At 40.3% G+C, this 56212-nt stretch carries 60 protein-coding genes and 5 pseudogenes (2 of these 65 only partly in view); 27 read left to right on the top strand and 38 right to left on the bottom strand.

The genetic code is table 11. The features are described from left to right. Positions 1 to 621 carry the 3' portion of a ferredoxin--NADP(+) reductase gene (gene fpr, locus AC5JQI_RS18545; RefSeq protein WP_275384470.1) on the top strand. It extends 126 nt beyond the left edge of the window, so the window shows 621 of its 747 coding nt (coding positions 127–747); the start codon falls outside the window, past its left edge; the stop codon is at positions 619 to 621. A gap of 38 nt (positions 622 to 659) precedes the next feature. On the opposite strand, the gene AC5JQI_RS18550 is transcribed toward fpr, so the two are convergent. Beyond that, entirely contained in the window at positions 660 to 1106 is a 447-nt protein-coding gene (locus AC5JQI_RS18550; protein WP_237386921.1) for a DUF805 domain-containing protein, read from the bottom strand. 70 nt (positions 1107 to 1176) lie between these two features. On the opposite strand from AC5JQI_RS18550, the gene AC5JQI_RS18555 reads away from it, so the two are divergent. Next, entirely contained in the window at positions 1177 to 1785 is a 609-nt protein-coding gene (locus tag AC5JQI_RS18555) for a DUF1454 family protein (protein ID WP_493913209.1), read from the top strand. Between the two features lie 88 nt (positions 1786 to 1873). After that, positions 1874 to 2641, top strand: a complete 768-nt coding sequence (gene tpiA / locus AC5JQI_RS18560; protein ID WP_493913210.1) for a triose-phosphate isomerase — start codon at positions 1874 to 1876, stop codon at positions 2639 to 2641. 289 nt (positions 2642 to 2930) lie between these two features. Here the strand turns inward: tpiA and AC5JQI_RS18565 are convergent, their stop codons facing one another. From AC5JQI_RS18565 to AC5JQI_RS18605, 9 genes and pseudogenes are all read right to left on the bottom strand, one after another. Next, positions 2931 to 3329: a type II toxin-antitoxin system death-on-curing family toxin gene (locus AC5JQI_RS18565; protein WP_010847655.1), complete on the bottom strand. Its 399-nt coding sequence runs from the start codon at positions 3327 to 3329 to the stop codon at positions 2931 to 2933. Then, entirely contained in the window at positions 3326 to 3547 is a 222-nt protein-coding gene (locus AC5JQI_RS18570; protein WP_010847654.1) for a type II toxin-antitoxin system Phd/YefM family antitoxin, read from the bottom strand. Before AC5JQI_RS18570 ends, AC5JQI_RS18565 begins: the two co-directional genes overlap by 4 nt. Before the next feature lie 457 nt (positions 3548 to 4004). Beyond that, entirely contained in the window at positions 4005 to 4607 is a 603-nt protein-coding gene (locus tag AC5JQI_RS18575; RefSeq protein ID WP_493913211.1) for a primase-helicase zinc-binding domain-containing protein, read from the bottom strand. Continuing rightward, on the bottom strand, positions 4579 to 4764 hold the full coding sequence (locus tag AC5JQI_RS18580; RefSeq protein WP_493913212.1) for a hypothetical protein: 186 nt from the start codon (positions 4762 to 4764) through the stop codon (positions 4579 to 4581). The genes AC5JQI_RS18575 and AC5JQI_RS18580 overlap by 29 nt, the downstream gene beginning before the upstream one ends. Further along, complete coding sequence (locus AC5JQI_RS18585) at positions 4764 to 4982, bottom strand: hypothetical protein (RefSeq protein WP_493913213.1); 219 nt, start codon at positions 4980 to 4982, stop codon at positions 4764 to 4766. The genes AC5JQI_RS18580 and AC5JQI_RS18585 overlap by 1 nt, the downstream gene beginning before the upstream one ends. 2 nt (positions 4983 to 4984) lie before the next feature. After that, entirely contained in the window at positions 4985 to 5176 is a 192-nt protein-coding gene (locus AC5JQI_RS18590) for a host cell division inhibitor Icd-like protein (RefSeq protein ID WP_493914730.1), read from the bottom strand. Positions 5177 to 5200: 24 nt separating this feature from the next. Further along, positions 5201 to 5496, bottom strand: a pseudogene (locus AC5JQI_RS18595) (ash family protein); the annotation flags it as partial. A 90-nt stretch (positions 5497 to 5586) separates the two neighbouring features. Next, positions 5587 to 6206: pseudogene (locus AC5JQI_RS18600) on the bottom strand (Arm DNA-binding domain-containing protein); the annotation flags it as partial. Positions 6207 to 6396: 190 nt separating this feature from the next. Then, complete coding sequence (locus AC5JQI_RS18605) at positions 6397 to 7260, bottom strand: YicC/YloC family endoribonuclease (protein ID WP_493913214.1); 864 nt, start codon at positions 7258 to 7260, stop codon at positions 6397 to 6399. A 125-nt stretch (positions 7261 to 7385) separates the two neighbouring features. Between AC5JQI_RS18605 and rph the strand changes: the two genes are divergently transcribed. Together rph and pyrE are read left to right on the top strand one after the other, a co-directional pair. Further along, complete coding sequence (rph, locus tag AC5JQI_RS18610) at positions 7386 to 8129, top strand: ribonuclease PH (RefSeq protein WP_493913215.1); 744 nt, start codon at positions 7386 to 7388, stop codon at positions 8127 to 8129. Positions 8130 to 8205: 76 nt separating this feature from the next. Further along, the gene (gene pyrE / locus AC5JQI_RS18615; RefSeq protein WP_237387078.1) at positions 8206 to 8847 is read left to right on the top strand and encodes an orotate phosphoribosyltransferase; all 642 of its coding nucleotides are present in this window, start codon (positions 8206 to 8208) and stop codon (positions 8845 to 8847) included. 254 nt (positions 8848 to 9101) lie between these two features. On the opposite strand, the gene slmA is transcribed toward pyrE, so the two are convergent. From slmA to coaBC, 3 genes are all read right to left on the bottom strand, one after another. After that, positions 9102 to 9701, bottom strand: coding sequence for a nucleoid occlusion factor SlmA (gene slmA, locus AC5JQI_RS18620; RefSeq protein WP_323853710.1), 600 nt, complete (start codon positions 9699 to 9701; stop codon positions 9102 to 9104). 145 nt (positions 9702 to 9846) lie between these two features. Continuing rightward, the gene (gene dut / locus AC5JQI_RS18625) at positions 9847 to 10305 is read right to left on the bottom strand and encodes a dUTP diphosphatase (RefSeq protein ID WP_493913216.1); all 459 of its coding nucleotides are present in this window, start codon (positions 10303 to 10305) and stop codon (positions 9847 to 9849) included. Then, positions 10283 to 11527: a bifunctional phosphopantothenoylcysteine decarboxylase/phosphopantothenate--cysteine ligase CoaBC gene (gene coaBC / locus AC5JQI_RS18630; RefSeq protein WP_493913217.1), complete on the bottom strand. Its 1245-nt coding sequence runs from the start codon at positions 11525 to 11527 to the stop codon at positions 10283 to 10285. Before coaBC ends, dut begins: the two co-directional genes overlap by 23 nt. 342 nt (positions 11528 to 11869) lie before the next feature. Between coaBC and radC the strand changes: the two genes are divergently transcribed. From radC to mutM, 8 genes are all read left to right on the top strand, one after another. Then, positions 11870 to 12562 (top strand): RadC family protein, encoded by a 693-nt coding sequence (radC, locus tag AC5JQI_RS18635; protein ID WP_237387074.1) that lies wholly within the window; start codon positions 11870 to 11872, stop codon positions 12560 to 12562. A 246-nt stretch (positions 12563 to 12808) separates the two neighbouring features. Beyond that, a complete protein-coding gene (gene rpmB, locus AC5JQI_RS18640; RefSeq protein ID WP_092512040.1) occupies positions 12809 to 13045 on the top strand; it encodes a 50S ribosomal protein L28 in 237 nt (78 codons plus the stop codon). An 11-nt stretch (positions 13046 to 13056) separates the two neighbouring features. Further along, a complete protein-coding gene (gene rpmG, locus AC5JQI_RS18645; RefSeq protein ID WP_010847629.1) occupies positions 13057 to 13224 on the top strand; it encodes a 50S ribosomal protein L33 in 168 nt (55 codons plus the stop codon). A 146-nt stretch (positions 13225 to 13370) separates the two neighbouring features. Beyond that, positions 13371 to 14489 carry a glycosyltransferase family 4 protein gene (locus tag AC5JQI_RS18650; RefSeq protein ID WP_493913218.1) on the top strand — a complete coding sequence of 373 codons (1119 nt, stop codon included), beginning with the start codon at positions 13371 to 13373 and terminating at the stop codon, positions 14487 to 14489. 197 nt (positions 14490 to 14686) lie between these two features. Then, a complete protein-coding gene (locus tag AC5JQI_RS18655; RefSeq protein WP_493914731.1) occupies positions 14687 to 15691 on the top strand; it encodes a glycosyltransferase family 9 protein in 1005 nt (334 codons plus the stop codon). Position 15692: 1 nt separating this feature from the next. Beyond that, complete coding sequence (locus AC5JQI_RS18660) at positions 15693 to 16796, top strand: glycosyltransferase family 4 protein (protein WP_493913219.1); 1104 nt, start codon at positions 15693 to 15695, stop codon at positions 16794 to 16796. After that, entirely contained in the window at positions 16796 to 17974 is a 1179-nt protein-coding gene (locus AC5JQI_RS18665; RefSeq protein ID WP_493913220.1) for a glycosyltransferase, read from the top strand. Before AC5JQI_RS18660 ends, AC5JQI_RS18665 begins: the two co-directional genes overlap by 1 nt. 107 nt (positions 17975 to 18081) lie before the next feature. Then, positions 18082 to 18891 (top strand): bifunctional DNA-formamidopyrimidine glycosylase/DNA-(apurinic or apyrimidinic site) lyase, encoded by an 810-nt coding sequence (gene mutM, locus AC5JQI_RS18670; protein WP_237387070.1) that lies wholly within the window; start codon positions 18082 to 18084, stop codon positions 18889 to 18891. Between the two features lie 43 nt (positions 18892 to 18934). On the opposite strand, the gene coaD is transcribed toward mutM, so the two are convergent. The 3 genes from coaD to waaA are packed head-to-tail and all read right to left on the bottom strand — an operon-like array spanning position 18935 to position 21466. Next, on the bottom strand, positions 18935 to 19417 hold the full coding sequence (gene coaD / locus AC5JQI_RS18675) for a pantetheine-phosphate adenylyltransferase (protein ID WP_493913221.1): 483 nt from the start codon (positions 19415 to 19417) through the stop codon (positions 18935 to 18937). Beyond that, complete coding sequence (locus AC5JQI_RS18680; protein ID WP_493913222.1) at positions 19383 to 20189, bottom strand: glycosyltransferase family 2 protein; 807 nt, start codon at positions 20187 to 20189, stop codon at positions 19383 to 19385. Before AC5JQI_RS18680 ends, coaD begins: the two co-directional genes overlap by 35 nt. After that, complete coding sequence (gene waaA, locus AC5JQI_RS18685; RefSeq protein ID WP_493913223.1) at positions 20189 to 21466, bottom strand: lipid IV(A) 3-deoxy-D-manno-octulosonic acid transferase; 1278 nt, start codon at positions 21464 to 21466, stop codon at positions 20189 to 20191. The genes AC5JQI_RS18680 and waaA overlap by 1 nt, the downstream gene beginning before the upstream one ends. Before the next feature lie 222 nt (positions 21467 to 21688). Between waaA and rfaQ the strand changes: the two genes are divergently transcribed. The 7 genes from rfaQ to AC5JQI_RS18720 all read left to right on the top strand — a co-directional run bounded on the left by rfaQ (position 21689) and on the right by AC5JQI_RS18720 (position 29404). Continuing rightward, the gene (gene rfaQ / locus AC5JQI_RS18690) at positions 21689 to 22753 is read left to right on the top strand and encodes a putative lipopolysaccharide heptosyltransferase III (RefSeq protein WP_493913224.1); all 1065 of its coding nucleotides are present in this window, start codon (positions 21689 to 21691) and stop codon (positions 22751 to 22753) included. After that, on the top strand, positions 22750 to 23880 hold the full coding sequence (locus AC5JQI_RS18695) for a glycosyltransferase family 4 protein (RefSeq protein ID WP_493913225.1): 1131 nt from the start codon (positions 22750 to 22752) through the stop codon (positions 23878 to 23880). Before rfaQ ends, AC5JQI_RS18695 begins: the two co-directional genes overlap by 4 nt. Beyond that, positions 23877 to 24980: a glycosyltransferase gene (locus tag AC5JQI_RS18700; protein ID WP_493913226.1), complete on the top strand. Its 1104-nt coding sequence runs from the start codon at positions 23877 to 23879 to the stop codon at positions 24978 to 24980. The genes AC5JQI_RS18695 and AC5JQI_RS18700 overlap by 4 nt, the downstream gene beginning before the upstream one ends. Before the next feature lie 32 nt (positions 24981 to 25012). Beyond that, a complete protein-coding gene (locus AC5JQI_RS18705; RefSeq protein ID WP_493913227.1) occupies positions 25013 to 26107 on the top strand; it encodes a glycosyltransferase family 9 protein in 1095 nt (364 codons plus the stop codon). Positions 26108 to 26256: 149 nt separating this feature from the next. After that, entirely contained in the window at positions 26257 to 27216 is a 960-nt protein-coding gene (locus AC5JQI_RS18710; RefSeq protein ID WP_493913228.1) for a polysaccharide deacetylase family protein, read from the top strand. A gap of 150 nt (positions 27217 to 27366) precedes the next feature. Beyond that, positions 27367 to 28443 (top strand): glycosyltransferase, encoded by a 1077-nt coding sequence (locus tag AC5JQI_RS18715; RefSeq protein ID WP_493913229.1) that lies wholly within the window; start codon positions 27367 to 27369, stop codon positions 28441 to 28443. A gap of 73 nt (positions 28444 to 28516) precedes the next feature. Further along, entirely contained in the window at positions 28517 to 29404 is an 888-nt protein-coding gene (locus AC5JQI_RS18720; RefSeq protein ID WP_493913230.1) for a GNAT family N-acetyltransferase, read from the top strand. Here AC5JQI_RS18720 and rfaC read toward each other — a convergent pair. Genes rfaC through rfaD form a run of 3 tightly spaced genes read right to left on the bottom strand, consistent with a single transcriptional unit; the run spans position 29384 to position 32361 of the window. Further along, complete coding sequence (gene rfaC / locus AC5JQI_RS18725; RefSeq protein ID WP_493913231.1) at positions 29384 to 30361, bottom strand: lipopolysaccharide heptosyltransferase RfaC; 978 nt, start codon at positions 30359 to 30361, stop codon at positions 29384 to 29386. The genes AC5JQI_RS18720 and rfaC overlap by 21 nt on opposite strands. A gap of 5 nt (positions 30362 to 30366) precedes the next feature. After that, on the bottom strand, positions 30367 to 31413 hold the full coding sequence (rfaF, locus tag AC5JQI_RS18730) for an ADP-heptose--LPS heptosyltransferase RfaF (protein ID WP_493913232.1): 1047 nt from the start codon (positions 31411 to 31413) through the stop codon (positions 30367 to 30369). A 9-nt stretch (positions 31414 to 31422) separates the two neighbouring features. Beyond that, complete coding sequence (gene rfaD, locus AC5JQI_RS18735) at positions 31423 to 32361, bottom strand: ADP-glyceromanno-heptose 6-epimerase (RefSeq protein WP_323853692.1); 939 nt, start codon at positions 32359 to 32361, stop codon at positions 31423 to 31425. A 229-nt stretch (positions 32362 to 32590) separates the two neighbouring features. Between rfaD and kbl the strand changes: the two genes are divergently transcribed. Then, positions 32591 to 33787 carry a glycine C-acetyltransferase gene (gene kbl / locus AC5JQI_RS18740; RefSeq protein ID WP_493913233.1) on the top strand — a complete coding sequence of 399 codons (1197 nt, stop codon included), beginning with the start codon at positions 32591 to 32593 and terminating at the stop codon, positions 33785 to 33787. A 9-nt stretch (positions 33788 to 33796) separates the two neighbouring features. Continuing rightward, positions 33797 to 34822: an L-threonine 3-dehydrogenase gene (gene tdh, locus AC5JQI_RS18745; RefSeq protein ID WP_493913234.1), complete on the top strand. Its 1026-nt coding sequence runs from the start codon at positions 33797 to 33799 to the stop codon at positions 34820 to 34822. Between the two features lie 8 nt (positions 34823 to 34830). Here tdh and AC5JQI_RS18750 read toward each other — a convergent pair whose 3' ends face one another. From AC5JQI_RS18750 to AC5JQI_RS18770, 5 genes and pseudogenes are all read right to left on the bottom strand, one after another. Then, a complete protein-coding gene (locus tag AC5JQI_RS18750; RefSeq protein WP_493914732.1) occupies positions 34831 to 35883 on the bottom strand; it encodes a divergent polysaccharide deacetylase family protein in 1053 nt (350 codons plus the stop codon). 54 nt (positions 35884 to 35937) lie between these two features. Beyond that, entirely contained in the window at positions 35938 to 37251 is a 1314-nt protein-coding gene (gene envC / locus AC5JQI_RS18755; protein WP_493913235.1) for a murein hydrolase activator EnvC, read from the bottom strand. A 123-nt stretch (positions 37252 to 37374) separates the two neighbouring features. Further along, positions 37375 to 37536 (bottom strand): annotated as a pseudogene (locus AC5JQI_RS18760) (helix-turn-helix domain-containing transcriptional regulator); the annotation flags it as partial. A 9-nt stretch (positions 37537 to 37545) separates the two neighbouring features. Continuing rightward, complete coding sequence (locus AC5JQI_RS18765) at positions 37546 to 38805, bottom strand: type II toxin-antitoxin system HipA family toxin (protein ID WP_493913236.1); 1260 nt, start codon at positions 38803 to 38805, stop codon at positions 37546 to 37548. Then, entirely contained in the window at positions 38802 to 39098 is a 297-nt protein-coding gene (locus tag AC5JQI_RS18770) for a helix-turn-helix domain-containing protein (protein WP_092552358.1), read from the bottom strand. Before AC5JQI_RS18770 ends, AC5JQI_RS18765 begins: the two co-directional genes overlap by 4 nt. Before the next feature lie 410 nt (positions 39099 to 39508). Here AC5JQI_RS18770 and AC5JQI_RS18775 point away from each other — a divergent pair, with 410 nt between their 5' ends. The 4 genes from AC5JQI_RS18775 to cysE all read left to right on the top strand — a co-directional run bounded on the left by AC5JQI_RS18775 (position 39509) and on the right by cysE (position 42353). Continuing rightward, the gene (locus AC5JQI_RS18775; protein WP_493913237.1) at positions 39509 to 39946 is read left to right on the top strand and encodes a rhodanese-like domain-containing protein; all 438 of its coding nucleotides are present in this window, start codon (positions 39509 to 39511) and stop codon (positions 39944 to 39946) included. 76 nt (positions 39947 to 40022) lie between these two features. Further along, a complete protein-coding gene (secB, locus tag AC5JQI_RS18780) occupies positions 40023 to 40493 on the top strand; it encodes a protein-export chaperone SecB (protein WP_323853686.1) in 471 nt (156 codons plus the stop codon). Then, complete coding sequence (gpsA, locus tag AC5JQI_RS18785; protein ID WP_493913238.1) at positions 40493 to 41512, top strand: NAD(P)H-dependent glycerol-3-phosphate dehydrogenase; 1020 nt, start codon at positions 40493 to 40495, stop codon at positions 41510 to 41512. Before secB ends, gpsA begins: the two co-directional genes overlap by 1 nt. 19 nt (positions 41513 to 41531) lie before the next feature. Further along, complete coding sequence (gene cysE, locus AC5JQI_RS18790; protein WP_092552346.1) at positions 41532 to 42353, top strand: serine O-acetyltransferase; 822 nt, start codon at positions 41532 to 41534, stop codon at positions 42351 to 42353. A 62-nt stretch (positions 42354 to 42415) separates the two neighbouring features. Here the strand turns inward: cysE and trmL are convergent, their stop codons facing one another. The 5 genes and pseudogenes from trmL to AC5JQI_RS18815 form a co-directional block, all read right to left on the bottom strand. Beyond that, positions 42416 to 42919, bottom strand: a complete 504-nt coding sequence (gene trmL / locus AC5JQI_RS18795) for a tRNA (uridine(34)/cytosine(34)/5-carboxymethylaminomethyluridine(34)-2'-O)-methyltransferase TrmL (protein WP_493913239.1) — start codon at positions 42917 to 42919, stop codon at positions 42416 to 42418. 117 nt (positions 42920 to 43036) lie between these two features. Beyond that, complete coding sequence (locus tag AC5JQI_RS18800) at positions 43037 to 44866, bottom strand: acyltransferase family protein (protein ID WP_493913240.1); 1830 nt, start codon at positions 44864 to 44866, stop codon at positions 43037 to 43039. Between the two features lie 146 nt (positions 44867 to 45012). Further along, positions 45013 to 45750, bottom strand: a complete 738-nt coding sequence (locus AC5JQI_RS18805) for a transposase (protein ID WP_493913241.1) — start codon at positions 45748 to 45750, stop codon at positions 45013 to 45015. Continuing rightward, entirely contained in the window at positions 45737 to 46246 is a 510-nt protein-coding gene (locus AC5JQI_RS18810; protein ID WP_493913242.1) for a helix-turn-helix domain-containing protein, read from the bottom strand. The genes AC5JQI_RS18805 and AC5JQI_RS18810 overlap by 14 nt, the downstream gene beginning before the upstream one ends. Before the next feature lie 417 nt (positions 46247 to 46663). After that, positions 46664 to 46820: pseudogene (locus AC5JQI_RS18815) on the bottom strand (tRNA (uridine(34)/cytosine(34)/5-carboxymethylaminomethyluridine(34)-2'-O)-methyltransferase TrmL); the annotation flags it as partial. A gap of 58 nt (positions 46821 to 46878) precedes the next feature. Between AC5JQI_RS18815 and AC5JQI_RS18820 the strand changes: the two are divergent. After that, a pseudogene (locus tag AC5JQI_RS18820) lies at positions 46879 to 47527 on the top strand (IS1 family transposase). A 176-nt stretch (positions 47528 to 47703) separates the two neighbouring features. Here AC5JQI_RS18820 and AC5JQI_RS18825 read toward each other — a convergent pair. From AC5JQI_RS18825 to AC5JQI_RS18865, 9 genes are all read right to left on the bottom strand, one after another. Then, a complete protein-coding gene (locus AC5JQI_RS18825; RefSeq protein WP_493913243.1) occupies positions 47704 to 48210 on the bottom strand; it encodes a WbuC family cupin fold metalloprotein in 507 nt (168 codons plus the stop codon). Positions 48211 to 48220: 10 nt separating this feature from the next. Continuing rightward, positions 48221 to 49423, bottom strand: a complete 1203-nt coding sequence (locus AC5JQI_RS18830; RefSeq protein WP_493913244.1) for a glycosyltransferase family 4 protein — start codon at positions 49421 to 49423, stop codon at positions 48221 to 48223. Continuing rightward, a complete protein-coding gene (gene wecB, locus AC5JQI_RS18835; RefSeq protein WP_493913245.1) occupies positions 49423 to 50553 on the bottom strand; it encodes a non-hydrolyzing UDP-N-acetylglucosamine 2-epimerase in 1131 nt (376 codons plus the stop codon). The genes AC5JQI_RS18830 and wecB overlap by 1 nt, the downstream gene beginning before the upstream one ends. A gap of 4 nt (positions 50554 to 50557) precedes the next feature. Then, positions 50558 to 51664, bottom strand: a complete 1107-nt coding sequence (gene wbjC, locus AC5JQI_RS18840; protein WP_493913246.1) for a UDP-2-acetamido-2,6-beta-L-arabino-hexul-4-ose reductase — start codon at positions 51662 to 51664, stop codon at positions 50558 to 50560. A gap of 4 nt (positions 51665 to 51668) precedes the next feature. Continuing rightward, positions 51669 to 52703 (bottom strand): polysaccharide biosynthesis protein, encoded by a 1035-nt coding sequence (locus AC5JQI_RS18845; RefSeq protein ID WP_493914733.1) that lies wholly within the window; start codon positions 52701 to 52703, stop codon positions 51669 to 51671. 26 nt (positions 52704 to 52729) lie between these two features. Next, complete coding sequence (locus AC5JQI_RS18850; RefSeq protein ID WP_493913247.1) at positions 52730 to 53590, bottom strand: AglZ/HisF2 family acetamidino modification protein; 861 nt, start codon at positions 53588 to 53590, stop codon at positions 52730 to 52732. After that, entirely contained in the window at positions 53517 to 54134 is a 618-nt protein-coding gene (hisH, locus tag AC5JQI_RS18855; protein WP_493913248.1) for an imidazole glycerol phosphate synthase subunit HisH, read from the bottom strand. The genes AC5JQI_RS18850 and hisH overlap by 74 nt, the downstream gene beginning before the upstream one ends. Further along, positions 54131 to 55264, bottom strand: a complete 1134-nt coding sequence (locus tag AC5JQI_RS18860; protein ID WP_493913249.1) for an N-acetyl sugar amidotransferase — start codon at positions 55262 to 55264, stop codon at positions 54131 to 54133. The genes hisH and AC5JQI_RS18860 overlap by 4 nt, the downstream gene beginning before the upstream one ends. A gap of 66 nt (positions 55265 to 55330) precedes the next feature. Next, on the bottom strand, positions 55331 to 56212 hold the 3' portion of the coding sequence (locus AC5JQI_RS18865) for a glycosyltransferase family 4 protein (protein WP_493913250.1). It continues 261 nt past the right edge of the window; 882 of the gene's 1143 nt are visible here — the last part of the coding sequence; its start codon lies beyond the right edge, outside the window; its stop codon occupies positions 55331 to 55333.

Genomic DNA, 56212 nt, shown 5'->3' on the forward strand with positions numbered 1-56212 from the left:
ATTGAAGGAGAGCGGATTCAGCGTGCATACTCTTACGTCAATTCGCCCAATGATAACAATTTGGAATTTTATTTAGTTACTGTTCCCGAAGGAAAACTCAGCCCCCGATTGGCGACATTAAAAACCGGTGATGAACTGCTGGTCACGGAACAAGCCGCTGGCTTTTTCGTTCTTGATGAAATTCCTGATTGCCAGACACTTTGGATGCTTTCAACCGGCACTGCCATTGGGCCTTATCTTTCCATCCTCCAACAAGAAAATGGTCTGGAGCGATTTGAAAATATCGTATTGGTTCATGCTGCCAGATGGGGAAAAGATCTGAGTTATTTACCGATGATGCAAGAATTAGAAGCAGCATTTCAGGGCAAATTAAGAATACAGACCATCGTCAGTCGAGAAAACCGACCGGATTCACTGATGGGCAGAATTCCAGCATTAATTGAGAATAACGAACTAGAAACGGCAGTTGGATTGCCAATGCAAGCAGAAAACAGCCATGTCATGCTGTGCGGGAATCCCCAAATGGTCAGGGATACCCAACAATTATTGAAGGAACAGCGTAATATGACAAAACATTTGCGCCGTAGACCCGGGCATATCACTAGCGAGCAATACTGGTAATCACCATATTGATAACTAAAGCACCCGAAATTAACTGATCAGTTTTTTTGAGTCGGCTCATTGGCAGAAATATGATCAACTGTTTCTGCCATCTCACCGAAACGATTAGCGCCCTCAGTTCCGCGGAAGACACCACAATCAAGCATTATCATAACGAAAATCAGCGTTGGAACAAAACGACCAATTCCCCATTGCCATATCGGTGCCATTGCGCTCCAATCAAGAGACAACAATATCCAAGCCAGTGCGAACAACAATATCCAGCCGCCGTGTTTATCCCTGTCATGCAAGCGCTTCGAGAAAATCGCCGCAGTCGGATACAACAGCAAGACAACACTAATCGTCGCATAATTCATGGAGAGCACATGCATTCCATGCAGTGTCAGAAGTATAAAAATCAAAGCGAAACAGATACCGATACCAATCCAAAACTCCCGTCGCCCAATTCGACCTTTGAATGAGAATCCCCATTGTTGTAATGTCATGTATTCTTTTCCAATTGTGGATGCTGTTTTTCCAGTATTTAACTCAGTGAGTAGCAAAATGAAAACAGGCATGAATAAACTTCTGGTGGCAATATTAATCGCTTTTGGTATCGGTTTACCATTATCAGCCGTGGCGGGTGAGCTTTCTATCACACCAGAAACAAACTCATCGTTGATGTATCTACTACCCGGCTCTCCGACTTTCGAAGATACCATCCCTGTTTTCCGCGAAAAATATAACAAGAAAAACCCTAAAATCCACCTGTACGAATATAAAGTCGTTGCAAGCAAGGATATTTCCCAGCCTTTTATCCGTGCCGCCAGCAGAATCAATGACAAAATATATTCTTCGGCAATACTGGAACGAGGTAGCGAAAAGATCAAAAGCCTGCAAATTACGCTACTATCATCACCAAATGAACCCAAAAATGAGCAAAACTTTATACTGGCAAAACAGTATATGACCGCTCTTATCAACGAGTTTGAACCGACATTCTCCCCTGACCAGGCTAAAGGCCAATTGGAAAAACTTTTGCAGGCTGCGGAGAAACATCCAGCCTTCAGTCAGAAAATGGGAGCTATACGCTATGTCATCGTAAACAGCAGCGAAAATATAATGACCTTCGCAATTGAACCGATTAAGCTATCGCTATCTGACACTTCTACAAATGAAAATTAGTGACACAGCGCAGAGCTATTCGCGTTGATGATCTTTATACTGTTCATCCATTTCGCAATTTGATTATTTTCTGGTTGGAGGGAAAAATATGCGACATCCATTAGTTATGGGTAACTGGAAATTAAATGGCAGTACCCACATGGTTAACGACCTGATTGCAGGTCTGCGTAAAGAACTGAGCAACGTTGACGGCTGTGGCGTCGCTATTGCACCACCAACAGTTTATGTTTCCCTGGCAAAGAATGCGCTGGCAGGCAGCCGCATCGTCCTCGGTGCACAAGATGTTGACGTTAACCTTTCTGGCGCATTCACTGGCGAAACTTCCGCAGAAATGCTGAAAGACGTTGGCGCGCAATATATCATTATCGGTCACTCTGAGCGCCGTACTTATCACAAAGAAAGTGATGAGTTCATTGCAAAAAAATTCGCGATCCTTAAAGAACAAGGCCTGATCCCAGTTCTGTGCATAGGCGAAACCGAACAGGAAAATGAAGACGGTCTGACCGAAGCCGTTTGTGCGCGTCAAATTGATGCTGTCCTGAATACTCTGGGCGCAGAAGCATTCAAAGATACCGTTATTGCCTACGAACCGGTCTGGGCAATCGGCACTGGCAAATCTGCGACTCCTGCTCAGGCACAGACTGTTCATAAATTCATTCGTGACCACATTGCGAAGCAAGATACAGCTATCGCTGAACAAGTCATCATTCAATACGGTGGCTCTGTCAACGCCAGCAATGCCGCAGAATTGTTCTCTCAGCCGGATATCGACGGCGCGCTGGTCGGTGGCGCATCATTGAAAACGGATGCTTTCGCCGTAATCGTGAAAGCCGCAGCAGAAGCGAAAAAAGCCTAATTGTTTCTCGCCAATACGAGACCTTTGTAAGTACAAAGGCGTTGAAATAATCGAAGGGCATCTACACGCTAATCATGCGCTACTGTGATTCGCTCTGCAATGCTCTGATAGTAAAAAAGCCAGCTATAACAAGTATATACTGGCTTTGTGATTGAATCTGTTCATTGAGTAGATGGCATGAAGACTTGTCATTACTGGGTTCGTGCTATTCACTATTTTCTAGGGGTACAGCCTTGGGTACACGCTAAATCGAGGTGTTCCTTAACATCCTCAAAAAAGCGTGCTGTTATCATGGATTACAGCTCGGGTTAGTATAGTCCACCAATTCGCGCAGGTGCTGCGCCAACTGGTCAACGGTTTTCTCGCCCGTAGCGGCATCTACTGTTAAGTTTTCCAATGTATTGTCGTTATCACGGATCTTGATACCGTTACGATAGAGAAAAGTCATGGTAACGAAAAACGCTGTGCGCTTATTACCATCATTGAAAATATGACCACGAGCGATAGCAGCCCAATAGGTAGCAGCAAGTTCAAAAATATCTGTTATGCCTTCATAGTGTGTACGGTTTTGTACCCGATAGATGAGCGCTTCAGCTCTACCAGAATCGGGCATTCCGGCAACGCCGGGAAGCCGTTGTAATATTCGGTCATGAAAAGCGATAACTTCCTGTGCGCTGACCCATATCATCGATTTGTCAGCGCCTCTATCGTATGCCCATGACGTTGCATAATCGAATCGAACTCTGCATCCAGCTTAGCGTTTTGCCAATTATCGAATTCAGCTCTACTGATAACGACCGCTGAACTACCGTCTCGACGAGTGATTTCAACAGGTTCACCGTGAGCCGCTGTGTCCAACACTTCCGCGATGTTGGCACGGGCTTGAGTTGAGGTGTATGTACGCATAATATTCCTCCAAATCTGTACATATTAATTGTACATTTCTTGGGTGATTATTCAACAACGCAGATCTCGGCACGGCTCACCTTTAACGGTGATTTTTTTACATCTTCATATAACGCAACCAATCGCACGCTAAGCTACGCAGATAAAATTTGGCGGTCTAGATGGATTCATTTGGTTCACGTCACCACATCACGCCTACGCCACGGAATCCCCACGAAATAAACGTAAACCCGACGTAAAATGCACTACACCGCACCCGCCTGCACGTTTTGGATCAAAAAGTTTTTTCAGTTTTAAAATTCTACAAACCAAATCGCCAGACCGTGCCAATACTGGCTGTGTGAGAAAAATCTCAAACTGAAATGAGTGAAAAGAATTTCAGTAAATTTCAGTTTCCTATTCCGTCGCATTCTGGTGATTTGATTTTATGGCATTGAAATAAAATGATTTTCCTATTTTACGTGAGATTTTTACTTGGGAGGAAACCCAACATAAAAACTAGAAAGCCAGTCTTTATACGGGGTAACCCTGTGGCAAAACCTTCTGTAATCACCACCTGTTCAATGTTTTTATCCGTCTTATCAGCGACGACAATAAACGAACCTGAAAGCGCAGAACCGGATAGCAGGCTCTTTTCCCCTTTCGGGCTGATTAATTGCCCGCCTTTAATTGAAATTTGGTTATCAACTAACGGTAATAAAAGTGAGCCAATTGGAAAAATAATCTCACTTTGCGTATATTGTTGCTGTGTAATTAAATATTGATGATTGGTTAAGCCTTTATTTGAGAGATATTGGCTTTCCCCTGAAAAACATAAGGCTTTTAGTTTTTCAAATAACTCGATACCTTTTTGTGCGCTAGCCTTTTTTATTCTGGTTGGCGTTATTTTTTTGAATTCAGGCAAAAGTAATATTTTGTTGATTTCAGAACAGGCCGTTTTTATGTCTTGGCCTGTCACTAGTTTAATTAAATCGAGTCCGTCACCGCTGCCACAGTGATTACAAAACCACGTTCCTTTACCGTTTTTATCATCAAATCGAAAGCGATCTTTGCCCGCCACATTTAGGGCAAGCACCATGCTTGTGATTTTCGGGTACAGATACCCCTAAATTGTTTAAAATATAAAACCAACGCCCGTTAGCAGCCTTAACGATATCCGTCACGGAAGGTATGCTTGTCGGTATCGTTGAAGCATCTGGATAGTTTTGATTATTCATTATTTAATATCCTTATTCATTAAGCTGCTTTCATCAATAATGAGTTCAACTTGTTCCGATAAACATTCCATGACGACTGCCATACCTTCGCTTGAAATATGACGTCCTGCGCTGTTATTTAATAATTCGGCGAGGAATGCAGTCATCTGCGCCACTCTTAATAGATGCTTTTCGGCTGTAGCAGAAATGACGGCATTTTTATGGGTTGTATTTTTCATGATCAACCCTCTCTCTTTGGTTGCACAGGTAAGCGACCTGCAAACAAGAGAACAAAATCATGAATGAGCAGCATTTTTGCGTTGTGTTCATCTGGTGCGGTAGCCTCAATACGGCATGGTGTAGCGGTAATATCAGAACGTTTTACGCACAGGAATATAAATTTAAATTGAGTTTTGGTAGGGATAGCCATCATAAAGATGATCTCCTTTACTTTATCAAAGGGATCACCGCCAGAGTTTCCACGCTCAATAGGGGCGGTGACGTTATCAGAGGTGGAAATACTGGTAGTAAAGGGAACCAGCCACCCTTTCGGGTGCTCCGACAACGCCACCATTGAATTCAGATAGGCGTAAGCCGCCATTAGATAGGCATTATTTACGACACAAAAAAGACGCATGTGGCGTCTACTGTCGCCTTTACTATTCTCAGGTTTCCACGCCTGACGTTAGATTTTGCTAACGTCTTTCCAAGATAGCCCAACCGTTTAGACGGATGCAACCTTTTTATTTTCATGATTAAAATCGGCTTAAACTGCGAAGTTGATAGGAATAGGGAAAATAGCCCAGCCTAAACTGGGCAAAAGCGTTAACCTGCGGAGATTGCTGTAAACCAACGATTTTTCGTATTTTTAAGTCCATCCGAAAAATTAAATACTACTGGTGAACTAATCGAAAACTTACTTTTCTTTCGGGAAAAGTGAGAACGGTTAATACTGAATTTTAATCTATCTGTTCCAACACTAGCAGGGCTATCCGTAACAGCAAGACCACCTAAATAAAAGATAGCTTCATATGACCAATGCGAGGGTTAATATCTTTGTCTATTCGTCTGCGGAGTATATCGGGGTGTTTCCAGCGAGGGAGTATCTGACGCTCAAAGTATTCAGCCGCCAGATCTGAGACTTTTACTGCGTTCTTGTCGGCTTCAATTTTTGCCAGTGCTTCGGCTTTGCGTTCCTGTTTTTCTCCAGCAACGTCATAACCTAAAGCAACACGGGCTGATAGCTCTCTGGTGAGTTCTCTTGCTTTTGATAGTGATAAATCAATGTATGAGCCTAAAGTTATCACTCTGGGAGTACCTACGAACTTATACCTAAAGCGCCATATAGGGTGTTTAAAGGTTTTTCGATAGCATAGATATAGTCCGTTGCCGTCCGCTTTCCCTTCGAACCTTTCGCCTGACTTTATCCACGCTCTGATCTCTTTATCAGTGAGTTTAGGCATTGTGCAATCTCCAGTGTAAAAAATAGCTGTGTACCACTAAATGTGTTTTGTTATCGCAGGTGGTACACCCTAGTGGTACACAATAATCATGCGCTACTGTGATTCGTTCTGCAATGCTCTGATAGTAAAAAAGCCAGATACAACAAGGTGTATACTGGCTTTGTGATATGTTCTGCTATGTTATGAAATTTTATTCAATATTTTGAATCTGCTCACGCATCTGTTCAATAAGCACCTTCAATTCAATTGCAGAATTCGTTACATCGGAATTAATTGATTTTGACGCCAAAGTATTCGATTCACGATTAAATTCCTGCATCATAAAATCCAGTCGGCGGCCAACGGCTTCTTTTTTCTTCAGGATATTACGTGTTTCTTTGACGTGTGCGTCCAGACGATCCAGTTCTTCAGCCACATCAATGCGTTGAGCCATTAAGAGCAGCTCTTGTTCAAGACGGTTATTTTCCAACTGAATTTGTGCTTCTTCCAGTTTGGTCTGCAAACGTTCACGCTGCCATTGCAGGATTGCCGGCATTTGCTCACGGACTTTAGTCGCTTCAATTGTTACCGCATCCAAACGCTGTTCGATAAGTGATTTCAACGCTTGCCCTTCGGTTTCACGGCTTTGGATAAAGGCATCCAATGCCAAATCCAATTCAACCAGCAGTTGTGTACTGATAGCATCTAAATCTTGCTCTTCGGCAGACATCACACCCGGCCAACGCAGGATATCTAACGGATTAATCTCACCTTCACCACTTTGCTGTTTCACCCAGCTTGCTGCTTCAACCAGTTGTTTTGCCAACTTTTCATTCAGCATCAAGGAACCTTGAGCGCGGATATCCAGCTCAAAACGCAGGTTACACTCCACTTTTCCGCGAGTCAGGCGGGAACGAATGCGCTCACGGATCACAGGCTCAAGACTTCTGAATTGCTCTGGCAGGCGAATATAGGTTTCCAAGTAACGCTGATTGACAGAACGCAGTTCCCACGCTGCATTTCCCCAATCTCCCTTGATATCTCGCCGTGCAAAAGCAGTCATACTACGGATCATAATTCGTTCCCAATTTATAAAATGATGGATGGATTATAACGCCCCATGTAGATGCAGGATAGGCATTCACCGCTTTAGGCCGTATAATGCGCCCCCAATAATGTTTTAACAGCGGAGATCACACGATGAGCTTAGTAGGGAATCGTCCAGCGGGAAGAACAGCAGGACAGGTGCGTCCTATTAAAATGACCCGTCATTACACCAAACATGCAGAAGGTTCGGTTTTGGTGGAATTTGGGGATACTAAAGTGTTATGTAATGCCTCCGTTGAAGAAGGAGTTCCACGTTTCCTGAAAGGTCAGGGACAGGGCTGGATCACTGCTGAATATGGCATGTTGCCACGGGCAACTAATAGTCGTAATGCGCGCGAAGCGGCCAGAGGCAAGCAAACTGGGCGCACAATGGAAATTCAGCGCCTGATTGCACGTTCACTGCGTGCTGCCGTGGATTTGAAAAAACTGGGGGAATTTACCATTACTCTGGATTGTGATGTGATTCAGGCTGATGGTGGTACCCGTACCGCTGCTATTTCTGGTGCTTGCGTCGCACTGGTTGATGCTCTAAATAAACTGGTTTCTGATGGTAAACTGAAAGCTAGCCCACTGAAATCAATGGTCGCGGCAGTATCTGTTGGTATCGTTGAGGGAGAAGGCCTCTGCGATCTGGAGTATGTCGAAGACTCTGCGGCTGAAACTGACATGAATATCGTTATGATGGATGATGGAAGGATGATTGAAGTGCAAGGCACAGCAGAAGGCGAGCCATTCAGTCATGACGAATTACTTTCCCTGCTCTCTCTGGCAAAAGAGGGGCTGGAAACTATTTTCGAAGCGCAGCGAGATGCGTTAAAACAAGATCCATCAAAATAATGAATTATGAGGCGGCTGAAGAGTCGCCTTTTTTATGCCTGCAATATAGTAAAAAGATTGAAAAGGAGAAACTCCAATGAAAGCCTATCAGCGCGAATTTATTGATCTGGCACTGAAAAAACAGGTGCTGAAATTTGGCGAATTTACGCTGAAATCTGGTCGCAAAAGCCCCTATTTTTTCAATGCGGGTCTGTTTAATACCGGACGTGACTTGGCATTGATTGGGCGTTTCTACGCGGCTGCGCTGCTGGACAGCAAAATTAAGTGTGATTTGTTGTTTGGGCCAGCTTATAAAGGTATCCCGATTGCAACGACCACCGCAGTGGCGATGGCAGAACATTATGATATCGATATGCCTTATTGTTTTAACCGTAAGGAAGCCAAAGATCACGGCGAAGGCGGATCACTGGTTGGTAGCCCACTGCAAGGTAATGTTGTGGTTGTGGATGATGTCATTACGGCAGGTACAGCGATTCGTGAGTCAATGGAAATTATTAAGCAGCACGGTGCAACCCTGTCTGGTGTCATTTTGTGTCTGGATCGTCAGGAGCGCGGACGGGAGACACTTTCAGCCATTCAGGAAGTTGAACGTGACTACCAGTGCCAAGTCTACTCCATCATTACACTGAACGATTTAGTGATTTATTTACGCGAAAATCCAGAGATGCAATCCTATCTGGAAGCGGTGGAAGCCTATCGTAAAGAATACGGCATCTGATAACCATCAAAAGCTGAACGCTAAGGCTGAATGAAAAAAATCCCTCGCCCAAGGAGTGGGCGGGGTGAGTAGTAGAAATGGCAACCAGCAACAACATCCAACATATTAATATGGTAAGGATTGCAATAATGATGCCATTATTGAGCTACTTTGTAGTGAACTCAACGAGTCGGTATATGTTAACACAGCTTAATAAAAAAACGTACGTTATCATTCACCACATGAGTGACAATGAATTACAGTTCCGTAATAAATTATTGTAGTTGGGTCAAAATCAATGGCCAACGTACTTCAAACTCTTTTGTTGGGCGATAGCGAAACTCTGAGCGAACAAAGCGGGAAAGCATCCCTTCACAAAATGCCAGTAACTGTGATGCAAGCACGGTTTCGTCATAATTGAATCCCTGCCCATCACGTATTTTTTTCTCTTTCAAAATTTGGCGAAGTTGTACTTCAATCCGCTCAAATAACTGGTTGATACGATTTTGTAATCTGTCTTGTTCAAACATCAGGGCATGACCGGTCATGATGCGGGTTAATCCAGGGTTTTTCTCCGCAAACCCCAAAATCAGGACAAATATTAACCTAATGCGAACAATGGTATCTTTTTCATCTTGCAGGATCAGGTTGATACGTGAAATTAAGGAGTCTTCAATAAACTCGATCAGGCTATCAAACATCCGGGTTTTGCTTGGAAAATGACGGTAAAGTGCTGCCTCAGAAACGCCAACGTTTGCAGCGAGTTTTGCAGTGGTAATGCGCTGGCTTCCATCACTGGATTCAAGCATATGTGCCAGTACCTGCAAGATTTCCTCACGTCTATTTTTCTTTTTTATACGTTCTTTTTCTGCCATGTCTGATAAGACCCCTGCTAAAACAGCAAAACAAATCCTGCTATTTTTGCCTACAATAGTTTTTGCCGAAAATAGTTTTTCTCAGCAATAACATTGTAGGCAAAAGATATAAAAATCGGTTGACGGTATCAGGCTTTATGGAAAGTTATTGACGACCGGAGTGACCAAAACCACCACTACCACGTTTGCTGGTTTCGAAGTCTTCAACCAAATTAAATTCAGCCTGTACAACGGGCACAAAAACCATTTGGGCAATACGCTCACCTGGCTCGATGGTGAATGTTTTATTACCACGGTTCCAGACTGAAACCATCAATTGCCCCTGATAATCAGAATCAATAAGCCCCACCAGATTTCCCAAAACTATACCATGTTTGTGACCCAAACCAGAGCGGGGAAGAATAACGGCTGCCAGTTGTTCATCTGCGATATGGATAGCAATTCCGATCGGCAGAAGTTCAGTCTGGCCGGGAGCCAGTTCCACAGTATTATCCAGACAAGCACGTAAATCTAAACCCGCAGAACCAGGTGTAGCATAAGTCGGTAAAGGAAATTCTTGCCCAATGCGGGGATCAAGGATTTTAACGTCGATTTTTTTCATCATAGAGTTTGAGTATCTCGTCTAATAAGCGGTGGCTGAGTTGTAATTTACCACTGTGAGGTAAATTAACACTTCCATCATGCCAGAATAGATGTAATGCGTTGGTATCACTGTTAAAACCGTGTCCGGACAGGGATACATCGTTCGCGCAAATCAAGTCTAAATGCTTCTGCTTGAGTTTTCCGCGGGCGTATTCTTCCACATTCTGGGTTTCGGCTGCAAATCCAACGACAAATGGCCGATTTTCTTCCAGTGCTGCAACGCTCGCTACAATGTCAGGATTTTTTATCAGGGTAAAGGTGATTTCATCACCCTGCTTTTTAATTTTTTCAGCCGCAATTTGTTTAGAACGATAATCTGATACAGCTGCACAGCCGATAAAAATATTCTGTGAGTCTGCTATTGCCTGAACCTGTTCATGCATCTCCAACGCACTCGTTACGTCAATACGCTTAACGCCTTGTGGTGTCGATAAATTAACGGAACCTGTAATCAATGTTACTTCAGCCCCACGCTCTGCGGCTGCTCGTGCGATAGAGAAGCCCATTTTACCGGAGCTATGGTTGCTGATGAAACGGACAGGGTCTAAGGCTTCACGGGTTGGGCCTGCGGTAATTGTCATACTCAGACCAACAAAATCTTGCTTAGTGTTTAAATGTTGCGTTACCAATTCGACAATCGCCATAGGCTCCAACATTCTGCCTGGCCCGACATCACCACATGCCTGACTCCCTTCATCCGGTCCCCAAATCAGCACGTTGCGCTCTTCAAGAACTTTCAGGTTATGCTGGGTCGCCTGAGCACGATACATCTGTTGATTCATTGCGGGAGCAACAGCAATAGGGGCTGCGGAAGCCAAGCAAATCGTAGTCACTAAATCATTCGCCATACCCGTCGCTAAACGTGCCAGCAGGTCTGCTGTAGCCGGGGCGAGAATAATTAAATCTGCCCACTTTGCCAATTCAATGTGCCCCATAGCTGCTTCGGCAGCGGGATCCAGAAGATCATCGGAAATAGGGTAGCCCGATACAGCCTGTAAGGTAAGTGGGGTAATAAAAGCTTTTGCTGCGGGAGTCATAACGACGCGAACCTGAGCACCGCGATCACGTAAACGACGTACCAGCTCGGCTGTTTTGTAAGCCGCAATCCCTCCGCTGATTCCGAGTACGATTTTTTTACCAGAAAGCTGATTACTAGAAAGTTGTTGGCCGGAAAATCCTGTCATTTTGATTGTCCAGATGTAAGTTACAATTCTCTAAGATTCTACCATAAGAAAATATTGAGTTCAGAACCCTCTCTTCTTCCCGGCTCCTCAGCTATCCATATAGTGGGAATTCTGTTATCACCTGCCGTAACTTGAAATTCAGTGAATATCGTTACTCCAAAATGGCAAATTTGCGAAGCGTTGCGCAGACTATGCAAATGAAGCTGGCGATGTTTTTTTCATCATGGAATATTGGGTAAGCGAATATCAGGGTGATGGATTCTATCGTTATGGATGGAGAGTCAGGAATGATTCCCCATAGATGATAGTTAAAGGGCGAAGGATATTGAGGGGAGAAGTGTTATGGATATCACGGTAATGGAAAAAAACGATGAATTGCATTCAAACCTTGCTCCCCGGGAAAAATTGCTGGCTTATGGCGCAGTTTCTCTAACGGATGCCGAACTGTTGGCAATATTTTTGCGTACAGGTACCAGAGGTGTTCCTGTAGTACAAATGGCGGAATATCTGCTGAAATCATTTGGCTCACTTTATCATCTGTTGTCTGCTGATTATGCCGATTTTTGTTCACATAAGGGAATGGGGCTGTGTAAATATGTCCAATTACAGGCAGTATCCGAACTGGCAAAACGTTTTTTCTCCAGTCAGTTTATCCATGAAGATATTATGAGCAGCCCTACAATGACTCAGAGTTATTTGCAGGATCTGTTATCTTGGCAGGATAGGGAAGTCTTTGTGGTACTATTTTTGACTAACCAAAATAAAGTCATCTGCCATGATGAAATGTTTAAAGGAACAATAAACAAAGTTGAAGTGCACCCACGTGAAATTGTGAAACAAGCGGTTAAAGTCAATGCAGCATCAATTATTCTTGCCCACAATCACCCTTCCGGTAATCCAGAACCCAGTCTGGCAGACAAATTGGTAACAGAAAAAATTATTGAAGCCTGTGACTTGATTGGCGTTAAAGTTTTGGATCATATCGTTATTGGCAAGCAATATTGTGTTTCATTTATGGAAAGAGGCTGGATTTAATACGGTTTTTTCACGATCCGGTCATATCTTAGCTGTTCGGGACTTGAGCATCAGCGAATGAGGGCGTATACTACGCCACCTTTGAGGATCTTGGGCTTGGCGAGAAGAGCCTATCTCAGTAAGTTTTTTACTGGGAATATGTGATTCTTTTCAGTAAAGAAAATTTGCTGAGATGGGCTCCTAAGCCTGACGAGGCGGCCACACCCAATACAAAGCTCGAGCTGATTTGATTTTTGGAGAATAGACATGTCCCGAGTCTGCCAAGTTACTGGCAAGCGCCCGGTGAGTGGTAACAACCGCTCCCACGCATTAAATGCGACTAAGCGTCGTTTTCTGCCTAACCTGCACTCTCATCGTTTCTGGGTTGAGTCTGAGAAACGTTTTGTAACTCTGCGTGTATCTGCTAAAGGTATGCGTGTGATTGACAAAAAGGGTATCGATACAGTTCTTTCTGAACTGCGTGCCCGTGGTGAGAAGTACTAAGGAGCTGAAAAATGGCTAAAGGTATTCGCGATAAAATCAAGCTAGTTTCTTCTGCTGGTACAGGTCACTTCTATACCACTACGAAGAACAAGCGCACCATGCCTGAAAAACTGGAAATGAAAAAATTTGATCCAGTTGTTCGCCAGCATGTAATGTACAAAGAAGCTAAAATTAAATAATTTTAGTGGATTAGAAAAAACCCAGCTTTATGCTGGGTTTTTTTATGCCTGTTGCTTTGCCTGATTTACATTAGGTTATGCATGAACGTCATACTCTGTTCAGTTATACTAACGCGTTTTTATTGACCGTCAGGCGTGACTCTAAAATGGCTAAAAAGACTTTGAATATCTTACACACAGAATCATCGTGTGGCTGGGGCGGACAGGAGATCCGTATCCTGACTGAATCTCAGGGCATGATGCAACGTGGCCACAATGTGGTTATCGTTTGCTGCCCAACCTCAACACTTTACCGCGAAGCCCACCATTATGGCGTGCCTGTCGTTGCACTCCCGATTGAAAAAAAACGGCTTTCTTGCCTGCGGGCAATTCGCCGTTGGCTAAAAGCCGAAGGCCGTCAATTTGATGTCATCAATACTCATAGTTCCACGGATTCTTGGTTGGTAGCTGCGGCATGTGCAACACTAAAAGGTATGCTACCGATAGTCCGTACCCGTCATGTCTCTACTCACGTTTCAAAATCCATTGCAACCCGTTGGCTGTATCTAAACGCCTGCCAGCATATAGTGACAACCGGGGAAAAACTGCGCCAATATCTGCATATACATAATACATATCCACTTTCCCATATGACCTCTGTGCCAACAGGGATCGATTTGACACGCTTTCATCCAGAAAACAAGCAACAGAGCCGTCAACGCATTGGTATTCCAAACAAGCCAACACTTGGTATTGTTGCCACAATGAGGACCTGGAAAGGACATCGTTACTTGCTTGATAGCTGGAAAATTCTTCACCAACGCTATCCCGAGTGGCAATTATTATTTGTGGGAGATGGTCCCCAGAGAAAGAATCTAGAACCACATGTTCAGCAGGAAGGATTAACAGAAAGCGTAACTTTTCTTGGTAACCGTCAGGATGTTCCTGATTGCTTAAATGCGATGGATATCTTTGCTCTCCCTTCGTTTGGCAATGAAGGTGTGCCTCAAGGTATCATGCAGGCGATGGCATGTGGATTACCTGTAGTATCCACATCAGTGGGCGCGATTACCGAAGCTGTTATTGATGGGGATACTGGGTATATTATTGAACCCAGAAACGTAGAACAGCTAATAGAAAAATTAGATTTTCTGATGAACGATGCTGAGTTACGTTTACGGATGGGAAACGCTTCATTGCAGCGGGCTACCCACTTATTTGGGATGGATAATATGCTAGAAAAGATGGAGTCTATTTTTTATCGCAGTATAAACAACAAGCGATAATACTTTTCCTATATGGTATAAATCATTACTGAAGTGAATGGCATCAATCACTAACCATTCAATTGAAATATAATCATATTATTTATATTAGGTATAAGAACTATCTATCGGCTAATAGAACATTTAATAGCTTTACTATATAGTGATCGTGCTTCAAGGCCTGTTATAGAATTGATGATTCAACATTCATTATTATGATGCAACCTAAAAATATTTTAATCATAAATATAGCCCGTTTTGGCGATACTTTGCTGGTTACGCCAGTCATTCGTGCATTGAAAACAAAATGGCCAGAAGCAAACATTGATGTCTTTGCACATAAAAAAACAAGAGAAATCCTTGATTGCATTGATTTAATTAATAATTTATCGACTTTCTCAAAAGGAAGAGCCAAATGGTATGGGTGGTTTTCCCGTCGATATTATGACTTAGCATTAGTATATGGACACGATAAATCCCTGTTACGATATGCTAAACGTAAATCAAATTTAACCGTTTATTTCTCGGATATTTCTGAGAAAAAATTAAACGAATATACTGTAGAAAAGCCACGGGAACTCATGCCTGCCCAGCAGGAAAGGGCCATGTTGATTAATGCTCTTGGTCTTGAAGTGAATGATTGGCGGTTACAATATTGCGTAAGCCAATGTGAAGAAGAATATGCCAGAAATTTTCTGCGGCAGCAGGAATTAGAGCAACAATTAAAAATTGGTTTTCAGTTACAGAGTTTTCCCGCCAAAGCTTACCGTGACTGGCCTGTAGAACATTTTCACGAATTAGCCCAACGGATTTATCGTGATTATCCGCATGCACATATTTTTTTATTGGGCAGTAAAGATGGTGAAGCAAGCGCACAAATGCTGGCTGAAAAACTGGGGGCAAACAGGTGTACATCACTGGCGGGTAAAACAACAATGCGACAAAACGCAGCAATCATGAGCCAGCTTAATTTATACGTTGGTGTGGATACGGGAACAACCCATCTAGCAGGTGCTCTGGGGATTCCTATGGTTGCACTATATCACAGTTTTCATCCAGGCCGTTTTCTCGCTCCTCAGCAACACCCAAAACTGGCGGTAATTGAACATCCGGTAGACTATAGGCAAGCCACTCGCCAAGATACGATGTCAGTAATATCGGTGGATAAAGTCTGGCATTCTGTACAGAACTTACTGGAAAATGAACGCAAGGATAATGAATAAAATGAAAATAGGATTTATCGATGTTACCGTTACCGTGTCTTATGGCGGCATTCAAACCGCAGTTTGGGAGTTGGCCAAGGCATTAACCGATGCGGGGCATGAAATCCATATTTTCGGTGGAACAGGTAATATTCGGCCCGCATCAGATGGGCGAAATATCTACATTCATACTTTTCCGTTTATTCCTAGAGAGCGAGTTCCCAATATTGGGCGTCGTTTTCAACGCATTGTTGAACGCTACTCTTTTGCCCGTCATGCTCGTGAGGCGGTTATTGCCGAAAATTTTGACTGGGTGATCTTAACAAAACCCTTTGATTTCTTCTGGCCCAGGATGATACCTGAAACGTCCCATACCAAGTTTTGCTATATGAGTGGTGGAACCAGCTTTTTTAAAGGTGACCGTATATTAGGTAGAAAAATATCCACTTGGGTTGCATGCAGTCATTTCAATGCTTGGCAGATCCAGCATCACTTTAAGCAATTTCCGAACGTTATCTATAATGGCGTGGATACCGATAAATTCAAGCCTACTGATTCTGGTATCCGAACTCAATTAGGCATCAATGAAGACACCTTTTTGTTAACGTTTGCCGGCAGATTGGTGGGCTGGAAAGGCATGAAAGTAGCCATTGATGCGATGGTGTTATTGAAGGATAAGGATGTAAAGTTACTGATTATTGGAGCAGGTGAAGAGCTAAAACAGCTGGAAAAGCGGGTTTCAGCATTACAATTGGAAAAATCAGTTATTTTTCATTCTCCTGTCAGTCATGATCAATTACCTGAATTTTACTCTGCGGGTGATGCCGGTATTTTCCCTAGCATTGGTGATGAAGCATTTGGTATTACTATTGCTGAAGCGATGGCGTGTGGACGCCCCGTGATTGCCAGTTATATAGGCGGTATACCAGAGGTAGTTGGAAACGAGAACCAAGCAGGTATTTTGGTAACTCCCGGTGATGCTAAAGCGATTGCTGATGCGGTCAATCATCTTTTATCTTTAGAAGATAGAGGGAAAAGTATGGGTAGATACGCCCGTCAGAGGATTGAGGCTATGTATACTTGGGAACACTCTGCGAATCGCTTATTGAATGCCATAAAAAAATAATGAAAATCGCCTATATTGACCCTTACCCTGTGCCTGATTATCGAGTTGCTTCATTGCAGATTCTGCAAAATGTTGATGCTTTTGCTCGTCAAGGACATCACGTTTGTCTGATTACCCCAAAAGGCCAAAGCCAAGTTCAAGAAATTATTGGCAGAGCACTTCCGCCTTCTGTAGAGTTAATTGCTTTACACAATATCCGCAGAAAATGGTATTTTCCACTCAATACTCAAAAATTGTTTTATTTTCAGGTCTCTCGTTGGCTTAAAGAACATCAGGTTGATGCTATTTTTACTCGCAATATAAAAATGGCGAACTATCTATTGTGTAAGCACCCTGAAATTCCTCATTTCTTTGAAAGCCATGAAGTATTTTCTCAGTCATTTAAAGAATCCCATAATTTGGTCAGGCGAAAAAATCAACGTAAATATCAGAAACTGAGGGAAACTGAAAAACAAGTTTATGATGGCTCTCAGGTTGTCTTCGCTCTGACCTCGCTGTTACGTGAAGATATTTATAAAGAATATGGTGTTAAAACACCAATTGTAGTCGCTCCTGATGGCGTTGATATGTTCGCAGCAGAATCTACAAGATTGACGCTTTCTGGCAGAGAATACCAAAACATTTCCCCAACCCAAGTGCTTTATTTAGGGAGCTTGCATCGTTGGAAAGGCGTGCCGACTGTTATGAAGGCCATGTCTTTCCTTGATAACGCAGTGTTGAATATTGCTGGCGGTACGCCTGAACAAATTACACGATTGAGGCAGACAGCTGAGCAGATTGGCGTAGATGATAAAGTCAATTTTCTGGGTTTTGTTCAACCTAAAAATCGCTTTCAGGTTATTGCTGATAACGATATTTGTGTTCTGCCGCTGACAAAAACCAGTATCGGCAGTCGTTATACCTCTCCCCTAAAACTTTTTGAATATATGGCTATGGGTAAACCTGTGGTTATTTCTGATTTCCCTTCCATCCGTGATGCTGTTGATGAAAATGCAGTAAATTTTGCCGATAGTGAAAATGCAGAAAGTTTTGCCGAACAGATCCAATGGCTGATAAACCATCCAGATGAAACGATGGCAAAAGTAAATTATTCACAGAGATTGGTTGCGGAACGTTTTAACTGGGATCAGCGTGCAAAATTGATTACGAACGTGATAGCAGAAAAATTATCTCAATGAATATTAAGCCAGTCATTCCAACCAAATTTAGCTGCAAATGATACATGAAAACGGTATCTTTATCTGCTTAGACATCATGTTGCAGATAACTTATTCAAGGAGTCAGTATGCCGGAGTTACCAGAAGTGGAAACCAGCCGCAGGGGAATTGAGCCTCACTTAGTTGGTAATATAATCCAATATGCTAAGGTCAGAAATTCGCGTTTACGCTGGCCTGTTTCCGAACAAATCATGAAACTTTCAGATAGACCGATCCTTAGTGTCCAGCGCCGGGCAAAATATTTGCTGATTGAACTGCCTGAAGGCTGGATTATTGTTCATCTGGGCATGTCTGGTAGTTTACGTATTCTATTGGATGAACTCCCTCCGGAAAAACATGACCATGTTGATTTGATTATGGCCGATGGGAAAATTCTAAGGTATACCGATCCCCGGCGTTTTGGCGCATGGTTGTGGAGCAATAATCTTGATGAATGTAGCGTATTGTCTCATTTAGGCCCAGAACCTCTTTCTGACCTGTTTAATGGTGAGTATCTTTATTCCCTTTCCCGCAACAAGAAGACCGCGATTAAACCTTGGTTAATGGATAATAAAGTCGTTGTTGGTGTTGGAAATATCTATGCCAACGAAGCCTTATTTGTTGCACATATCTTGCCGGAACGCCCCGTGAATTCACTGACACAGCAAGAAGCTTATTCATTGGTCGATATCATCAAACAGATTTTGCATCGATCAATTCAACAAGGCGGGACAACGCTGAAAGATTTTCTGCAATCTGATGGTAAACCGGGGTATTTTGCCCAAGAGTTGTTTGTCTACGGCAAGAAAGGTGAACTTTGCCCACGATGTGGAGGAAAAATAGAATGTATCAAATTAGGGCAACGCAGTACGTTTTTTTGCCGTGTGTGTCAGCATTAAACACATTGGGGGCGAAGTTCATTGCCCCCCTCTGAGTGATAATTTACTTATCTAATTTCTGTAGCATTGCCCGTGCAACTGACTCAGGCAGAAAAGATGAAATATCCCCATCATGCCGCGCAACATCTTTGATTAAAGATGATGAAACAAAGGACATATTTTGCGAAGGCAACAAAAAAACACTTTCCAGTTCCGGCATAAAATGTCGGTTCATATTGGCAAGCTGATATTCATATTCAAAATCAGCAACAGAACGCACACCGCGAATTAAGATGGTAGCTTGCTGTTTTTTCGCAAAATTAACCATCAATTCACTAAACCCGACCACCTCAACATTTTCCAAATGGGCTGTCACCTCTTTCGCCAACGTGACACGTTCTTCCAAACTGAACATGGGATTTTTTCTGTCACTGTTGGCGATAGCCAGCAGAACATGGTCAAACATATTTGCGGCACGAGTAACGATATCAAGATGACCGTTAGTAACAGGGTCAAAGGTGCCGGGGTAAATCGCTTTTCTTTTCATCGTAATTACTCTTTTTTTGAGACAGTTCCCAAAGTGCAGCATATTTATTAAATGTGTACTGAGCATTTACAACAGCCAACACCAATCCTTGCTTACCATCAAGAAAACCCGCCCTCAATAGCCAAGTTTTGAAAAATGCACCTAGCGTATGCGTTAAAACAGAGGAGTAAGACACTTTTTTACCTTGCTCGTGCCGATGCTTTGCCCAATCTCTTGCATAATTCAATTGCTTTTGCTGAAACTCCATCAGATTGCGGCAGGTCAAATGGCGTAAATCGCCCTTGAGTGCCACGATAGAAGCACCTTGAGTGTCAAGGGATTCATGAACCTGATTATCGTTGTATTGGTAAAGGTCGCGGCAATAGAGGCGAATGACTTTATCAGGATACCAGCCACTGTGTTGCATGAACCGTCCCATAAACAGATTGAGACGTGAGCAGCTATAGACTTTACTGTCATCAGGGTTGATTATAACTTGTTCAATAGATGCTTTTAGTTCTGGAGTCACTCGTTCGTCAGCATCGATCATGAAAATATAATCACCGCTGGCATAGGATTGCGCGAGCTGCCGCTGGCGGCCAAAGCCGGGCCACTGAGTATTTGTGTAGACCTTTGCACCCATCTCGTTGGCTATTTGGCAAGTTGCATCCGTACTTCCGGAATCCAAAACGATGATCTCATCTGCCCAACTTACAGAAAGTAAGCAATCAGTAATCACATCAGCAGCATTTTTGGCAATCATGACAACAGACAGACGTTTTTTGTCACTCATTAATGGCTCCTTGGGGGAAGATAAGGCTCCAATAATTTTAGCAAGCGCTGAAGCGCACCTTGATTTTCGTGCAGAACTTCTGCGGCATGGTGACCGTAATAACGGCGATAGTCTTCGTCTGTCAACAGGCTACTGATGGCTAAGCTTAATGATTGGCTATCCGTGACAGTAATCAGCCCATCCGCTTTCTCTAACTTGGCACAGATATCTTTAAAATTAAATGTATGCGGACCCATAATAACCGGAATAGCATGCGCCGCCGCTTCCAATGGATTATGTCCACCGCGCTCTATCAGGCTACCTCCGACAAAAGCCAAATCAGCAATACCGTAGAGGAGCATCAATTCACCCATGGTATCCCCAATAACAACCTGTACATCAGCCTCAGGGATCGTACCTGCACTGCGTAATATCGCACTCAGCCCCGCTTTTTGGGTTAATTCTGCTGCCTTGTTAAAACGCTCTGGATGACGGGGAACCAGAATTAATAAGAGATTAGGAAATTGTTTCAACAGCTTGCAATGTGCTTCCAGAAGAATACTTTCTTCACCATCATGCGTACTGGTTGCAATCCACACAGGACGATGGGGAGCCCATTGGCGACGTAAAGTAATCGCTTTTGCCGCTAACTCTGGTGTAACAGAAATATCGAATTTAAGGCTACCCGTGACAGAGAGCTGAGAACGTCTTAACCCCAGTTCGATAAAACGTTCACCATCTTCCTGATTTTGTGCAGCAATCAATGTGATCTTATTTAAAATGGTTTTAATAAAGTTACTAATTTTCTGATATCCCACCGCAGAACGGGCTGATAACCTTGCGTTGGCGATGACCAGAGGGATTCCACGTTGGTGTAGCTGGGTTATCAGATTTGGCCACAACTCGGTTTCCATAATGATCACCAATTTTGGATTAACGTGATCAATAAAGCGGTTCATTGAACCCGGTAGATCATAGGGAAGATATACGTGGTTAACATCCGTCCCCAGAGCAGACAAAACTCTTTCGGAGCCAGTCGGTGTCATGGTAGTTATGGTAATGGGCAAAAAAGGATAATGATGCCGCAAGATCCGTACTAATGGGATGGCAGCCAATGTCTCACCAACAGAAACGGAATGAAGTAAAATTCCACCAGGGGTAACTTTTTTGGCGCAGAAGCCATAACGTTCCCCCCAGCGTTTGCGGTACGCGGGTGATTTACGACTGCGCAGCAGCAGACGTAACCAGATAATTGGTTGGATAAGGTAGAGAAGTACCTGATATAAGCGAAGCAACATTCTATCAAATTCACTGACATAGACTGTGGCTATAATATCACATTGGCTTGAGGAAAGTGTGTAAAATGCGGATATGTTGCGCGGTTTTCCCTAAAAGGATAAGGAGATTATCTTATTTATCAGTTAAATATACCTGATATCTAAAGATAGAAGGAGAAAGCGACTACTTTTAGAATATAATGAAACAAGATTTCTGCCTCAATCGCGAATATTGGAAATACAATGGGCAAAATACCCCCTCGATTTGAAAAGATTCTGATCATAAAATTAAGGCATCATGGTGATACACTGCTTGTTACCCCAGTTGTAAATACATTGAAAGAAAATTTTCCTGACGCCGAGGTCGATATCTTACTGTACAAAGAAACAGAGCCGATGTTGATGAATTTCGCCTCAATATCCCATATTTTTTCTGTAGACAGGCAGTGGAAAAAAGAAGATACAAAAGCTTATATCGTCCATCACTGGTGTTTACTGAGTCAATTGAAAAAGCGGAAGTATGATCTCATCATTAACCTCGCTGACCAGTGGTACAGCGCCTTAGTGTCAAAAATTTCCGGTGCTTCAACTCGTGTCGCTTTTGATTTTCCTAAGCGACAAAATTTCTTATGGAAACTCTGTTTTAGTGATTTGGTTTCTACCGAAGGTGCAGAATCCCTGCATGTTGTTGAGCAGAACCTATCAGCATTGAAACCGCTTAATCTTCCTAGTATCAATTTCAATGTAACAATGAGTTATAGTGAAGAAGATTGGCGAAAAGTGTCTGATCTTTTGCGCATTGGTGGAATTAATAACAAATATATCGTTATTCATCCTGCGTCACGTTGGTTTTTTAAGTGTTGGAATGACAGAAACATGAGTGAAACCATTAATGCTTTGCAGGCAGATGGACACTCAATTATCGTAACATCAGGCACGGAAGAGCGGGAAAAAGAGATGGTTGAGAGAATATTATCCAACTGCATTAAGGAGAATATTCTCTCTTTGGCTGGTCAAATTACATTACCTCAACTTGGAGCGTTGATTGCCCATGCCAAACTATTTATTGGAGTTGATTCTGTTCCCATGCATATGGCAGCTGCACTGAAAACGCCTTGCATCACGTTATTTGGGCCATCTAAATTAGCTTTCTGGCGCCCATGGAATGTTAACGGAGAAGTGATTTGGGCGGGGAATTACGGTAAATTACCTGACCCTGATGATATCGATACCAAAACAGATATTCGCTATTTGGATCTTATCCCGACTGATGTAGTGATTGCTGCTGCCCGGAGATATTTACCATGAAACCTGTGCGCCTTGCCATTGTACGGCAAAAATATCGCCCTGATGGAGGTGCTGAACGTTTTATCTCTAGGGCGCTTGAAGCATTGGATAATAACAAACTAGACTTAAACGTGATTACTCGCTCTTGGCAAGGGAGTATAAATCCTAATTGGAACGTGCATTTGGCAAACCCTTTTAAATGGGGACGCATTAGCAGAGAAAGAGGATTCGCTGATGCTGCCAGGGCTATTTGGCAAAAGGAGAAATTCGATATTGTTCAAAGCCATGAACGCATTGCCGGATGTGATGTTTATCGGGCAGGGGATGGTGTCCATCAACGCTGGTTGCAGCAAAGAGCACGGATTTTACCATCTTGGAAAAGCAAATTACTTTTTGTCAGTCGCTATCACCGTTATGTTATGGATGCTGAAAGAAGAATGTATTTTGCACCTGAATTGAAAAAGGTCATTTGCAACTCTCAGATGGTAAAGCATGAGGTAATGGAAGATTTTGGTCTGCCTGATGAGAAAATCTCTGTTATCTATAATGCCATTGACCAATCACAATTTTTTCCTGTTGAGGAAGCTGAGCGGCTCTTATTACGACAAAAATATGCTCTTCCTGCGCAGGAAAAATGTTTTGTGTATGTTGGGTCAGGTTTTGAAAGAAAAGGATTGAAATCGGCTATTGAAGCTATCAGCAAGACGGAAGCGTATCTAGTCGTGATTGGTCAAGACAAAGAAGAAAGTAAATATAAGCAGTTGGCTAATTCTCTTGGTTGTCATGAACGTATTCGATTTTTGGGAGTACAAAAAAAGACACTGCCATTTTATCAAATGGCGGATGGATTATTATTACCAACGCTATATGATCCTTTCCCGAACGTTATTTTAGAAGCGATGGCATGTGGTTTACCTGTCATAACCAGTGACACTTGCGGGGGAGCTGAATTCATTGTTTCAGGAGAAAATGGGTTTGTGTGTGATGCCCTGGATACTTCAGCTTTGGCAGAATCTATTTCTTTAGTGCCAGCGGATCATTTAACCAGCAAGATCTCAATGTTATCCAAAAAGAAAATAGTGAATTATACACCTGCTTATTTGTCTAACCAGCTTACGGAATTGTATAGCAAGGTGCTTTCTCTATGAAAGTACATATTCTATTTATCATTGATGGACTACCGGGAGGTGGAGCAGAAAATGTCACTATTCGTTTATGTGATGGTCTGCAACAAAAAGGTTTTGATATTACCTTGTTGTCTCTCTCTGACAAATGCGAATATCCGATCCCTGATAATGTTGAGTTAATCATTAATACCGATGAATATAAAGGACCTTTTAGAAGACAGACTGAGATTTCTCGCAGAGCGAAATCCATGGATAAGGTTCTGGAGAAAGTCTTTCTTCAAAAAGGCACTCCTGTGTTAGTGATATCTAACTTGCACAAAACAGATCGTATTGTCGCGCAGTCTAAGATATTGGCTAGCTTGAACATATGGTTTTGTATTCACGGTGTATTTTCAAAATCGTATCTGGAAAATAAAACGGGATTGTCGCTCTGGATTAAGAAATGGAAAATTCAGCGTGTTTATCAAAACCGTAACTTGATCTGTGTCTCTGATGCTGTTGGCTTAGATTTGAAAGAAAACTTATCGTTAGCCCCCAAGAAAATGGTCACGATTTACAATCCATTCAATTTTGCTGAAATTAAAACCCACTCTTTGGAAAATAATCCTTATTCTGGTGAAAATTATTTTCTTCATCTCGGGCGCTTCCACAGTGTAAAACGGCATGATCGCTTACTGGAAGCTTTTGCTATAGCTAATCTTCCTTGTAAATTGTTAATTGCAGGCCAAGGTGATGAAAACATAGTCAGGGCGATCAAACAAAAAATTGTGGGACTCAGCTTGCAATCTAAAGTTCTCTTAATAGGTTTCTTAGTGAACCCATTACCGATAATACGGGAGGCTAAAGCTGTTGTATTAAGTTCAGACAGCGAAGGACTAGGCAATGTTTTAATTGAAGCTTTGATTTGTAATACTCCGATTATCAGCACAAATTGCCCTGGCGGAGTCAGCGAGATTATGGTGGGTGAGCTGGAACAATATAAGTCTGAATTGACCCCCCATTCGTTAGCGGAAAAAATGCGACTGGCTTACCAAAATCCACCGATAATCACAGAAGATATGTATAAGAAATTCGATTTGGAAGTTGTGCTTGGTAAGTATTTAGATTTAATACAACAATAAGTATTTCTGGTATTATTTTTTGAGATATTTCAATGATTGATAAAAAATTTAAAAAGTTACGTGAAATAAATAGAAGGAAAAACTACTTCTTTAAAAAGATAAGATTTAATGTCGCTAAAATATTTATTGATAAGCGGGGAAAGAATGAATTCAACTCTAGTAGTATAAAAAAAATTCTTTTCTTGCGAGATGATAATAAAATTGGTGATATGATTGTCTCTACGCCCGTATTTAAGGCGTTATATCAGCGTGGATTTGAACTGCATGTGTTATCAGGTCATTCTAATTACTGCGTGGTTAAAAGCAATCCATATATAGATAAATTTTACTTCTATCCTGATAAAACTAAAGAGATAATTAAGCTTGGTTTGACATTAAAGAAAGAGAATTATGATCTTGTCATTGATATGGGAGAACAATTACCTATTATTTATCTCTTATTCATACGATTAATTAATTCTAAGAATGCATTGGGGTTTAATAAAGAAAAAATAAAAATATACAATAAAAATATAAAATATTTTCAATATGAATCACATATCACTGAAAGATACAAGATTCTTATGGAGAGTATAGAAATCTATAATTATAATATGCAATATGATCTACATATTCCTAAAAAAACTCAAGATAATGTATTTTATTTTTATGCTGGTTTACCTGGAAAAATAACTGTTGTTATTAATCCCTTTGCTGCTGAGGAAAGAAGAAATCTTTCAAAAGAACAATTAATGGGAATAGCATCTTATATTCATAAATTGTGCCCATCAATTAACATCATATTAATAGGGCAGCGTAATAAATTAAATACTATTTCGTATTTGAGTGAATGTACAATTAATCCATTTGGTGACTTTCTCAGTGCAGTAGAAATTATAAGGCAGTCTGATCTAGTTATTTCACCCGATACGTCTATTGTACATGTAGCTGCCGCATATGAGAAAAACATAATTGCTCTATATGGTAATGATAAGCATGGAAATTTTGTTAATAATCATGTGTGGGGGCCTAGAAATAAGAATGCTATTCAGTTAGTTCAAAAGAAAGAAAATAGTAGAATTAGCGAAATACCATTAGATGTTATTTTGGACAAGATAAGTTTTTTCTTAAGTAAATTGGAAAAATAAGCATTCAGATTAGAGTGCTTTAACCATTTTAGAATTGAGGTAATCAAAGGTGTTAATTTTACTCATAATCGAGTAAATTGCGTTGTCTGTTTCCATTGAGTAATATTGGTTCATATTGTATCTTTAGTCCTACGTTAGGTGAATTTTTTATGATTAAACCTGCATTTATCATCACAATTGATACTGAAGGGGATAATCTTTGGCAAAATAGTGAGAAAATATCCACCGAAAACACGCATCATTTGCCTAGATTTCAGCATCTCTGTGAGCATTTTGGATTCAAACCTGTTTGGCTAACTAACTATGAAATGGCAATGGATGATGGTTATGTCGAATTTGCTAAGGACGTGATAGCCAGAAATACGGGTGAAATTGGTATGCATTTGCATGCCTGGAATAGTCCTCCTATTGTTCCTCTCACTGATGATGATATGCGTTACAAACCGTATCTGATTGAGTATCCTACAGATCAGATCAAAGCCAAAATTGATTTGATGACTAATCTTTTGGAAGATAAGCTGCAAACTAAGATGTTGAGTCATCGTGCTGGACGCTGGGCATTTAACGAATATTATGCGCAATTACTACTTGAATATGGATATCAAGTGGATTGTTCTGTTACACCAAAAGTTAACTGGCAGTTAACCAAAGGTAATCCTCATGGCAATGGCGGAACAGATTATAGCCATTTTCCTGCTCATGCTTATTTTATAGACTTGCAGGATATTGCCAAAAAAGGAGATTCTTCGTTATTGCAAGTACCAATGAGTATTCAATATAAACACTCTGCGATGATGAACTTTATCAAGCAGAAATATGATCGATTCAGAGGAAAACAGCGTTCTCCATCAGTTAATTGGTTGCGGCCGAAAGGTGGAAATTTAGAGCAGATGAAAACAGTTGTTCAGCAAACTTTAGCGAATGGCAGTGATTATATTGAGTTTATGTTACATTCGTCTGAGTTTATGCCGGGAGGAAGTCCGACATTTAAAAATGAAGAACAGATTGAACAGCTTTATAGAGATTTAGAAGGGTTGTTTGAATTTTTAAAACCTTTAGTTCAAGGAATGACGTTGGCTGAATATTATAGGTTGAAATGTAAACCATGAGTGTTAAATTTATATCTCTCGGGTTAAAATTTTATCATAGTCTTTTTAAGGTAAGACTATGATATTATTTATTGGGTGAGATATTTTTTTAATTTACCTTGTTCATAAAATAAATTATTTTTTATAAGTATTAATTTGTTGAGGTATATTATGGCTACAAAAAAAATAATGATAGTTGGCTTTGAACTTGGAGGGTTAGGGGGTACAGAAACAGTATGTAAAAAATTACACAAACTATTAAATGAGGATTCAGATATAAACTTTATTTTTCTTAAGCAAGATAAGCAAGAGAATAATTATGATTGGCTAAAAGATGTAACTTACTCTACATTAGAGTGTTATCAAAAAAACACTCCTTTACGTAGATATATTTTTTCATATAAATTAGCTAGAATCATTAAAAAAAACAATCCTGATGTTATAATATCAATTGATGCCGTTAGTTGTTATATTTCTAATCTTGCTAATAAATTGGTCTTTGGAAAAGCAAAAATATTCTCGTGGATACATTTGTCTCTTTTTACTGCATATAAAGCAAAATTTGTATTAAAGGCAGAGAATCATTTATCCATTAGTAATGGTAATACAGAATATCTTATTAAAAATGGAGTTGATAAAGATAAGATTTTTACTATATTTAACCCATTTGAGAAGCAAGAAAAAACTATATTAAGACCAGATAATGTGACAAGATTTATTTTTATAGGGAGAATTCTTGCAAAAGAAGGAAAGAATTTACAAGAAATGTTCAATGCATTATCTATGGTCGTAGGTATTTGGGAATTACATATAATTGGTACTGGTGTTACTGATGATATAAACTTTTTAAAAAATTTGTCATATAATTTAAATATTAACAATAATATATTTTGGCATGGTTGGGTTAAGGAACCATGGAGTTTTGTTCAAGAAAGCATTGTTGAAGTTTCATCATTGCTTTTAACTTCAAAAAATGAAGGTTTTCCTATGGTTTTAGGAGAGGCTATATCTTATGGTATTTATTGTATTAGCTCAGATTGTCAAACAGGAACAACTGATATTATAAAAAAATATAGAAATGGTGAATTATATCCAGTAGGAGATGTCAAGGAATTAGCTCATATATTGCAATGTATCATTTCAAAAAAAGAACTTCCAGAATATAAAGAGATTAAAAAAACAATAAATGACATATATGAAGATAAATACATTTTGAAACTCAAATCAATATTAAACATTATAGATTAATGGATTTTGTAATTATTGAATAATTATATTATTTGAATGTAAAAATATAATATTATTATGGAGTATTTGGTTTATGGGAAGATTGAAAACACTTCTTTCAGGATGGAAAGAATGCAGTTTTGAACAGTATAAAGAAGCTTATGCTCTTTTGGGGGGATGTACATCAACACATCCCAATATTGTATCTTTTTTGGATAAGCGTCTTGCTGGGCAGTTTTGCTTTTATATCAAAAAAACAGAATCTGGAATTAAAGGGGCTTGTTTTTCTTTCAAAGAAAAAAATTTAATTGAGAATATGCAAACTAGATACCCAATTCCATATGATGAAATTGCCTTCCCTATTGCCGCAGATGCAAAAATATTTTTACCTGTAAACTCAAAGAGGTTATCTCCAATCCATAAAGATAAATTTATCAATACCAGTTATAACTCACGATTAAATAAACGAAAAATCTGCCTGATCAAAGACAGTTTTTCTTACAAAACCCGCAGAAACCGCAGCAACGAAATAAATAAATTCAAACGTGCGGGTGGAGAAATTCGCTCTTCAAGTGAATTTAGTACTGAAGAATTAGTTAATATCTATATAGAATTATATCAAAAACGTTGGAATTATAGTCACTCACCTGAGCAAAGACAGTCTCTGATTGAGATATATACAGAGCTTCGTGAGCATATATTTGGCTATGTATTGCTTATCAACGATATTCCATGTGCGTATGATTTTGTCATGCGAGCGGATAGTCCTAAATGGATTTCCTTTGATGCCATTAACGGTGGCTATGATCCTGAATATGCCCACCTCAGTGTCGGCAGCGTCTTAATGTGGGTGAATATCCAAGAAGCAAAAGCACTATGTCAGCGGGGAGACAAAACTATGCGTTACTCCTTGGGTAATCCTACTTTTGAGTATAAAAACCGTTGGTGTGAAATATTACCGTTAGGAAAAGTTCTCTTTTAGAATATTTTGCAAGAACAGGTTAACTTCTGATGAGGTAATGCCCTGCATCGTACCATCACCCGATTTCAGGGAATGCTGCTCTTTCCCATACCCACCGATCAACCCCGGATCTGTCGGCCCAAATAACGTAATATTGGGCCGATCAAGCGCCGCTGTAAGATGGCTTAATCCCGTATCAACGGAAACCACCGCTTTTGCACCAGCGAGAATCTGAGCAACTTCCGCAAGACTCAATCTCGGTAACACATCAACATGAGAAAATCCTTTTGCCAGCTTTAATGCCCGTTGGTGTTCGTGCTCTTCGCCCCAAGGTAGTTTGATTCGCATGCCTGTTGTTTGGATATCGGCAATAAGTTGTCGCCAATGATTTTCAGGCCAGTGCTTTTCATCACGAGTTGTTGCATGAAGGAAGACCAGATAATCACTTTGGTTTCCTGCTTGTTGGTTCAGAAAGTGGCGAGCGATGGCGTAATCACCTTGTTCCGACGATTTTTTATAGTCCAGACTTTCAGCAAACAAGGCACGAATGCGTTCAACCGCATGTTGTTGCTTGCTAACAGAATGACGGTGATCGTAGAAAACGCTGGCGATGGGTTCACGGATACTTTTTCTGTCATAACCATGTTTTGCACCATGTGCCAGTCGAGTCACCAAGAAGGCACTTTTTAACAATCCTTGGGCATCAATGATCGCGTCATAGTGATGCAGCCTCAGTTGGTTCCGAAACTGCGCGCGTTCTTCACGGATATCTTTCCTGAACCAATTTTTCCGCCAGCGACGGATAGCGACAGGAATAACATTTGCGACAGTAGTGTGCCAGGTTGGAATTTGTGCAAACCCCTCTTCAACCACCCAATCAAATTGAATCTCAGGAAAATTCTGTCTGGCATCTGTCAGAGCCGGCAGAGTGTGCAACACATCTCCCATTGAAGATGTTTTTACCAGTAAAACACGCATTAATTCTAGCTCTCCGCCTGTAGCAGTTTTTCTAATGACGCTAAAACCATTTCAGGATGAATATCAATCAAACTCTGGTGATAACCGCCATCACTGCCACCTTTTCTGATCTTGTGATATCCCCTAATCAGGCGAATAACTTCAGCCTTATTTGATAACGGTGGAGTGAAATCAGGACTACTTGGACCATATAATGCGACTAAAGGACGCTTTAAGGCTGCCGCGACGTGCATCAAACCTGAATCGTTCGTTACTATGGCGTCACAGGCTGCGATAATATTGACTGCTTGTTCAAGTGAGGTTTTTCCTGCCAGATTGAGGCAATCTTCGCAGGCTTCTTTGCTTAAAAGGGTGCGTATATCTTCACCCGTTTCGTGATCTTTGGCGGAGCCAAACAGTAAAATTTGATATCCCTTTTGGGAAATTAACTGTTCGGCAAGGGTTGCATAGTGATAATGCGGCCAGCGTTTGGCTGGACCAAATTCGGCTCCAGGGCAGAATCCAATAATGGGACGGTGATCGGCAATATTGAAGGCTGAGGTTGATTCTGCAATATCTTCGTCATTGACAGCTAACTGCGGCCACAACAGAGGCTGAGGAAGATCATCGGCACTGCGTATATTTTTTGCATCATATGCGAGAGCTACATAGCGCTGAACCATGAGTGGAAAAGCGTTTTTGTCCAAGGTACGGATATCATTCAACAGCCCGTAACGCATTTCACCGCGCCAGCCTGTACGCAGCGGGATATTGGCGAAGAAAGGCACCAATGCGGACTTGAATGAATTGGGTAGCACATAGGCGCGATCGTACTTATTTTCGCGCAATGTGATCCCAAGGCGACGACGTTCTCCCACGGCCAAGACACCATGACCAAGCGGCATAGCCAATGCCTGATTCACTTCTGGCATCTTTGCCAATAATGGACGGCACCATGCGGGAGCCATCACATCAATTTCTGCATTAGGATACAAATCTTTCAAAGTACGGTAGAGGCTTTGTGACATCATCATGTCACCTACCCATGATGGGCCGATCACCAATATCTTCATAGAAGTCGATTAATTATCCTGATTGAGCCATTGCATATATTCAGCAACACCTTCAGCAACGGTCTTGAACGGCTTTTCATAACCAGCAGCACGAAGTTTTGTCAAATCGGCCTGAGTGAAACTCTGATAGCGGCCTTTTAACTTTTCTGGGAAATCGATGTATTCCACAGCAGGCGATTTTTCTTTATGGAATTCAGTAACAGCATCGGCAACAGACTGAAAAGATTCTGCACGACCCGTTCCACAGTTAAAAATACCGGAAATGCTGTTTTTCCAGAACCACAGATTTACCGCAGCGACATCACCGACATAGATAAAATCGCGACAGAAGTTTTCACTACCAGCAAATAATTTCGGGTTTTGCCCTTGGTGAATTTGATTGTTCAAATGATAGGCAACACTCGCCATACTGCCTTTATGCCCTTCGCGCGGCCCATATACATTGAAATAACGGAAGCCACAAACTTGGGAATCCGCATGAGGTAAAATATCGCGAACATACTGGTCAAAAAGAAATTTCGAGTAGCCATAAACATTGAGAGGTTTTTCGTACTGACGTTCTTCAATGAAATTATCACTGCGGCCACCGTAAGTTGCAGCAGAAGATGCATACAGGAACGGGATCTGACGTTCAAGGCAATAATGCAGTACATCTTTAGAGTACTGATAATTATTGTCCATCATATACTTGCCATCCCATTCCGTTGTGGACGAGCACGCACCTTCATGGAAAATGGCATCAATATCACCTAAATCATCACCTGCAACGATACTGGCAACGAAATCTTCCTTATCCATATAATCGGTGATATCCAAATCAACCAAATTGACAAACTTTGTGCCGTCTTTCAGATTATCAACAACCAAAATATCCTTATAGCCTTCGTCATTCAGTGCCTTGACAATATTGCTGCCAATAAACCCCGCACCACCAGTGACAATAATCATTTGGCTCACCTCTAAATAGTCAGTATCTTTGGAACGTATAATAGCACTTAACCCTACTGACGACAGTAGCTTAAACAGGGGAAAGTCCTGAAATCTTATCTCATGGTAGTCTCTGAGCCGTGATCAACTTTACAAAGTTGATATTATCTTTCTTGTTATGTCGTCACTAGCATGATCTGTCAGTAAGATACTCACGCCTTTCACTTAATTAGGTACTCAGGAGAGAAAAATGTCAGCGTCGTTTTACCAGAAAATTAATGAGCAGTTGGAACAAACTCGTTCCGAAGGGCTATTTAAAAATGAACGTATCATCACATCTGCCCAGAATGCCAACATTGCCGTTGCTGAAGGTAGCCAGGTCGTTAATTTTTGTGCCAACAACTACTTAGGTTTGGCTAACCACCCTGACCTGATAGCTGCTGCAAAAGCAGGAATGGATAGCCACGGTTTTGGTATGGCTTCTGTCCGTTTTATCTGCGGTACGCAAGACTCCCATAAAGAATTAGAAAATAAGATAGCTGAATTTTTGGGTATGGAAGATTCCATTCTGTACTCCTCATGTTTTGATGCAAACGGCGGTCTGTTTGAAACGCTGTTTGGGCCGGAAGACGCCATTATTTCTGATGCCTTGAATCATGCCTCCATTATTGATGGTATTCGTCTATGTAAAGCGAAACGTTATCGCTATGCCAACAATGACATGCAGGAATTAAGAACACAGTTAGAGAAAGCAAAAACAGAAGGTGCGCACAATATCCTGATCGCAACTGACGGGGTATTTTCAATGGATGGTGTGATTGCTGACCTTAAATCTATCTGTGACTTAGCAGACGAGTTTGGTGCAATGGTCATGGTTGATGACTCACATGCCGTTGGCTTTGTTGGTAAGCATGGCCGTGGTACACACGAATATTGTGATGTCATGGGACGTGTAGATATTATCACCGGTACTCTCGGCAAAGCCTTGGGCGGCGCATCTGGCGGCTATACCGCCGCGCGCAAAGAAGTCGTAGAGTGGCTACGCCAGCGTTCGCGTCCTTATCTGTTCTCTAACTCGCTGGCTCCGGCTATCGTCGCTGCATCGATCAAGGTGCTGGATATGCTGAAAAATGGCGATGATCTGCGTGAGCGTCTTTGGAAAAATGCGAATCTGTTCCGTGAGAAAATGACTGCAGCAGGCTTTACTCTGGCGGGTGCTGACCATGCGATCATTCCAGTAATGCTGGGTGATGCAAAATTGGCGCAGGAATTTGCGACTGAGTTGCTGAAAGAGGGTATTTATGTGATTGGGTTCTTTTACCCGGTTGTTCCTAAAGGTCAGGCACGTATTCGAACCCAGATTTCCGCCGCCCATACTGAAGAACAAATTGAACATGTGGTGGCTGCATTTATACGCATTGGAAAGAAACTGAACATCATTGCATAAGGTATCACTATGAAAGCCTTGTCGAAATTAAAGCCAGAAGAAGGTATCTGGATGACAGATGTGCCCGCTCCAGAACTTGGGCACAACGACGTGATGATTAAAATCCGTAAAACAGCCATCTGCGGTACGGATGTCCATATCTATAACTGGGATGATTGGTCACAAAAAACCATCCCGGTTCCGATGGTAGTAGGGCACGAATATGTCGGTGAAGTCGTTGCAATTGGCCAGGAAGTCAGAGGGTTCAAAATCGGTGATCGCGTCTCCGGTGAAGGCCATATCACCTGTGGTCACTGCCGTAACTGCCGTGGCGGACGCACTCACTTATGCCGCAATACCACTGGCGTCGGTGTAAATCGTGCGGGAGCTTTTGCTGAATATCTGGTCATTCCTGCATTTAATGCCTTTAAAATTCCTGACAATATACCGGATGAACTCGCGGCTATTTTTGATCCATTCGGTAATGCGGTACACACAGCACTCTCTTTTGATTTGGTGGGAGAAGATGTACTGGTCTCCGGTGCCGGTCCCATCGGTATTATGGCGGCGGCAGTATGTAAGCATGTTGGTGCCCGCCATGTCGTGATTACCGATGTGAATGAATATCGCCTTGAACTGGCTCGCAAAATAGGTGTCACCCGCGCCGTGAATGTCAACAAAGAAAGCCTGACTGACGTTATGGCAGAACTGGGCATGACAGAAGGTTTTGATGTCGGTTTGGAGATGTCAGGGGCACCACCCGCATTCCGTACTTTGCTGAATACCATGAATCACGGCGGACGCATCGCTCTGTTGGGTATTCCTCCTTCAGATATGGCGATAGGCTGGAATCAGGTTATCTTTAAGGGACTGTTCATCAAAGGTATCTACGGACGTGAAATGTTCGAAACATGGTACAAAATGGCAGCATTAATTCAGTCTGGATTAGATTTAACTCCAATCATCACTCACCAATTCTCGGTTGATGATTACCAGAAAGGCTTTGATATCATGCGATCAGGGCAATCTGGCAAAGTTATCCTGAATTGGGATTAACCAATTATTCAAAAATCGGAACAGGTATCCGTAATTTGATGGATACCTGTTTTATCCTCTTTTTGCTGGAGTTTTTTCTTATTAACCTTTTGGTTAACTATTACTTGGCTTTCCGCCGTGTTGCTTAAAGTATTTAGCGCCCCTTGTTTCGGTAAGCGCTCCAGAAGCTTCTGAATATGCTGACTCAAGGTATCAACAATGACGTTATTTATTAATGCCTTCCCTACTCTCTTGAGATAATCCAACTGAGTTTCCGGTACAGGCTCTGGTTTCTGAGGCTTTATACACTTGCGAGCTATCTGTTGTTCATTTTTGTTTGGCGGCACGAAGTTCAACAACATACCCGGTGTTACTAATTCAATATCATCAGGTAATACCGCAAGTGCTTGCTGTAAAGCACGAACGGTTGTTGGATGCGGGTGCCCAATTGCAATGGCAGAACCTTGCTTACGGGCAAGTGCAATCGCCCGGTTAAGTTGATGCCGTGTTTCTGCTTCAGTCTGAACATTATCCAAAAACACATTCCGGCGGATCACTGGAACAGATGTTCCCATTGCTGCTTTAGTCACTTGCGTACTGCCAATCGTCACACTATCCAGAAAATAGAGATGATGCCGAGACAATACTTGCATCACTTTCTCCATCCCCCTGAAATCAGATGTCATTGCACTGCCCATATGGTTATTCATACCCACTGCATGGGGAATTTTTTGTATCGCATCTTGAATAATGCGATCAATTTCTTCTCGGCTCATGGCAGGAAGCAGCGTATTTTTTTCCAACGGTTGCTGACTTAGTGGTGCCATCGGCAGGTGGATCAAAATTTCTCGTCCCTGCTGATGAGCCTTTTCCGCCATTTTCCTGCCGAATGGAGAATTCGGAAGAATTGCAATAGAAACCGCAACGGGCATTTGTAATATCTTGTTTTCTTCATGAACACGATAGCCGACATCATCAATGACAATCGCTAAACGCGCAGCTTGAGCATTTAGGGTCACCAATAATGATGTGAAGAATGAAAGTATCCAAAATAACAGAGTGGGCAGGTCAACACGTTTCATCAATAGATACTTCATTTTCATCATCAGTATGATCATCCTATTTTGTGTTCTTTCTTATTTTCCTAACCACGGCAACGGGTTAACAGCCCGTCCCTGACGACGAATTTCAAAGTATAATGAAGGCTGCTGTTGCCCACCACTGCTACCGACCAGAGCTATAGGCTGACCAGCCCTGACTTGTTGCCCGACACGAACCAGCGTACTTTGGTTGTAACCATAAAGACTCATATCACCTTTGCCGTGTTCAATGACGACGACCAGACCATAGCCTTGCAGCCAGTCTGCCAACAATACGCGTCCATCTGAAATGGCTCTCACTTCCGTGCCCTCAACGGCAGGGATAACAATCCCTTTCCAACGCAGTTCACCCTGTATTGCTTCACCAAAACTATGGATGACACGACCACGTACCGGCCAGATGGCTTGACCGGCAGGACGCCCAAGGCCGCCTGTTCTGGCCATAAGAGCACGCTCATCTTCTGTTGGTTTATAACTGGTGCCTTTTTGTTGGGCTTGTCTCTGCTTCGCAGCAACTTGTGCACGAACACGGGCCGCTTCGCGGGCTTCGCGTTCAGCACGGGCTTTGGCTTCACGTTCAGCTTTGGCAATCTTATTCCTCAAGCTGGTTTCATTCTGCCGAAGCTCCGTCAGACTCTGCTGATCTTTTTTCAATGAAGATTCCAGCACCGTCAATGTTTTTTGTCGTGCGGTACGAACCACTTCCATTTTTTGTTTTTGCTGTTTTTGGCTGGACAATATTTCTTTTTGCTCACTTCGCTTTCCCAGTCGCACTTTTTTTTGCTGGCTAAGCTCCTCAGTTGTTTTTTGCAACTTAGCTATAGTCTCCTGACGAGCCTGATTTAAATAATTGTAATAAGCGAGCACACGCTCCTTACGCTGAGTTTCTTGTCCATTGAGCAATAATTCTAATCCTTGCTGATTCCCTTGCCGAAAGGCAGCATCCAACTGTCTGGCGAGTAATCGGCGTTGTTCTTTTTGCTGCGTTTGCAGACATTGGATATTTGCATTCAGAGTTGAGACTTCGCTCTCCAACTTATTCAGACGAACTTGTGTACCATGCAAAGAGCGCCCGACTTCCGAGATAGTGCTTTCTTGTTCTTTTAATTGATTAAGCAGATCAGTGCGTTTTTTTTGCTGTTGTTTTACACTTTTCTCTTTTTCAGCAATATATTGCTGAATATCTTTAAGCTGGTCTTTATTTTCTGAGATCTGATTTGCGAACGTATTTGCACTGAAGCTGAAAAAGGTGAACAACAAAGCAAAGAGATATAACACTCTGATTTTTTTTTGCTTCTTATATTGTTTCTGCCGATTATCACGGCTCTTTAGATCCTTATTTTCAGCCATCTTATTGTGCACCCTGCTGCTATATAGCGCTCGATTATTCCATGAGGAATTGCCCCTGACCAGAGAACAGTCTGTTTTTTAATCATTAATTAAATTTTAGTTAATTTAGAAAAATCCGTTGTAACCGCTCGCTTCTACAACATGGCGCAATACCATAAAAAATGCTTCCTGTCCGCCTACTTCATCCATATCAACAAACGCCTGATGCAGATAATGCTGTGCAAACTCAGGATTTTCACGGAGAAGCTGCACTGTTGTATCATCATGTAAACGTACTTTGGCCATATTAACCCTTTATTTTTCAAAAAAATCATGATCCCGCTCAAGGGTGTTAAAAATCCCTTTACCTGCATCATAAGGGATTTTTAATCTTTTAAATTCATTTTCCCAATTAGATAACGACTCTAGTGTCTGGTCTATATAATCATCTGCTTTGAGGTATTTATATTCAGAACAAATTTCTCTAATACGTTTTCTTGTTGCTCTTCCTGTACTATTACCGCCAAATCCTGTCGTATGTTCCCCTAATGCGTTTGAAAATGTTAAATCATAAGCTGGTGATAATACCCATTCTTTTTCTTCATTATGAAGAAATGCAAAATTCTTTGTGTGATCATCATAATTATGTGATAACGCATTAAAAATCATCAACCTAGCCATCTTCTCCACTTCTTTTGCATTTTTCGTTAATACGTTAGTCAGTTTTAATAAGGTCGGATAGTCCATTGATGGGAATCTGAAGTCAGCATACATAAGTGCAGAAACAGTTATCATGTGAATTTTTTTATTCTGTTGTCTATCAAATCTCTTAGTCGCAAAAAAGTATTCTTCTGTTCCGTCAGGCATATCAACATGAAGCAAGGCAGACTCTGCCATATGAACACCAGCAGTTCTGGCCATTTCAGAATATGCAAATTCTATAGCTCCTGTTTCAACAGCTTCATTTAAAGATCTAAATTTTACAATCCAATGATCATAGCCTTCAGGTATCGAGCCAAAAGCAGTGGTTGCATTGCACCTGTCAGGTGACAATGCAACCACTGCTTTTGGTCTGGCTCCGCCAGGTGAGCCTCCCGCTAAACGTAATTTAGATAAAACATTAGAAGTCTCACCTTGCTGAACTTTTATAGACTCTTCAAATAATTCTGAAAAATCAATATACTCCATAGCCTCTGTTTTTTCATTTTTAGGATAATATTCAAGGGTCCCCATACCACGATCGCCTATATATGCCAGGCGGTCTAATGCAGTCATAGTTTGGTACACCCCATTGCCAAATTTACTGTCAAAAAACCTATCCATCAGCAACATTCCCCAACCATCAGGTAATGAGTCTGCAAAAGGTCCATGTAATCCCCCAAAAAGTCGGGGATCTTTGGCTAGTTGAGGTTTTTCATCAAAAACCATAGTCAGAGGTGATAAATTAAACCCCGAAGCTAACCAATTATTATCATAAGTAAAATAAATTCCTTTACCTTGAATCTTGGTAAGCATTCCAACTTTTATACCATTGCATAAAACATCAAGATGCTCTATATGTTTAAATTTGTTCATCTTGTCCCCCTCTGACGTTTGGCGTTGTTTAATTCTTCATATGTACTTAGATATTCAGTCTTAAAAAAATTGGATATCGAACCTAACGCATCTAAATGAGTCGCTAAAAGAATCATTGCCTCTAAAGTGATCGTTCCTTTAGTTTCAAATCTTTTGATCGTAGACTCAGAAACCCCTGACTTTTCCGCTAAAGTCTTTCTGGATAAGTTCTTGGATAACCTAAGATTTTTGGCATTTTGACCAATATTAGCAGCTAATTCAGATGGTGAATAAAGTAAATGAATAAAAGACATCACCCCTCCAAACCATAAAATAACAGACCTTATAAGACCTATTAAAGGCATAAAATGTAAATAACAGGTCAAATATGAACATAATCTCTAGAATAGAGTGTGATTACAACCTTAAAATGCCCCCCTGTTCTCCAATATTAAAATGGGATTAGCCAAAACTGGATCAATCGCTTAATCGATATTTGCGTCTTGGGTTCCTTGCCCGATAGGGTAGAGAGAAATCACTGTTACATGAAATATTTCGATGATGCCTGACAATCACGTCATTCTCAGTGTATTTTTTATTTTTCTCGAAACGCTCTGCAAAAACTACATTGGATTATTGCTAATTGGCTGTAATTGACGCAGCACACAGGTATACTCTGCTACCTTAGATATTTGTTATTAACTAACGGGAGTTGTTGCCCTCCATGCTGCAAGAAATCATGCAATTTATTAGCCGGAACACGATCCTGAGTCTTGCCTGGATTGCATTGCTGGTGGCTGTCATCGTCATGACGGCAAAAAGCTTGTTCTCCAAGAGTAAAGTGATCACCCGTGCGCAAGCCATCCATTTTATCAATAAGGAAGATGCTCTCGTCGTGGATTTACGCTCCCGTGACGATTTCCGCAGAGGGCATATCATTGGTTCCGTTAACCTGACACCGTCCGAGATTAAAGACAATAATCTGGGTGAGTTGGAAAAACATAAAAAACAGCCTGTCATTATTGTTTCAGCAAGTGGAATGGAAGCCAGAACACCGGCAGAGAATCTGGGGCGTTTTGGTTTTGAGCAGGTTTATTCCCTGAAAGAGGGGATTGCTGGGTGGGTAGGTGAAAATCTGCCACTGGCCCAAGGCAAGAAATAAAAAGAACTTAAGGTGCGAGCAGTATGTTCGCATTATTAAAGATTAATAAGGACGTCTGAAAAAGGTAAATATTATTATGTCAGAACAAAACAACACAGAAATGGCTTTCCAGATCCAACGAGTCTACACGAAAGATGTTTCTTTCGAAGCACCAAAAGCACCTCAGATTTTTCAGCAGGAATGGCAGCCAGAAGTTAAATTGGATCTGGATACCGCTTCCAGTGAATTGGTTGAAGGCGTTTACGAAGTTGTTCTGCGTGTCACTGTTACAGCAACATTAGGCGAAGAAACCGCATTTCTGTGTGAAGTTCAACAGGCAGGTATTTTCTCAATCGGTGGTATCGAAGGAACCCAACTGGCACACTGCTTAGGTGCATACTGCCCAAACATCCTGTTCCCGTATGCTCGTGAATGCATCACCAGTCTGGTAGGCCGTGGTACTTTCCCACAACTGAATCTGGCACCAGTCAACTTTGATGCACTGTTCATGAACTACCTGCAACAGCAGGCTGAACCTCAGTCTAACGAGGCTGAACAGGAAGCCTGATGAATACTGCTTCTATGACAGTGATCGGTGCCGGCTCATACGGCACCGCTTTAGCCATTACTTTGGCACGCAACGGGCATGAAGTTGTACTTTGGGGACATAACCCTGAACACATCCACGCTCTGCAACAAACACGTTGTAACCAGACATTTCTGCCGGATGTTTCTTTTCCTGATAGTTTACTGCTTGAGGCTGATTTAAAGAGCGCTGTTTCAGCCAGTCGCAATATCCTTATCGTAGTTCCCAGCCACGTTTTTGGTGATGTCTTACAGCAGATAAAACCGCATTTGCAGCACGACAGCCGTATTGTCTGGGCGACCAAAGGCCTTGAAGCCGAGACAGGGCGTTTATTACAAGACGTGGCGCGTGAGATATTAGGTAATGAAATCCCCCTGGCTGTAGTTTCTGGCCCAACATTTGCGAAAGAACTTGCGGCAGGTTTACCAACCGCAATAGCTGTTTCTGCCACAACACCTGAATTTGGTGAAGAACTTCAGCAGTTTTTCCATTGCGGCAAAAGTTTCCGTGTATACAAAAACCCAGACTTCATTGGAGTACAACTCGGCGGAGCAATAAAAAATGTTATTGCAATTGGCGCGGGGGTTTCTGATGGTATGGGCTTCGGGGCTAATGCTCGCACGGCATTGATCACCCGTGGTCTGGCAGAAATGAGCCGCCTTGGAATAGCGTTAGGCGCTGATCCTTCGACATTTATGGGAATGGCGGGGTTAGGCGATTTAGTCCTGACCTGTACTGATAACCAATCCCGTAACCGTCGTTTTGGCATGATGCTGGGGCAAGGTATCGGTGTTGATGAAGCACAACGCGAAATTGGGCAGGTTGTCGAAGGATACCGCAATACCAAAGAAGTACGGGCCTTGGCAGAACGCACTGGTGTTGAAATGCCTATCTCAGAGCAGATCTACCAAATACTGTACTGCCATAAGAATGTTATTGAGGCGGCTCAAGCATTATTGGGAAGAGCCACAAGAGATGAGGGTGAAGTCTCTCAATCTTAAAAAAGATGGGAACACTTATATGTCGCGAGAAGAGCTGAACGAAGTCTGGAAAAATATAAAAAACGAGGCAAAGGCTCTGGCAGATTGTGAGCCTATGTTAGCCAGTTTTTTCCACGCGACACTACTCAAACATGAAAATCTGGGTAGTGCCCTGAGTTATATGCTGGCAAATAAGCTGGCAACACCGATTATGCCCCCCATTGAAGTCAGGGAAGTCGTTGAAAGCGCGTACCGCAGTGACCCTAGAATGATCGAATCAGCAGCATATGATATCAAAGCCGTTCGATTGCGCGACCCCGCTGTAGACAAATACTCAACCCCTCTGCTTTACCTTAAAGGCTTCCATGCATTACAAGCCTACCGCATCGCACACTGGCTGTGGAAACAAGATCGCAATGCATTGGCAATTTACCTGCAAAACCAGATTTCAGTTTCATTTGGGGTAGATATCCACCCTGCCGCGAAAATTGGTTGCGGTATCATGCTCGACCACGCAACGGGTATCGTCATTGGTGAAACGGCGATTGTTGAAAATGATGTTTCCATTCTGCAATCCGTCACACTGGGTGGTACCGGCAAAGCTGGCGGCGATCGTCACCCGAAAGTACGTGAAGGCGTGATGATTGGTGCGGGTTCTAAGATCCTCGGCAACATAGAGATTGGTCGCGGGGCAAAAATTGGGGCGGGATCGGTTGTGTTGAGACCAGTACCACCTCATACCACCGTGGCGGGTGTACCGGCGAGGATTGTCGGAAAACCGGAAAGCGAGAAGCCATCACTGGATATGAACCAGCATTTTAATGGCATCAATAACGGATTTGAGAATGGGGATGGGATTTGAAATTCTGTTCTTATGTTCAATCGTTAAACATTCAGCGCTGATTAAGCGCTGAATGTTACTGATTAATCCCGCAATAAAGCGCCGAAATACCCCAGTTGCCGCCATGCTTCAAACACCACCACAGAAACAGAATTAGATAAATTCATGCTCCGACTATCCGGCAACATAGGAATTCTGATCTTCTGTTCAGGTGGCATGTTGTCTAATACATAAGATGGCAAACCACGGGTTTCCGGGCCAAACATCAGATAATCACCATCACGATAACTCACATTACTGTGCGCCGGAGTACCTTTTGTCGTTAAGGCAAATAAGCGCGCTCCTGAAGGGGATTGTGAATTAACAAAACTAAGGCCTTCATTTTCCAAGAATGCGTTGTAGTCGTGATGCTGCTTGATATTGGCGAATTCGTGGTAATCCAGCCCAGCACGACGCAGACGTTTATCATCCCATGTGAAACCTAACGGTTGAATAAGATGAAGCTGACAGCCAGTGTTCGCACAAAGGCGGATGATATTGCCTGTATTAGGCGGGATTTCTGGCTCGAATAGGACGATGTTTAGCATTATTATTAATAGACGGTTTAAATAAATATGTAGAGATTAATTATTAGTATTACAGCCGTAATTACTCTGTAATCAGATTCTGATCCCGGCGACGGTTGTATAGAGGGTCTATCAGAATTATCTAACATTAAGTATCTCTGATAGTTTCTGATCTAGTTGCTGAGCATAAATTTTAGAGCCAATCTCATTTAGATGATGATTGTCACTGTAGATCAACTCTCCTTTGTAGAAAGGAGCATTATCGAATAACATCAAATTTTGAGTATTTAAAAATGAAACGTGTTTATATTGATTAGCCAAGTTTTCCATGATTTTATTCGCATCTAACCAAGTAGGAATAGATTTTATATGTAGGTGAATTCCTAAGTCGTTTATTCGGCGTGCTCTAATAACATTTAAGTTAAACATGGGGATTTGAGAAAATATTATTATTTTTTTATCTTTGTTATTTTCTATAAATGTTTTTATAGCTTGTTGGGTTTGTGAGTCTTGATGGTAGTTCCACTTACCTGAAAATATTATAATTTTCTTATTTTTTAATGAGTTTTTTATATATTCCGTTTGTTTTTTACAGGATTCTTTTGCCCAGCCATGTAATTTTTCTAAATTAAATCCATCAATTGGTAGGCAGCTACTTGAAGTTAATACCTCAAATGAAATATTGTGTGCTAGTCCAAACTGATTGAAAAATAAATTTAATTGGGCTGCGTGAGAATCACCAATAACAATAGTATGTGTAGGAGCTGCCTTATTACCTTGAATACAGTTTGAAACTATTTTGCCATGGCAGATTTGACTAGCATTAGCATATCTAGAGTACTCTACAGGTAAAGGCTTATATAAAATTTCGCTAGCTTTTTCGGATGCTTTCGTCAATAAAAATAAGCTAAGTATGAACATACCTATGAATAGCCATAATGTTCTTTTATTTTTAGTCAATCGCAGTGGTATTTCAATTAGCTTACAAGACAACCACGCAAATAGAAAACTAAAAAATACATAACCTATATAGGCTAGAGGTGGTAACTCATAAGACTGGGTGATGTAGCGCATAAACGCTAAAATAGGCCAATGCCATAGGTATAATGAGTAAGAAATTCCACCAATCCAGACAAGTAATTTATTAGATAAAAAGGAGTTTACAGGACCATGCTGTGATACGATTAGAAGTGCAATGGCAAAGCAAGGAAATATCACAACTATGCCAGGAACTTGATTTTCTGAAATACAGAAAAAACTAGCTAAAACTACCAATAATGCAAATACTCCAGTATAAGGTGAAATTTTTTTGTTTAACGAAAACTGACCGTAAAAAAAAGCCAGTAAAACTCCAACGAAAAATTCTGGAATACGTAGTATTAAAGAGAAATAATGGCTTTCTTTAGAAGTGGAAACAGTGTAGGTAGAGAAGGTAAATAATGAAATAAAAATAAATGGTAGAATATATTTTAGATGTTTTTTAGGTGAAAGTATTAGAATTAAAGGTAGAAGTATGTAGAACTGCATTTCAATAGCTAAAGACCATGTGTGCAGTAGCGGTAGCTCATTTGAATTTGGTGCAAAGTAACTTCCGAAATTAGAAAAATATCTATTGCTGTCAAATGAAATAGCTGATTTTAAACTTTCTTTATAAAACTTAAAATCTTGTTGTGTAAAAAAAATAATTGCAGCAATAGTGCAGACAAATAATAGTACTATATAAGCAGGTAATACTCTCTTTATTCGACTTATAATAAACGATTTCCAGTTATATTTACGTTCTGATTTACTAAATAAAAGATGGAAAATGATAAAGCCAGAAATAACAAAAAATATATCTACGCCTAAAAAGCCGGCTGGAAGCCAATCTTTATTAGCGTGATAAATCATTACAGATAATACAGCTAGTGCTCGTATTCCTTGTATATCTAAACGCATTTTTTTTGCTAGTGTGTTAGGAGTAGTCATTGTAGATTCAACTTAACTTCAATTTTATTTAATAAGAGTAATTTCATAACCACGTAAATTTAAGCTCGCCTTTTTCGGCTGGAATTTTACAGGCGATTAAATAATTAAGGGACACAGCCTAGTGGATCATCCTTCAATTAAAGGCCCTATTTTCCATTTCCACGATAGAGCCATTTGAAAGGTTTAGCTGATACCTGATTGTGATATTCAATGTATGCTAAAATAAGCTCCCGCAATTTCTCCTTGCTGCTGACGGAAAGCCGTCTGAGCAAATGCCGGGATATCAGGCTGAACCAGCATTCTATTTGATTTAGCCAAGAGGCGTGTTTCGGCGTATAAACAAATCGGATACGATGGGTTGGGTCTGACAAAAAATTCATTCGTGTTTCCATTGACTGAAGTACCCCGCACTTGCCTTTCACTCCCCGTTCTTCATCAAGGCCACAGGCTTCGGCAATGTATTCAACCAAACTGGCCGATTTGTGCGTATTAAGCTGATCGACGATAAAGATCCATTGCTCCGTCGGAGCGGATGCCACCGTTTGGCGAATATGCGTGACAAAATCCTGCTCTGTTCGCGTGTTCTGAACCGTCGGTTGGAGGATTTTTCCGGTGGCTATTTCCAGATTCGCTATCAGACATTGCGTACCATGCCGAATAGATTCGCAATCCTGCCGTGCCACCTGATGGGCTTTCATCGGCGTCTGGGCAAGCCGTTCCAGCGCCTGAATACCGGTTTTTTCGTCCACGCTAACCACATGAATACTTTGAACATGCAGTGCTGGCGCTTGTCGGTAAAGCTCACAAATTTTCCCGACTTGTTGTTCATAATCGGGCTGGTCTTTACGTGTGTGAAGCCACGCTTCAACTTTATGCGGTTTCAATGCCCTTTGATTTTAAAAAAATGTGCAATCGGCTTCTTGATATCTCATCAATAATACCCCGATTAATCACCTCCTGCCGTAAGGACGAGATGGTCCAGTGACTCCGCGGCTGCTGACGGGACTGCGGGTCTTCACATGCCACCGTCAATATGTGGGCAATTTGCTCAGCACTGAATTTGGGTTTGCATCCGCTACGGTACAAATCGCTGAACAGCTCCTCAAGGGCTTTTAACAGGTCACTTGGCTTCATTCCTTTCGTAGATTCGATGGCGTTCAGTCGGTCTTGATTGTCCAACCAACGTTTTCGCCAGCGTCCCGCCTGCTTACTACCCAGTCCGACTTCCTTTGCTGCCCGGCTGTTAGAGAGACCTGATGCAAAGAGCAGAATCAACTGTGCGCGTTGACGGTGATCACTGCGACTGGTGCGAGACTTGACGATATGTTCCAGCGCACGTTTTTGCTGAGCGTTTAAGTTTACTGCCGGAGCTGTCCACATAAAAGATAAGCTCGATGGTCATTTAAATGGTGTGCTAATGAACCATAAAACTTTATGTTATTCAAGTGGACGTAAAAGGACATCAAATGCGGGATATGCCACTAGTGGTGATTTCGTCTGGTCTAAGTTCAATAATCATGCTCCTTCAGGAGCCATATGAATAGATGCAAACTGCCATCGGGTTAATATCCAACACATAAGATGGCAACCCAAGGTGTTCAGCAGGGCTGCGAGCATACTATTTTAGTTGTGTTTTAAAGATGATTATTTCTTAAAATTCAACTTTAATAGTTAATATTTTTTCGAGTGAAATTTGATCGCCCAAGCAATTCTTTAAACTTTTATAGTAAACTAAAGAGCTAAAGAACAATATTGACATTTTAGGTTCAAATATTAATCAAAGTATGCTTGCGCCCTGCGAGTTTCAGGATCAAACATCAGATAATCACCATCAACGATAACTCACATTACTGTGCGCTTATTTGCCTTTTGTGGTTAAGGCAAATAAGCATGCACCAAAAGGAGATTGTGAATTGAGACCTTCACTTTCCAAGAAAGCATGATAGTCATGATGTGGTCGTGACATCAATTTATTGAATCATGTATAGTCTGTCTATTTGGAAAACATTCAAATGGCAAAGATTGATGTAACTTGCCCCTCTTGTTCCGCAGTGAAAGGGATCCATCGCAATGGGCGCTCGCGTTCTGGTCACCAACGTTATCTTTGCCAATCCTGCCGCCACTCTTGGCAACTGGCGTTCACTTATGCCGCTTGTCGTCTCGGTACCCATAAGCAAATCGTCGATATGGCTATGAATGGAATGGGATGTCGGGCGACAGCACGAGTGATGGGGATTGGCCTGAATACCGTCCTTCGGCATTTAAAAAACTCAAACCCCAATCGGTAACAGAAGCGATTAAACCCGGCACTGAAGTGATTGTCTGCTGCGAAATGGATGAACAATGGTCTTACGTAAAGTCAAAGAAGCAGCCTCGTTGGCTCTTTTATGCCTACGGCAGCAACTGTCTTAAACACTAATTTCACTGGCTCCTTTCAACATTATTATTGATATGACAGATGGCTGGAAAAGTTACGAAAAAGCACTCGCAGGGAAACGCCATGTGGCCAGCAAGCGTTATACCCAACGCATAGAGAGGCATAACCTGAATCTTCGTCAACATTTGGCAAGACTGACTCGCAAAACATTGTCTTTTTCAAAATCCATAGAAATGCATGACAGAATTATAGGATATTATCTGAACATTCATCACTATCAATAAAATAGAGTCATGACCGGATTTCTGGTTGGAATAGGACGATGTTTAGCATGTTTTTTCTAGAGCGAATGATTCATAATGGGAATATCTGGGTTTGGTTAATGATGATTAAGGCCGAATTCATTTTCCTTATATTCTCCTTGAGAAACTATCAACTTCAATTATATTGAATAAAAAAATTAATTTGTGAGAATATGAACACGTTCACCTATAGATAGGGATAATAAATACTGAATAATATATTCTCTGGAGTGATTTTCATAAGATTCAAGAGGTGCCCAACGTGGTATGATTTTAGCTTCTTTACTATCAAATGGTCCTTGCTTCCATTCATAAATAATTGCATCAGGGCTTTTACATATTAATGTATGACAAGTCATTGGTGGGATTTCTGCTGCGTATATATTACTCCCTTCTCCTAGATCAATAATATCACCAACTATTCCTTCGTGTGAAAAAAGCATAAGTAAAACATGGCCTTTTATAATATGAAAAAATTCCCATTGTGAGGATAGCTTATGATAGTGTGGTGGAATGTAACTACCATATTTAATTCCAATAGCCAGTCCTTGAACAGGGTCGGAATGGCTATTGTGTAGATTATGGTGATGACGAAGTCTTGGTGATAATTCAGCTTTTAAAAGTAATTCATTATTAAACTCTTTAGTGAAATATTTGACTGTCATAGTTCATAACCTAATTATTTATAATAAATTTATTACAGATATTTTTGGCTGCTGATTGAACAGAAAACTTATCTTTAAGTAGATTAAATGCATTCTTACCAATTTCCTCACGTAATTTCTTGCTTTTTAATAGCTCTACAGCAGAATCAAATAGTTTATCATCATTACCATTAACGGATACTAATCCTGCTTTGTATTCATTAATCATTGGCATAAGATCATTATCACTATTGACACTGCCTAAGATAGGAATACTATTCACCATATAACCAAGCAATTTCCCAGGGAAGTTATGTATTTTATGATATTGTGATAAGCTAAATAAACCAATATCAATAGACAATAAGACTTTTTTAAATTCTTCTTGAGATATTGATGGTAGATAAGTAATATTATGGAGATTGAATTTTTCTTTATACTCTTTCAATAAAGAGACCTCATCACCTTGACCAATGAAAAGAAAATGAGCGTCAGGGAATGATTTCATTTTGTTTGCTAGTCTTAGCAGATTACCCATGTCCTGAGCTTTTCCTATATTACCACCATAAAAATAAATGATTTTACCAGATAACTTTAGCTTTTCTCTTATATCACAAGGGGAAGGTTTTTTAGATGAAAAGTCAGCCCAGTTGTGTAAAACTTCAGCTTTTCCAAAGTGGGGATTACTTTTATAGTATATATCTAAGTTTTTTTGTGACATTAGTCCAATATAATTAGCAGCTTGATAATTTATTCTTTCAAAATATCTAAAATATTTTGCAATAATGGATTTTTCTTTAATTAACCCTTCATCGACAATCCACTGAGGGAAAGAGTCTCTTAAGATAAGATATGAGGGACAATGCCATTCTTTTTTTATTTTATTAACGAATTTCCCAAAGAAAATTGATGGAGAGTAATAAACTATACCATCTATTCTTTTTGATTTTAGTATTTTCTTTAAAGAATTCCAAGCTCTTATGGATAAGAGAGATTCATTAAATGCTCTAGTAATCATAGATACATCTTTAATCTTTCCACTTGGAAATCTGATTACTTGAATCCCATCTATAGTGTCGATTACTAGTCCTGAATTGCTATTATTTGTATTAGGTGTAATAACAATAGGCTCATGTCCTTGCGCTGATAATTCAAGGACAAGTTCATGCATCATTTTGGCTGCAACCCGTGTACTACGTGGCAGGTAATCATCAATTATGATAGCAAGCCGCATTAGTATTCTCTCCAAACTACTCTTTTTACATAATCTGTATAACTATGAATTATTCTAACTACTTTGTCGGAAACGTTTGGCATACTATAATCGTAAACCTGACGCAGTAATTTTTCTTCTTTTTTCGATTGGTTTTCAAGGATTATTAATGCTTGCAAAATTCTTTCGATTTCGAGGCCTACCATCATTACAGCGGCTTCTTCCATTCCCTCTGGGCGTTCATGTGCTTCACGAAGGTTTAGTGCAGGAAAGTTAAGGATAGATGATTCTTCGTTGATTGTACCACTATCAGAAAGGACAGCCTTTGCTGATATTTGGAGTTTATTGTAATCTGTAAAACCTAGAGGTTTTAATAAACGGATATACTTATTAAATGTAACGCCTTCAGCATCTATTCTTTTTTGTGTTCTGGGATGAGTAGAAACAATAACAGGTATATTATAATTTTCTGCAATAGAGTTTAAGACAGTGACTAATTTCCTGAAATTTTTATCTGAATTAATATTTTCTTCTCTATGAGCACTGACAACAAAAAATTGCCCAGAATTCAGCTCTAGGCGTTTTAGTACATCTGATGATTCTATATATTGGATATAATGCATTAAAACTTCATTCATAGGGCTTCCTGTTTTAATTACCATATCTGATGGAAGCCCTTCTCTTAGTAAATATTCTCTGGCTATGGAACTATATGTTAGATTAATATCAGCAGTATGATCAACTATTCGTCTATTGATTTCCTCAGGTACTCGCATATCAAAACAACGATTACCGGCTTCCATATGGAATATTGGAATTTTGCGGCGTTTTGCGGGTAAAACAGACATACAGCTATTGGTATCACCTAAAACCAGCATTGCGTCAGGTTTTTCTTGTTCTAAAACACTATCTATGGCGATGATAACTTTTCCAATCGTTTCAGCACCATTTATACCAGCTGCATTTAGAAAAAAATCGGGTTTACGAATTCCAAGGTCATCAAAAAAAATTTGATTTAGCTCATAATCGTAGTTTTGCCCTGTGTGTACAAATATGTGTTCACAATATTCATCTAAGCGGGAAATCACGCGGGAGAGTCGTATAATCTCAGGCCTTGTACCTACGACTGTCATTACTTTTAATTTTTTCATATTATTATACCTTATACGCTATTGTATCTGGATGGTCTTTATCAAAAATCTCATTTGCCCATAACATAACTATAAGTTCATCGTCACCAATATTAGTTATGTCATGAGACCAACCAGGAACAGTTTCAACAACTTCAGGGTGTTCACCAAAGGCATAAATTTCGAAGAATTCATTTGTTATGACATGTCGAAAACCAAATCTAGCTTTTCCTTTGATAACCAGAAATTTTTCACTCTTCACATGATGGTAATGACCACCTCGAGTAACCCCTGGATGAGCAGTAAAGAAAGAAAATTGTCCTGAGTCTTTTGTTTTGAGCATTTCAACAAAACTGCCTCTAGCATCTTCATGTTTTGTTAGTGAATAGCTAAAAGATTCAGCAGGAATATAACTGATATAAGTGGCATAGAGTAATCGTATAAATCCATTTCCAACTCTCTCAGTTAATAGTGTTTTATGCCCATCTCGAAATTTATATAGATATTCAGTAAGTTTACCAAGAGTAACTTTATAAGTAGGGCCTAGATTAATATAAATTTCTTCAGATGATTTGTTGGATAATAAATTTATAAAAGAATCTACGATTGTATCTACATGAATTAAATTTAATTCAATGTTTGGTTCATGGATTGTGATAGATAGATTATGGCATATGTTATGACAGAATGTAGCTACAACAGAATTATAGTTAGGTTTACACCACTTTCCGAAAACATTAGGTAGTCTATATATGTATATTGAATTATTCTTTTCTTTATGGAGATTTAATAGATGTTTTTCTGCATAGAGCTTACTTTTTCCATAAAGATTCGATTTTTCTACTTGAATTGAAGATGTGAAAACAATAGGAATGTTTTTATTGCTTTTTTTAATTGAATTGCAAATGTACTGAGTTAATTCTGAATTCACAGTAATGAAGTCATTTTCATCTTTAGGGCGGTTTTCACCTGCCAAATGAAAGATAAAATCAGATTTATCAACACAGTCATCAAGGTAGTCTAAACTATGATTACGATTAAACTTCAAAACTTCAATATCTTTAAATTCTGATAGTTTAACACACAGGTTTTTTCCTATAAATCCATCAGAACCCGTAATTAATACTTTCATTAGATTAACCTTCTGCTGTTGCATTTTCGCCACGAACAATTTGCCTTATGAATTCTAATTTAAGTAATAAATTTTTCATTCCTTCAATATCTAATCTTTGAGTATTATGTGAATTGTAATCTTCGAGTTCACTGATAGTTTTGTTGCCTTGATCAAAGTATTTTCCGTAGTTTAGATCCCGGTTATCTGGTGGAACACGATAATAGTTTCCCATGTCAATTGCGCTTGCCATCTCTTCTCGACTTAAGAGGACCTCATATAATTTTTCACCATGGCGTGTTCCAATAACGTCAATCGGGTAATTTGATAATTGTAACAACTCAAGAATAGATTTTGCTAAGACGTCAATAGTTGCAGCAGGTGCTTTTTGGACAAAAATATCTCCGTTATTGCCATGTTCAAATGCGTAAAGTACAAGGTCTACAGCATCTTCCAACGTCATCATAAATCGAGTCATATTAGGATCTGTGATTGTTATCGGCTTTTTTGATTGCATGAGATCAACAAATAGAGGAATAACAGAACCTCGAGAAGCCATAACGTTACCATAACGGGTTCCACAAATTACCGTTTTATTTGGATCCAAATTTCTTGATTTGGCTACCATGACTTTCTCCATCATGGCTTTAGAAATCCCCATAGCATTAATTGGGTACACAGCTTTGTCTGTACTAAGACAAACTACTTTTGATACATTATTAGTTATGGCTGCTTCTAATACATTTTCCGTACCAAGAACATTAGTTCTAACTGCTTCCAAGGGATAAAATTCACAAGATGGTACTTGTTTTAAAGCTGCTGCATGATAGATATAATCAACATTTCTAGTTGCATTTAAAATGCTGCTATAATCTCTAACATCACCTATATAAAATTTTATTTTAGGATTGTTATAAAGTTTACGCATATCATCTTGTTTCTTTTCATCTCGACTAAAAATTCGAATTTCACGTAATTCAGAATCTAAAAATCTCCGTAATACAGCATTGCCAAACGAGCCTGTACCACCTGTAATTAATAAAGTTTTATTAGCAAACATCATAAATCCTAATCTGTTAATTTTTTTTAAATAGATAAACCAGAGAAATAAATATCATCTTTTTGTGAGGCTGTTGGATAGTTTATAAGGACTGCACGGTATTTTCCTTTGAATACAAAAAGACTGCCTGCCGCCGCGCCCACAACGCCACATGTATTTATTAATTTTATAATATCTTGATGGGAGCCAGCACCACCGAGGAATGTGATTGGTATATTAAGAGAAGAGCGTATTTGTTTTGCTAACTCTAAATCATACCCTTTCATTTTCCCATCATTTTCAACTGAGTTAATTACAATTTCACCGGCACCTTGCTCTTGTATGGTCTTTGCAAATAATATGGGGTCTATTTTATGTGTTTTTTTAGCATTATTAGTACAAAGCTCATATCCTTTTTGGAAAATCCCTGATTTTTTTTTGACATCTAAAACTACAACTACACTCTGTCTTCCTATTGCATCTGAAATTTTTTTGATTAAAGCAGTTTCACTGATAGCAGCTGAACTAATAGATATTTTTTCTACACCTAGATCTATAATCCGAGATGCTTGTTCTGCAGTTTTTATCCCTCCACCATAGCATAATGGCATACGACATTCTGCAGCTAATTTAGCTATTAATTCATAGTTAGGTTCTACATTATTAACACTTGCATCTATATCAATAACAATTAATTCATCAGCTTCTTTTTCGTTAAATATTTTAACGGCGTTGATTGGATCTCCAATGTATTTAGGAGATTTGAATCCTTGAGTTTTAACCAATCCATTCTTATGTATTAATAGGCAAGGGATGATTCTAGGTCTTAGCATTTTATAATTCCGAAAAATTCCTAAGTAATTGTGCTCCTGAGCTATGGCTTTTTTCAGGATGACACTGTATGCCATGAATATTTCCAGAAGATATTACACAATCGAAATCAAAGCCATATTGTGCTGTAGCAGCTGTATGTCGACGTTCTTCGCATGTAAAATAATAGGAATGAAGAAAATAGAACCGAGAAGATATATCAAAGCCTTTGAATAAAGGTTCATTTAATAATTTGATAGATACATCATTCCATCCCATATGGGGAAGTGGTAAAGAAACTGATTGAGGATTTGAAGAAAAAGAGCGAACACGTCCTGGAATCCAATTAAGGCCTTGTAATTTTCCTTCGTCGCTACTCCCCGCAAGCATTTGCATGCCTACACATATACCAAGAATAGGTATTTTCTTATTGAGTACAAGTTCTTCTAGCGCAGGTCGCATTCCAGATTTGTTAAACATTTCCATTGCATGATCAAAAGCACCAACACCAGGTAAAATGAGGTGTGTTGCATCTTGTAATTCGGTTGCTGAGTGAGCTCTTCTAGCCGTTATATCAAGGCGTTTAAACATATTCATGAACGCCTGAATATTACCAACACCATAATCGACAATACGTATCATCTAAAATACCTTTTTTCTAACCCTAGTTGGCGCATTATATTGGCACCTAAACTTATCATCCAACGTTTATTTCGATAATCTCGGTAAGTTTTTTTCGGTAATTCAAATAGATCTTGTAATTCACTCACGGTTAGGTCTAATTTATGCGCAACAAATTCAAATTCTTGTTTCAAAAAATGTTCACCCATCTCTGGGTGAGAGATTCGTTCTAACGCTTCTTCACGGGTCATTTGTCCAGTTAAAATTAAACTGGAAAAGTGAGCTCGACGTTTATGATAGCCAAATCGGCGGGGTAGCCAGTAATCCTCATAAAACCGGGTAAAGCGTGATTCATGGTGTTTATGTTTAAATCGTTGCCAGCCAAAATGTTGTTCAAGCTCATCTTCGGCTTGTTTTTTGGTAAAGGGAACTAGATTCAGTGGATGATGTACCTTCATTCCCAGTATTTTTTGGTAAAATACTTTATAAACTAGAATATCTGTCAGAGGAAAAGATTCTAGCGGTTTCTTCCCGAATTGACGATGAATATCGTTAAATAACCAAGTATCGATTCCTAGATAACCACCCCATTCTTCCGGTTCACGACAACATTCGGTGGAAAAATTAGAGCCAGTAATAATATGTTTAATGCCATGTTGACGAGCAAACTTGTATAAACCAGAGAAAAAGGCTGCATCCTGTACCAAATCCTGATCGGGAATTCCGGAGCGTAGGAATGCAACTTGGAGATCTTTCATTTCTTCCCAGTTAACTACTTCTGTATAGAGTTCTAGTCCAAGTCCTTCAATAAGTTTTTCTATATTCCCAACTGCTTGATCTGTGTTCCAGCCAGCATCTACATGAAATAAAAGAGGTCTTAGTCCCATTTTTTCTTTAGCTATATAAGCAGCATATGAGCTATCTAATCCTCCTGAAAGACCAATAATACAATCAAAATCTTTACCTTTACCATCGGCCTTAATTTTTTCAGCCATAGACATAAGTATCTCATGACCTTTTTCATCAGTATGCCAGTTAGGTAAAATTGTTGATTCATAATTACTACAATAATCACAATGACCTTTTTCATTAAAAGTGATATTTGGATCTGATGTATCCATTATACAATTGGAACATATTTTATAAGACATTTTCTATTAAATCCTATACTCTTTAAATTTTAATGAAGTTAATTACTACTTTTATAGGGGATATTTCTAACGATATAACCTTGCTGCGAGAACTCGGTAGTCCAGTAATTTTCTTGCTATTTCATATGAATTAATTTCCATGTTTTCTAATATACTTGGCTCATATGATATTTTATTTATTATTTTTAGCAATTCTTGTTCTGTTTCTGCAAAAAAACCATTTTTATTGATGTAAGGTTTATGGCTTGGATAAGGGTATACAATTATAGGTAGACCACAACATAAAGCAACTTGAAGAGTTGCGGATTGTGTTCCTGGTTGTACATAGCAATCTGCCGCACACAATAATTTAGTTAATGTATCGCCATCAACCCAACCTAAATATTTTATTCGCTTATCACAGTTAATTAGAGGTAGTAAATTTGCTTCTTCAGTTTCTGGGATACTTCCTGCAATAATAAGGCGTAATCGAGAATCAGTGTTTCTTGAAAATGCGCGTAATAGTTCTATAGTTCGTTTTTCTGATTCAAGTTTCCCTGTATGTATCAAAACAATATCTTCATTATTTAAATCATAACATCTTCGAATATTATCCTTCCAAATTTTTTTTTGTTTAGGCCCAATTATATAACCACCTAAAGGATAGAATTCTATTTCATCCTCTCGTAGTTTATAGTGAGTTTTTAAGAAATCAGCTGTTTCAAGAGAAATATATAGAATCTTGTCTATTCGTTTACGAACTAATGATAATATACTACGAGTTACTAATTTATATTGCACCCATCTTGAAAGCCAATGAATACCTGAGTTGTGTGAGTCTTCATGTGAATCTACATAAAGTTTTATATATTTGTTTGAACGCTTGTAGTTTCCCACTGTTATTAAACTTGTACCTACCAACCCGTGATACAATATAATGTCGGGTTTTAAGGTGCGGATTGTTGCTTT

It is taken from the genome of Xenorhabdus sp. XBWT (genome assembly GCF_059072735.1).

Bases quoted from the DNA above. Each gene is read 5' to 3' on its own strand.
- AC5JQI_RS18550 (WP_237386921.1), bottom strand. From the start codon at position 1,106: ATGACATTACAACAATGGGGATTCTCATTCAAAGGTCGAATTGGGCGA.
- AC5JQI_RS18555 (WP_493913209.1), top strand. From the start codon at position 1,177: ATGAATAAACTTCTGGTGGCAATATTAATCGCTTTTGGTATCGGTTTA.
- tpiA (WP_493913210.1), top strand. From the start codon at position 1,874: ATGCGACATCCATTAGTTATGGGTAACTGGAAATTAAATGGCAGTACC.
- AC5JQI_RS18565 (WP_010847655.1), bottom strand. From the start codon at position 3,329: ATGATATGGGTCAGCGCACAGGAAGTTATCGCTTTTCATGACCGAATA.
- AC5JQI_RS18570 (WP_010847654.1), bottom strand. From the start codon at position 3,547: ATGCGTACATACACCTCAACTCAAGCCCGTGCCAACATCGCGGAAGTG.
- AC5JQI_RS18580 (WP_493913212.1), bottom strand. From the start codon at position 4,764: ATGAATAATCAAAACTATCCAGATGCTTCAACGATACCGACAAGCATA.
- AC5JQI_RS18585 (WP_493913213.1), bottom strand. From the start codon at position 4,982: ATGAAAAATACAACCCATAAAAATGCCGTCATTTCTGCTACAGCCGAA.
- AC5JQI_RS18590 (WP_493914730.1), bottom strand. From the start codon at position 5,176: ATGATGGCTATCCCTACCAAAACTCAATTTAAATTTATATTCCTGTGC.
- AC5JQI_RS18605 (WP_493913214.1), bottom strand. From the start codon at position 7,260: ATGATCCGTAGTATGACTGCTTTTGCACGGCGAGATATCAAGGGAGAT.
- rph (WP_493913215.1), top strand. From the start codon at position 7,386: ATGAGCTTAGTAGGGAATCGTCCAGCGGGAAGAACAGCAGGACAGGTG.
- pyrE (WP_237387078.1), top strand. From the start codon at position 8,206: ATGAAAGCCTATCAGCGCGAATTTATTGATCTGGCACTGAAAAAACAG.
- slmA (WP_323853710.1), bottom strand. From the start codon at position 9,701: ATGGCAGAAAAAGAACGTATAAAAAAGAAAAATAGACGTGAGGAAATC.
- dut (WP_493913216.1), bottom strand. From the start codon at position 10,305: ATGATGAAAAAAATCGACGTTAAAATCCTTGATCCCCGCATTGGGCAA.
- coaBC (WP_493913217.1), bottom strand. From the start codon at position 11,527: ATGACAGGATTTTCCGGCCAACAACTTTCTAGTAATCAGCTTTCTGGT.
- radC (WP_237387074.1), top strand. From the start codon at position 11,870: ATGGATATCACGGTAATGGAAAAAAACGATGAATTGCATTCAAACCTT.
- rpmB (WP_092512040.1), top strand. From the start codon at position 12,809: ATGTCCCGAGTCTGCCAAGTTACTGGCAAGCGCCCGGTGAGTGGTAAC.
- rpmG (WP_010847629.1), top strand. From the start codon at position 13,057: ATGGCTAAAGGTATTCGCGATAAAATCAAGCTAGTTTCTTCTGCTGGT.
- AC5JQI_RS18650 (WP_493913218.1), top strand. From the start codon at position 13,371: ATGGCTAAAAAGACTTTGAATATCTTACACACAGAATCATCGTGTGGC.
- AC5JQI_RS18655 (WP_493914731.1), top strand. From the start codon at position 14,687: ATGCAACCTAAAAATATTTTAATCATAAATATAGCCCGTTTTGGCGAT.
- AC5JQI_RS18660 (WP_493913219.1), top strand. From the start codon at position 15,693: ATGAAAATAGGATTTATCGATGTTACCGTTACCGTGTCTTATGGCGGC.
- AC5JQI_RS18665 (WP_493913220.1), top strand. From the start codon at position 16,796: ATGAAAATCGCCTATATTGACCCTTACCCTGTGCCTGATTATCGAGTT.
- mutM (WP_237387070.1), top strand. From the start codon at position 18,082: ATGCCGGAGTTACCAGAAGTGGAAACCAGCCGCAGGGGAATTGAGCCT.
- coaD (WP_493913221.1), bottom strand. From the start codon at position 19,417: ATGAAAAGAAAAGCGATTTACCCCGGCACCTTTGACCCTGTTACTAAC.
- AC5JQI_RS18680 (WP_493913222.1), bottom strand. From the start codon at position 20,189: ATGAGTGACAAAAAACGTCTGTCTGTTGTCATGATTGCCAAAAATGCT.
- waaA (WP_493913223.1), bottom strand. From the start codon at position 21,466: ATGTTGCTTCGCTTATATCAGGTACTTCTCTACCTTATCCAACCAATT.
- rfaQ (WP_493913224.1), top strand. From the start codon at position 21,689: ATGGGCAAAATACCCCCTCGATTTGAAAAGATTCTGATCATAAAATTA.
- AC5JQI_RS18695 (WP_493913225.1), top strand. From the start codon at position 22,750: ATGAAACCTGTGCGCCTTGCCATTGTACGGCAAAAATATCGCCCTGAT.
- AC5JQI_RS18700 (WP_493913226.1), top strand. From the start codon at position 23,877: ATGAAAGTACATATTCTATTTATCATTGATGGACTACCGGGAGGTGGA.
- AC5JQI_RS18705 (WP_493913227.1), top strand. From the start codon at position 25,013: ATGATTGATAAAAAATTTAAAAAGTTACGTGAAATAAATAGAAGGAAA.
- AC5JQI_RS18710 (WP_493913228.1), top strand. From the start codon at position 26,257: ATGATTAAACCTGCATTTATCATCACAATTGATACTGAAGGGGATAAT.
- AC5JQI_RS18715 (WP_493913229.1), top strand. From the start codon at position 27,367: ATGGCTACAAAAAAAATAATGATAGTTGGCTTTGAACTTGGAGGGTTA.
- AC5JQI_RS18720 (WP_493913230.1), top strand. From the start codon at position 28,517: ATGGGAAGATTGAAAACACTTCTTTCAGGATGGAAAGAATGCAGTTTT.
- rfaC (WP_493913231.1), bottom strand. From the start codon at position 30,361: ATGCGTGTTTTACTGGTAAAAACATCTTCAATGGGAGATGTGTTGCAC.
- rfaF (WP_493913232.1), bottom strand. From the start codon at position 31,413: ATGAAGATATTGGTGATCGGCCCATCATGGGTAGGTGACATGATGATG.
- rfaD (WP_323853692.1), bottom strand. From the start codon at position 32,361: ATGATTATTGTCACTGGTGGTGCGGGGTTTATTGGCAGCAATATTGTC.
- kbl (WP_493913233.1), top strand. From the start codon at position 32,591: ATGTCAGCGTCGTTTTACCAGAAAATTAATGAGCAGTTGGAACAAACT.
- tdh (WP_493913234.1), top strand. From the start codon at position 33,797: ATGAAAGCCTTGTCGAAATTAAAGCCAGAAGAAGGTATCTGGATGACA.
- AC5JQI_RS18750 (WP_493914732.1), bottom strand. From the start codon at position 35,883: ATGAAACGTGTTGACCTGCCCACTCTGTTATTTTGGATACTTTCATTC.
- envC (WP_493913235.1), bottom strand. From the start codon at position 37,251: ATGGCTGAAAATAAGGATCTAAAGAGCCGTGATAATCGGCAGAAACAA.
- AC5JQI_RS18765 (WP_493913236.1), bottom strand. From the start codon at position 38,805: ATGAACAAATTTAAACATATAGAGCATCTTGATGTTTTATGCAATGGT.
- AC5JQI_RS18770 (WP_092552358.1), bottom strand. From the start codon at position 39,098: ATGTCTTTTATTCATTTACTTTATTCACCATCTGAATTAGCTGCTAAT.
- AC5JQI_RS18775 (WP_493913237.1), top strand. From the start codon at position 39,509: ATGCTGCAAGAAATCATGCAATTTATTAGCCGGAACACGATCCTGAGT.
- secB (WP_323853686.1), top strand. From the start codon at position 40,023: ATGTCAGAACAAAACAACACAGAAATGGCTTTCCAGATCCAACGAGTC.
- gpsA (WP_493913238.1), top strand. From the start codon at position 40,493: ATGAATACTGCTTCTATGACAGTGATCGGTGCCGGCTCATACGGCACC.
- cysE (WP_092552346.1), top strand. From the start codon at position 41,532: ATGTCGCGAGAAGAGCTGAACGAAGTCTGGAAAAATATAAAAAACGAG.
- trmL (WP_493913239.1), bottom strand. From the start codon at position 42,919: ATGCTAAACATCGTCCTATTCGAGCCAGAAATCCCGCCTAATACAGGC.
- AC5JQI_RS18800 (WP_493913240.1), bottom strand. From the start codon at position 44,866: ATGACTACTCCTAACACACTAGCAAAAAAAATGCGTTTAGATATACAA.
- AC5JQI_RS18810 (WP_493913242.1), bottom strand. From the start codon at position 46,246: ATGTGGACAGCTCCGGCAGTAAACTTAAACGCTCAGCAAAAACGTGCG.
- AC5JQI_RS18825 (WP_493913243.1), bottom strand. From the start codon at position 48,210: ATGACAGTCAAATATTTCACTAAAGAGTTTAATAATGAATTACTTTTA.
- AC5JQI_RS18830 (WP_493913244.1), bottom strand. From the start codon at position 49,423: ATGCGGCTTGCTATCATAATTGATGATTACCTGCCACGTAGTACACGG.
- wecB (WP_493913245.1), bottom strand. From the start codon at position 50,553: ATGAAAAAATTAAAAGTAATGACAGTCGTAGGTACAAGGCCTGAGATT.
- wbjC (WP_493913246.1), bottom strand. From the start codon at position 51,664: ATGAAAGTATTAATTACGGGTTCTGATGGATTTATAGGAAAAAACCTG.
- AC5JQI_RS18845 (WP_493914733.1), bottom strand. From the start codon at position 52,703: ATGTTTGCTAATAAAACTTTATTAATTACAGGTGGTACAGGCTCGTTT.
- AC5JQI_RS18850 (WP_493913247.1), bottom strand. From the start codon at position 53,590: ATGGCATACAGTGTCATCCTGAAAAAAGCCATAGCTCAGGAGCACAAT.
- hisH (WP_493913248.1), bottom strand. From the start codon at position 54,134: ATGATACGTATTGTCGATTATGGTGTTGGTAATATTCAGGCGTTCATG.
- AC5JQI_RS18860 (WP_493913249.1), bottom strand. From the start codon at position 55,264: ATGTCTTATAAAATATGTTCCAATTGTATAATGGATACATCAGATCCA.